43 protein-coding genes and 3 pseudogenes (1 of these 46 running past the window's edge) are annotated in these 57,671 nt (G+C 49.7%); 25 read left to right on the plus strand and 21 right to left on the minus strand.

Going from position 1 to position 57,671, the window contains the following annotated elements; genetic code table 11:
- The 6 genes and pseudogenes from G9C99_RS17240 to G9C99_RS17265 all read left to right on the plus strand — a co-directional run.
- Positions 1 to 411 (plus strand): annotated as a pseudogene (locus tag G9C99_RS17240) (3-deoxy-8-phosphooctulonate synthase); the annotation flags it as partial.
- Positions 412 to 462: 51 nt separating this feature from the next.
- The gene (locus G9C99_RS17245; RefSeq protein WP_205859889.1) at positions 463 to 1,470 is read left to right on the plus strand and encodes a KpsF/GutQ family sugar-phosphate isomerase; all 1,008 of its coding nucleotides are present in this window, start codon (positions 463 to 465) and stop codon (positions 1,468 to 1,470) included.
- A gap of 74 nt (positions 1,471 to 1,544) precedes the next feature.
- Positions 1,545 to 2,573 carry an N-acetylneuraminate synthase family protein gene (locus tag G9C99_RS17250; RefSeq protein WP_166418788.1) on the plus strand — a complete coding sequence of 343 codons (1,029 nt, stop codon included), beginning with the start codon at positions 1,545 to 1,547 and terminating at the stop codon, positions 2,571 to 2,573.
- 106 nt (positions 2,574 to 2,679) lie between these two features.
- Positions 2,680 to 3,798 carry a UDP-N-acetylglucosamine 2-epimerase gene (neuC, locus tag G9C99_RS17255; RefSeq protein ID WP_166418789.1) on the plus strand — a complete coding sequence of 373 codons (1,119 nt, stop codon included), beginning with the start codon at positions 2,680 to 2,682 and terminating at the stop codon, positions 3,796 to 3,798.
- Positions 3,788 to 5,056: a 3-deoxy-D-manno-octulosonic acid transferase gene (locus tag G9C99_RS17260; RefSeq protein WP_166418790.1), complete on the plus strand. Its 1,269-nt coding sequence runs from the start codon at positions 3,788 to 3,790 to the stop codon at positions 5,054 to 5,056. The genes neuC and G9C99_RS17260 overlap by 11 nt, the downstream gene beginning before the upstream one ends.
- A 35-nt stretch (positions 5,057 to 5,091) precedes the next feature.
- On the plus strand, positions 5,092 to 6,384 hold the full coding sequence (locus tag G9C99_RS17265) for a 3-deoxy-D-manno-octulosonic acid transferase (protein WP_231704119.1): 1,293 nt from the start codon (positions 5,092 to 5,094) through the stop codon (positions 6,382 to 6,384).
- Here G9C99_RS17265 and G9C99_RS17270 read toward each other — a convergent pair.
- Positions 6,381 to 7,088 carry an acylneuraminate cytidylyltransferase family protein gene (locus G9C99_RS17270; RefSeq protein ID WP_166418792.1) on the minus strand — a complete coding sequence of 236 codons (708 nt, stop codon included), beginning with the start codon at positions 7,086 to 7,088 and terminating at the stop codon, positions 6,381 to 6,383. The two genes, G9C99_RS17265 and G9C99_RS17270, sit on opposite strands and share 4 nt — an antisense overlap.
- 406 nt (positions 7,089 to 7,494) lie before the next feature.
- Between G9C99_RS17270 and G9C99_RS17275 the strand changes: the two genes are divergently transcribed.
- Positions 7,495 to 10,737 (plus strand): M10 family metallopeptidase, encoded by a 3,243-nt coding sequence (locus G9C99_RS17275; RefSeq protein ID WP_231704120.1) that lies wholly within the window; start codon positions 7,495 to 7,497, stop codon positions 10,735 to 10,737.
- A 58-nt stretch (positions 10,738 to 10,795) separates the two neighbouring features.
- On the opposite strand, the gene G9C99_RS17280 is transcribed toward G9C99_RS17275, so the two are convergent.
- Both G9C99_RS17280 and G9C99_RS17285 read right to left on the minus strand, forming a co-directional pair.
- Positions 10,796 to 11,824 carry a DUF2793 domain-containing protein gene (locus tag G9C99_RS17280; protein ID WP_166418793.1) on the minus strand — a complete coding sequence of 343 codons (1,029 nt, stop codon included), beginning with the start codon at positions 11,822 to 11,824 and terminating at the stop codon, positions 10,796 to 10,798.
- 87 nt (positions 11,825 to 11,911) lie between these two features.
- A complete protein-coding gene (locus tag G9C99_RS17285) occupies positions 11,912 to 14,038 on the minus strand; it encodes a GumC family protein (RefSeq protein ID WP_231704121.1) in 2,127 nt (708 codons plus the stop codon).
- A 236-nt stretch (positions 14,039 to 14,274) separates the two neighbouring features.
- On the opposite strand from G9C99_RS17285, the gene G9C99_RS17290 reads away from it, so the two are divergent.
- The 6 genes and pseudogenes from G9C99_RS17290 (at position 14,275) to wecB (G9C99_RS17320) (ending at position 21,544) form a co-directional block, all read left to right on the plus strand.
- A complete protein-coding gene (locus tag G9C99_RS17290; RefSeq protein ID WP_166418794.1) occupies positions 14,275 to 15,486 on the plus strand; it encodes a glycosyltransferase family 4 protein in 1,212 nt (403 codons plus the stop codon).
- A gap of 269 nt (positions 15,487 to 15,755) precedes the next feature.
- Positions 15,756 to 16,994 carry an ATP-grasp domain-containing protein gene (locus tag G9C99_RS17295; RefSeq protein ID WP_166418795.1) on the plus strand — a complete coding sequence of 413 codons (1,239 nt, stop codon included), beginning with the start codon at positions 15,756 to 15,758 and terminating at the stop codon, positions 16,992 to 16,994.
- A gap of 19 nt (positions 16,995 to 17,013) precedes the next feature.
- The gene (locus G9C99_RS17300) at positions 17,014 to 18,252 is read left to right on the plus strand and encodes a hypothetical protein (RefSeq protein WP_166418796.1); all 1,239 of its coding nucleotides are present in this window, start codon (positions 17,014 to 17,016) and stop codon (positions 18,250 to 18,252) included.
- On the plus strand, positions 18,245 to 19,486 hold the full coding sequence (locus G9C99_RS17305) for a polysaccharide deacetylase family protein (RefSeq protein WP_166418797.1): 1,242 nt from the start codon (positions 18,245 to 18,247) through the stop codon (positions 19,484 to 19,486). Before G9C99_RS17300 ends, G9C99_RS17305 begins: the two co-directional genes overlap by 8 nt.
- Positions 19,464 to 20,516 carry an O-antigen ligase family protein gene (locus G9C99_RS17310; RefSeq protein ID WP_166418798.1) on the plus strand — a complete coding sequence of 351 codons (1,053 nt, stop codon included), beginning with the start codon at positions 19,464 to 19,466 and terminating at the stop codon, positions 20,514 to 20,516. Before G9C99_RS17305 ends, G9C99_RS17310 begins: the two co-directional genes overlap by 23 nt.
- Before the next feature lie 15 nt (positions 20,517 to 20,531).
- Positions 20,532 to 21,544, plus strand: a pseudogene (wecB, locus tag G9C99_RS17320) (non-hydrolyzing UDP-N-acetylglucosamine 2-epimerase).
- A gap of 44 nt (positions 21,545 to 21,588) precedes the next feature.
- On the opposite strand, the gene G9C99_RS17325 reads toward wecB (G9C99_RS17320), so the two are convergent.
- Both G9C99_RS17325 and G9C99_RS17330 read right to left on the minus strand, forming a co-directional pair.
- The gene (locus G9C99_RS17325) at positions 21,589 to 22,587 is read right to left on the minus strand and encodes a ParB/RepB/Spo0J family partition protein (RefSeq protein ID WP_166418801.1); all 999 of its coding nucleotides are present in this window, start codon (positions 22,585 to 22,587) and stop codon (positions 21,589 to 21,591) included.
- An 11-nt stretch (positions 22,588 to 22,598) separates the two neighbouring features.
- Entirely contained in the window at positions 22,599 to 23,984 is a 1,386-nt protein-coding gene (locus tag G9C99_RS17330; protein WP_166418802.1) for an AAA family ATPase, read from the minus strand.
- A 412-nt stretch (positions 23,985 to 24,396) separates the two neighbouring features.
- On the opposite strand from G9C99_RS17330, the gene G9C99_RS17335 reads away from it, so the two are divergent.
- Complete coding sequence (locus G9C99_RS17335) at positions 24,397 to 25,404, plus strand: replication initiator protein A (RefSeq protein ID WP_166418803.1); 1,008 nt, start codon at positions 24,397 to 24,399, stop codon at positions 25,402 to 25,404.
- Positions 25,405 to 25,428: 24 nt separating this feature from the next.
- Here G9C99_RS17335 and G9C99_RS17340 read toward each other — a convergent pair whose 3' ends face one another.
- From G9C99_RS17340 to galE, 10 genes are all read right to left on the minus strand, one after another.
- On the minus strand, positions 25,429 to 26,103 hold the full coding sequence (locus tag G9C99_RS17340) for a sugar transferase (protein WP_231704122.1): 675 nt from the start codon (positions 26,101 to 26,103) through the stop codon (positions 25,429 to 25,431).
- A 178-nt stretch (positions 26,104 to 26,281) separates the two neighbouring features.
- Positions 26,282 to 27,448, minus strand: coding sequence for a nucleotide sugar dehydrogenase (locus G9C99_RS17345; protein WP_166418804.1), 1,167 nt, complete (start codon positions 27,446 to 27,448; stop codon positions 26,282 to 26,284).
- A 43-nt stretch (positions 27,449 to 27,491) separates the two neighbouring features.
- Positions 27,492 to 29,612 (minus strand): GumC family protein, encoded by a 2,121-nt coding sequence (locus tag G9C99_RS17350; RefSeq protein WP_166418805.1) that lies wholly within the window; start codon positions 29,610 to 29,612, stop codon positions 27,492 to 27,494.
- A 94-nt stretch (positions 29,613 to 29,706) separates the two neighbouring features.
- Positions 29,707 to 31,062, minus strand: coding sequence for a polysaccharide biosynthesis/export family protein (locus G9C99_RS17355; protein ID WP_231704123.1), 1,356 nt, complete (start codon positions 31,060 to 31,062; stop codon positions 29,707 to 29,709).
- A 143-nt stretch (positions 31,063 to 31,205) separates the two neighbouring features.
- Complete coding sequence (locus G9C99_RS17360; protein ID WP_166418806.1) at positions 31,206 to 32,540, minus strand: polysaccharide biosynthesis/export family protein; 1,335 nt, start codon at positions 32,538 to 32,540, stop codon at positions 31,206 to 31,208.
- A 130-nt stretch (positions 32,541 to 32,670) separates the two neighbouring features.
- Positions 32,671 to 32,958: a hypothetical protein gene (locus G9C99_RS17365; protein ID WP_166418807.1), complete on the minus strand. Its 288-nt coding sequence runs from the start codon at positions 32,956 to 32,958 to the stop codon at positions 32,671 to 32,673.
- Between the two features lie 92 nt (positions 32,959 to 33,050).
- On the minus strand, positions 33,051 to 33,731 hold the full coding sequence (locus tag G9C99_RS17370; protein ID WP_166418808.1) for a YjbF family lipoprotein: 681 nt from the start codon (positions 33,729 to 33,731) through the stop codon (positions 33,051 to 33,053).
- Positions 33,732 to 33,733: 2 nt separating this feature from the next.
- Entirely contained in the window at positions 33,734 to 35,875 is a 2,142-nt protein-coding gene (locus tag G9C99_RS17375; RefSeq protein WP_331460030.1) for a YjbH domain-containing protein, read from the minus strand.
- Between the two features lie 97 nt (positions 35,876 to 35,972).
- On the minus strand, positions 35,973 to 36,668 hold the full coding sequence (locus G9C99_RS17380) for a metallophosphoesterase (RefSeq protein ID WP_166418810.1): 696 nt from the start codon (positions 36,666 to 36,668) through the stop codon (positions 35,973 to 35,975).
- A 235-nt stretch (positions 36,669 to 36,903) separates the two neighbouring features.
- Positions 36,904 to 37,902, minus strand: coding sequence for a UDP-glucose 4-epimerase GalE (gene galE / locus G9C99_RS17385; RefSeq protein WP_166418811.1), 999 nt, complete (start codon positions 37,900 to 37,902; stop codon positions 36,904 to 36,906).
- Positions 37,903 to 38,379: 477 nt separating this feature from the next.
- On the opposite strand from galE, the gene G9C99_RS17390 reads away from it, so the two are divergent.
- Genes G9C99_RS17390 through G9C99_RS17425 form a run of 8 tightly spaced genes read left to right on the plus strand, consistent with a single transcriptional unit; the run spans position 38,380 to position 46,509 of the window.
- A complete protein-coding gene (locus G9C99_RS17390; RefSeq protein ID WP_166418812.1) occupies positions 38,380 to 39,678 on the plus strand; it encodes a nucleotide sugar dehydrogenase in 1,299 nt (432 codons plus the stop codon).
- A gap of 3 nt (positions 39,679 to 39,681) precedes the next feature.
- Positions 39,682 to 40,659, plus strand: coding sequence for a Gfo/Idh/MocA family protein (locus G9C99_RS17395; RefSeq protein WP_166418813.1), 978 nt, complete (start codon positions 39,682 to 39,684; stop codon positions 40,657 to 40,659).
- On the plus strand, positions 40,656 to 41,234 hold the full coding sequence (locus G9C99_RS17400) for an acyltransferase (protein WP_166418814.1): 579 nt from the start codon (positions 40,656 to 40,658) through the stop codon (positions 41,232 to 41,234). The genes G9C99_RS17395 and G9C99_RS17400 overlap by 4 nt, the downstream gene beginning before the upstream one ends.
- 45 nt (positions 41,235 to 41,279) lie before the next feature.
- Entirely contained in the window at positions 41,280 to 42,362 is a 1,083-nt protein-coding gene (wecB, locus tag G9C99_RS17405; protein WP_168713344.1) for a non-hydrolyzing UDP-N-acetylglucosamine 2-epimerase, read from the plus strand.
- 17 nt (positions 42,363 to 42,379) lie between these two features.
- On the plus strand, positions 42,380 to 43,345 hold the full coding sequence (locus G9C99_RS17410) for a Gfo/Idh/MocA family protein (protein WP_166418815.1): 966 nt from the start codon (positions 42,380 to 42,382) through the stop codon (positions 43,343 to 43,345).
- A gap of 27 nt (positions 43,346 to 43,372) precedes the next feature.
- Positions 43,373 to 43,984 carry a sugar transferase gene (locus G9C99_RS17415; protein WP_166418816.1) on the plus strand — a complete coding sequence of 204 codons (612 nt, stop codon included), beginning with the start codon at positions 43,373 to 43,375 and terminating at the stop codon, positions 43,982 to 43,984.
- Between the two features lie 39 nt (positions 43,985 to 44,023).
- Positions 44,024 to 45,304 carry a lipid II flippase MurJ gene (locus G9C99_RS17420; protein ID WP_166418817.1) on the plus strand — a complete coding sequence of 427 codons (1,281 nt, stop codon included), beginning with the start codon at positions 44,024 to 44,026 and terminating at the stop codon, positions 45,302 to 45,304.
- On the plus strand, positions 45,301 to 46,509 hold the full coding sequence (locus G9C99_RS17425; protein WP_166418818.1) for a glycosyltransferase: 1,209 nt from the start codon (positions 45,301 to 45,303) through the stop codon (positions 46,507 to 46,509). Before G9C99_RS17420 ends, G9C99_RS17425 begins: the two co-directional genes overlap by 4 nt.
- Positions 46,510 to 46,782: 273 nt before the next feature.
- Here G9C99_RS17425 and G9C99_RS17430 read toward each other — a convergent pair whose 3' ends face one another.
- The 4 genes from G9C99_RS17430 to G9C99_RS17445 are packed head-to-tail and all read right to left on the minus strand — an operon-like array spanning position 46,783 to position 50,672.
- The gene (locus G9C99_RS17430; protein ID WP_166418819.1) at positions 46,783 to 47,940 is read right to left on the minus strand and encodes a hypothetical protein; all 1,158 of its coding nucleotides are present in this window, start codon (positions 47,938 to 47,940) and stop codon (positions 46,783 to 46,785) included.
- A complete protein-coding gene (locus G9C99_RS17435) occupies positions 47,937 to 48,494 on the minus strand; it encodes an acyltransferase (RefSeq protein ID WP_166418820.1) in 558 nt (185 codons plus the stop codon). The genes G9C99_RS17430 and G9C99_RS17435 overlap by 4 nt, the downstream gene beginning before the upstream one ends.
- A gap of 16 nt (positions 48,495 to 48,510) precedes the next feature.
- Positions 48,511 to 49,521: a glycosyltransferase family 4 protein gene (locus G9C99_RS17440; protein ID WP_166418821.1), complete on the minus strand. Its 1,011-nt coding sequence runs from the start codon at positions 49,519 to 49,521 to the stop codon at positions 48,511 to 48,513.
- 14 nt (positions 49,522 to 49,535) lie between these two features.
- Positions 49,536 to 50,672, minus strand: coding sequence for a DegT/DnrJ/EryC1/StrS family aminotransferase (locus tag G9C99_RS17445; protein ID WP_166418822.1), 1,137 nt, complete (start codon positions 50,670 to 50,672; stop codon positions 49,536 to 49,538).
- Positions 50,673 to 51,288: 616 nt separating this feature from the next.
- Here G9C99_RS17445 and G9C99_RS17450 point away from each other — a divergent pair.
- The gene (locus G9C99_RS17450; RefSeq protein ID WP_166418823.1) at positions 51,289 to 54,114 is read left to right on the plus strand and encodes a calcium-binding protein; all 2,826 of its coding nucleotides are present in this window, start codon (positions 51,289 to 51,291) and stop codon (positions 54,112 to 54,114) included.
- A 239-nt stretch (positions 54,115 to 54,353) separates the two neighbouring features.
- On the opposite strand, the pseudogene G9C99_RS18750 reads toward G9C99_RS17450, so the two are convergent.
- Positions 54,354 to 55,076, minus strand: a pseudogene (locus tag G9C99_RS18750) (IS30 family transposase).
- A 185-nt stretch (positions 55,077 to 55,261) separates the two neighbouring features.
- Positions 55,262 to 56,683, minus strand: coding sequence for a mannose-1-phosphate guanylyltransferase/mannose-6-phosphate isomerase (locus G9C99_RS17460; RefSeq protein WP_166418824.1), 1,422 nt, complete (start codon positions 56,681 to 56,683; stop codon positions 55,262 to 55,264).
- 175 nt (positions 56,684 to 56,858) lie between these two features.
- On the opposite strand from G9C99_RS17460, the gene rfbC reads away from it, so the two are divergent.
- Positions 56,859 to 57,422 carry a dTDP-4-dehydrorhamnose 3,5-epimerase gene (rfbC, locus tag G9C99_RS17465; protein ID WP_166418825.1) on the plus strand — a complete coding sequence of 188 codons (564 nt, stop codon included), beginning with the start codon at positions 56,859 to 56,861 and terminating at the stop codon, positions 57,420 to 57,422.
- Between the two features lie 3 nt (positions 57,423 to 57,425).
- A protein-coding gene (gene rfbB, locus G9C99_RS17470) for a dTDP-glucose 4,6-dehydratase (protein WP_166418826.1) crosses the window boundary here: on the plus strand, positions 57,426 to 57,671 show its beginning. Its footprint extends 792 nt past the window's final position; 246 of the gene's 1,038 nt are visible here — the first part of the coding sequence; it begins with the start codon at positions 57,426 to 57,428; its stop codon lies beyond the right edge, outside the window.

A 57,671-nucleotide genomic window follows, 5' to 3' on the forward strand; every position in this document is an offset into this window, starting at 1 on the left:
CAGTTCCTGGCCCCTTGGGATATGGGCAATGTCGCAGACAAAGTGGCCAGCACTGGCAATGACCGGATTTTGCTGACAGATCGCGGCACCTCCTTTGGCTATAATATGCTGGTCAGTGATTTCCGCAGCCTCCCAATCATGGCTGAAACCGGGTATCCCGTGGTGTTTGACGCCACGCACTCTGTGCAATTTCCCGGCGGCAATGGTGCCTCAACCGGTGGCAAACGCGAATATGTACCGCCATTGGCACGGGCCGCTTTGGCGGTGGGGTGTTCAGCGCTCTTTATTGAAACGCACCCGGACCCCGACAACGCGCCAAGTGACGGACCAAACATGGTTCCGCTGGATCAGATGAAGGCGTTGCTCACAAGTTTCAAAGCTTATGACACCCTGACCAAAGAATTGGGTTAAACGGGCCAATCTTTCGGCCCCCCCCGCGTGACTGGACAAAGAGGTTCTTACGTGCCGACCAAAAATGATTTTTCACCACTGCAGTCTGTTCAGGAATCCCTGAGCGTTTTTCAGGATGGCTTAAAACAGACCCTAAACAGCGTATCAGAGCCGGAATTGGCCGCGATCATCAGTGATGCGGCACAGGTTATGTTTGAAATGAAGGGGCGGCTGATCCTGTCTGGTGTCGGTAAAAGCGGCCATATCGCGCGTAAACTGGCCGCTACATTTTCCTCGACCGGCACGCCTGCTTATTTTGTGCATGCGGCTGAGGCCAGCCATGGCGACCTTGGTATGATCCAAAGCAGTGATGTTTTGGTTTTAATGTCATGGTCCGGCGAAACCCGCGAACTGTCTGATATCATCGCTTATGGTCTGCGGTTTGATGTGCCCATCATCGCGATCACCGGTAAGGCGGAGTCGACCCTTGCGCGCAAAGCGCAATTCCCGATTGTTCTGCCCCGCGCCGAGGAAGCCTGCCCGCATAACCTCGCGCCAACAACATCAACGCTGTTGCAATTGGCGATTGGCGATGCTTTGGCCGTGACCCTGCTGCGTATGCGCGGGTTTTCTGAGGAAAGCTTTCGCAACTTTCACCCCGGTGGCAAACTGGGGTCTGTTTTGCAGCCAATCAGCGAATTCATGCACAAGGGCGATCAGCTGCCTTTGCTGCCTGAAACGGCCCCCATCATCGAAGTTATCTCTGAAATCTCAAACAAGGGGTTTGGGATTGTTGGACTTCAGAACGCTGACGGGCATTTGGTCGGTGTGGTTACAGATGGTGACATTCGCCGTTATCTGGAAAAAAACACATCCGGCACCATGCAAGCCGTAATCTGGTCGGCCACGGCTGCGCAATTGATGACCCCCAACAGCGTCACGCTGGATCAGGAACGTCTGAGTGCGCGCGCGCTCAATATCATGCAGACCAACCGCATCACCGCCGCCTTTGTGGTTGAGGATGAAAAACCCGTTGGGCTGATCACCGTGCTTCAACTGTTACAGCGGGGCGTCGCCTAATGCGCCCTGCCCTTCCTTGACAATCGGCCTCGCGCTTGTCAGCCATATCTAACCCACAGTTATAAAGAGATCCTATGAAACTTGCGCATCGTGAAATTGGCCCGGCCCACCCTCCTCTTGTCATCGCGGAAATCGGGATCAACCACGACGGCGATTTAAGCGTCGCCAAAGACATGGTGCGTATGGCCCGCGATGCTGGCTGTGAATGCGTGAAACACCAAACCCACATCGTCGAAGATGAAATGACCGCCGAGGCGCAACAGATTTTTCCGCCAAACGCGGATGTGTCGATTTGGGAGGTCATGAAGCGCTGCGCCTTATCCCTTGAGGATGAAAAAGAGCTAAAAGAATACACCGAAAGCCTCGGGATGATTTACATCTCAACCCCGTTTTCGCGGGCGGCGGCGGATTTCCTGAATGACATTGATGTGCCGGGATTTAAAATCGGCTCTGGTGAGGCTGACAATCTGCCTTTGATCCGTCACATCGCCCGGTTTGGCAAACCAATCATCCTGTCCACTGGGATGCAGACGATTGAAACCATGCGCGCCTCTGTGCAAATCCTAGAAGAGGCCGGCGTTGACTACGCGCTTCTCGAATGCACCAACCTTTATCCAAGCCCGCCTGAAATCGTCTCTCTCAAAGGGGTGACTGAGCTAAAAGCCGCGTTCCCTAATGCGACTGTAGGATTTTCTGACCACTCGATCGGGCCTTCAATGGCGTTGGCGTCTGTAGCGCTTGGCGCGACGATTTTGGAACGCCACTATACCGACAGCCGCTATCGCAAAGGCCCGGATATTTCCTGCTCCATGGACCCGGCTGAATTGAAATTCCTGATTGATCGTTCAAAGGAAATTCACACCGCCCTGCACAACGACAAAAAACGCACAGGCCCCGAAGAAGACGTTTACCGTTTTGCCCGCGCCAGCGTTGTTGCGGACAAAGATCTACCCGCAGGACATGTGATTACCGAGGCTGACATTTGGGCCCGCCGCCCCGGATCAGGCGATATTGCGGGGTATGACTTTGACAAAGTGGTCGGCAAAACCCTGACCACAGCCGTCACCCATAACCAGCAGTTAAAATGGTCTGACCTAAACTAAACAGAGCCTAAATAGGCCAATCGGGTCTAAAACTGGTGGCACGACCAATACCTTGAACTGTCTTTGTAGACAGAAAATCCACCGCTAACCTGACGGATAGACATCAATGCAAAGCCTTTTGTTTGTAACCGGGACCCGCGCTGATTTTGGCAAACTAGAACCCCTCGCCACTGCCGCGCGCAAAGCTGGGTTCAAGGTGTCCTTCTTTGTCACAGGTATGCATTTGATGGCACGCTATGGGCTGACAAAGCTTGAGGTGCAAAAAACACCCGGTATCGTCAGCTATGAATTCATGAACCAACGCGCGGGCGATCCCCAAGATACGATCTTGGCCAAAACCGTGCTGGGATTTTCGGATTTTGTGGCTGAACAAAAGCCCGATTTGGTGATTGTGCATGGTGACCGTGTCGAAGCGCTTGCTTGTGCTTTGGTCTGTGCCACCAACTATGTGCGCTGCGCCCACATTGAGGGCGGCGAGGTCTCTGGCACAATTGATGAGATTTTCCGTCACTGCAATTCAAAGCTCGCCAATTATCATTTTGTCAGCTCTCCTGCGGCGGCAAAACGGGTTCAAGCCCTAGGGGAGCCGAGCGAAAGCATTCATGTGATCGGCTCGCCCGAGCTTGATTTTCATTCCCAAGACTCTGGTGTTTCGTTGGCCGAGGTGAAAACGCGTTATGACATTGCCTTTGAGGATTACGGCATTTGTGTTTTCCACCCGGTCACCTCAGAGGCAGACCAGATGGAGACGCAAGCCCGCGCGCTTTATGGGGAACTTGAGGCGTCAAAGCGGAATTTCGTTTTGATCCTGCCCAACAATGATCCGGGATCAGAGGCAATTTTTGAGGTGATCAATGCACTGCCCCAACAGCAGTTCCGCGCCATTCCTTCGATGCGGTTTGCCCATTTTTCCGAACTGATGAAAAACGCCAGCGCGATGGTGGGCAACAGTTCGGCGGGCGTGCGCGAAGCCCCGTTTTTAGGTGTGCCATCGCTGGATGTTGGCACACGTCAAACCAATCGCGCACAGGCCCCATCCATCCATAGCAGCCCGGCCCAGGATACCGCAAAAATCCGTGCCTTTCTGGAAACCGAATGGGGCAAGCGCTATCCGCCTCACACAGCTTTTGGTGAAGGTACGGCAACTGAACTGTTCATAAAAACACTGCATGAACCATCATTTTGGGAAGGTGGGCTGCAAAAAGGGTTTGTAGATGCAATCTGACGCGCATCCTTTTTCGGTGCGTGCTTACCGCGGCCTGTCTCGTTTTTTATCTTTGTACGCGCGCCGGCATTTACAAAAACGAATGGGCCTTGGCAAAGAACACCCAACCCGATGGGTTGAAAAGCTCGGCCATGCCGGGCTTGCGCGTCCCAAGGGCAGGTTGATCTGGTTACATGCTGTTGGTCTGGGCGAAGTTTTAGCCCTGCGCGGCCTTATCGACATTCTACATAACCGCGATCCAAAGCTACATTTTTTGGTCACCAGTGGCACATTGGCCTCTGCCGATGTGTTTTCCCAAAATGCCCCACCAAACACTCAGCATCAGTTTCTGCCTTTGGATTGCCCGCGCTATATTGAACGCTTTTTAGACCATTGGACCCCTGATCTGAGCCTTTGGTCAGAACAGGAAATTTGGCCCAACCATGTGGTTGCAGCACGTAATCGGGCCATTCCGCTGGCTCTGATCAATGGGCGCCTCACCGAAAAGGCTTTTTTATCACGTATGCGTATGCGCAGCCTTTATGCCTATGTTTATGGGTGTTTTGATCTCGTAGCCGCCCAAAATGCAGACACGGCTGACCACCTGCGCAACCTTGGGGCGGCCAATGTCATCACCCACCCAACGCTCAAGGCAAGCTGCGCTGCCCTTAGTGCGGATCCTGATGTTTTGATTCAGATGCAAAGCGCCACACAGGGGCGTATGGTTTGGGTGTTAGCCTCTTCACATACTGCGGATGAAGATGTTGCTCTGGCCGCGCATCGCAAAGTTTTAGATCAAAACCCCAATGCCCTATTGATCATTGCACCGCGTTATCCATCAGTTGCTGATGCGCTGCACCGTCATTGCCAACAAAAAGGTTTTACCACGACACGCCGCAGTCAAACGGATCTGCCCGATATAAATACGCAGGTTTATATTGCAGATAGTTTTGGTGAACTTGGGCTTTGGTATCGTTTGGCGGACCATGCGCTGATCGGCGGTAGCTTTGGCGATACTGGTGGACATAATCCATGGGAAGCCGCACAATTGAACTGTGCAATTTTACACGGCCCAAATATGGCGAATTTCATCCCTGATATGCAAGATTTACACGCCCATCAGGCCGCATTGGCCGTAACAACAGCAGATGAAGTTGCACAGGCTTTGCAAGACGACGCCACCCGCGATATGGCTGTGCGTGCACGCGGCGTTGCCGATCAGGCGCAACAGGGGCTGACCCAATTATCAGATGATGTACTGAAATTGCTCAAGCCATGACCTCCCCCCATCTCGCCCCTTTCCCAAGCCGCCGCATGCGTGGCTTTCTCTGGCTCTACAAAGCGCTTTGGGTTGTGCTGTTTCCTGTGGTGATGCTGTATCTTCTGCTGCGCAGCCGCAAAGATCCCACCTACCGCGCCCACCTACAGGAACGTTTCGGGCTCTACCCGATCCCCCTGAAAAACGCAGTCTGGGTCCATGCGGTATCATTGGGGGAATTTCGTTCAGCGGTGCCATTGATCCAAGCGCTTTTGGCGCAGGGCGAACATGTGGTCATAACCAATTTCACCCCTGCCGGGCGCCGCGAGGCCCACAAACAATTCAGCACTGAGATTAAACAGGGGCAAATGTCCGTCGTCTGGGTGCCTTTTGAGTTCGACATATGCTTTCGACAGTTTTTCAAAGCGTTTACCCCGAAATACGGCCTGGTGATGGAAATCGAATATTGGCCGCAGATGATTGCATCCTGCCATAAACACGCCGTGCCTTTGTTCATCTGCAATGGCCAATACCCCACCAAAAGTTTTGAGCGTGATCAGGGCAAGATACGCGCCGAGCTGGTCACAGGCTTTGCCGGAGTTATGGTAAAATCAGAACGGCAGGCTGACCGGTTTCGCAGCTTGGGCGCAAAGAACATCGCGATCACGGGCGAGCTGCGCTTTGACCAGCCCATTCCGCCGCATTTGCTAGAGGCCGCCGATAACCTGCGCCCACAGCTTTTGGCACGCCCCGTTGTGACCTTAGCCAGTGTCATCGCTGGCGAAGACGTACTTTATATCAACGCGATCAAAGCCGCACGGCAGCAATGGCAAAACGCCGGGAAAACCCCGCCCCTGTTTATCTATGTACCCCGTGCGCCCGAACGGTTTTCTGAAACCGCCGACCTGTTACAGGATGCAGGCCTGAACATCGCCCGCCGCAGTGATGTGTTAGATAAAAACCTCACCCTCACTGAGGCTTGGCCGAATATTGACGTTCTGCTTGGGGATAGTATGGGGGAAATGTATTTTTACCTGTCTTTGGCCCAACAGGTGATTGTCGGAGGCGGGTTCCACCCCAAAGGGGCCCATAATGTGATTGAACCGCTTGCGGTGCAAAAACCGGTTTTGGTTGGCCCACATATCTGGACCATCGAATACCCGGCCTTTGAAGCAATCAAAGCCGGGGTTGTGCGTCAACTTGATGATGAAAAGGCCCTTATCGCAGCTCTCAGCCCAGCAGAGCTCGGGGTGATATCCGGTGATATTGGTGAATTTTACACTGCCCATTCCGGGGCAGCGCAACGCAGCCTGAAAGCACTGCCCGCGTTGCGCCGCCCTGAAAATTAACTGGCGCTTTGCTGTTTTAGACGTTCTTCCATCAGGAACTTCACCACCTGAAAATCAATTTCTTCATCGATGTCCTGACTGCGAGACGCCGGAACCACAGAGGGTAGAACCCGGCCCTCAAACAACGCATTGGCCCGTTTGATGTAATCCGCCGCCATAATATAAGTCGACGCCGCATGCTGATAAACCATCGGGGCCTGCTGACGCGCAACAACCCCATTGGGCAAAGGTTTTGACACATGCAAAGCCCCGGTTTCATCCGTTTCTAGCAGGTTGAAATAGGGGTTTGTCCGGGCCTCAGCGCAGGTCATAACCATATCCGGCTGCTCGGCAAAAAAGAGATCAAGCGCGTTTTCGATATCTTGGGCTTCGCGCAGGGGTGATGTGCAATCCAGATCCATAAAGACACTGGCCGGGCCCGTCTGCTTTTCGACCTCTTCCAAGGCATGTTCCCACACGTTCCACTTGGCAGCAGTATCATTTGCCAAATGGGCCGGACGCAAACCAATATCTAAGGTGCCCCGCGCGATCGCGTGTTCATACATCTCTTCGCTGTCCGTTGACACGACAACCACATCCACACGTTCACATTGAAACAACTGATCAAGGGACCAGTCGATCAACGGCTTTCCACAGACATCGCGAAAGTTCTTACCTGGCACACCTTTGCTGCCTTTGCGTGCCCCAATATGGCCAATGATCATCTGGTCTCTCCTGATTATGGGTTTGAAATGCAGCACGAGCCCCGCCCAAGGCCACATTTTTATTTATAATTTGTTCCATCTTCCCAAGCCGGAAAACCTATAAACGATGGGATAAAAAACCGCCAGAGAGCGCATAAGGTGATAATTGCGTTTCACCCTACGCGGCCTCTTGCCCATCTGTGCAGCGCAAAACCCTATGTATTTTATAGGTAAATACAATCCAACTCGCAGTTGTTAATCTTCAAAATCCCCAGCGGGCAAAACACCGCCACGCTCAGCCGAAAGGTATTTGCTTCACCTGATATTACGCTTTAAGGTGCAAAAAAACGCGTAAATGGCCCAATTTCGGCCTTAAATCACGCGTAGGTGCAATCAGGCATTTGCATTCAATATTGGGGATACGGGTATGTGTATTACATGTTTCATGCGGGACGGTGACGGGACGACTTTTCCAGCGACAGTAGATGTCGGAATCAGTGATAAGGCGGTTATCAGCGAAGGCACGGATGCGCCTTTTACAATTACGCCTCCAACCACGCCCTACACAATGTCAGTTGGCGACACATTCAGCGGCTCCCTCAGTACATATGATACAGACCTTGTCGCGATTAACCTCACAGCAGGCGAGGCAGTCCGGCTCAACATGAATGGATCAGGTGGCAGTTCTGGTTTAGATACTATTCTCGCGATTTATGATGCAGATGGTAACCGTGTGGGTCAAAATGACGATATGTCACGCACCAGCCGGTCTTCTCAGTTGGAAATCACGGTAGAGACCTCTGGCACCTATTATGTTGCTGCATATTCTTATAACGGTGCATCCGGCAGCTATAATATCACTGCAACAGACATGGGCACCACACTGCTGCCTACATATTCACATGATCAAATCGCCAGCTACCTCAATGGCGGATATTGGGAAGATTCAGGGCGGTCTGCACGGTCTTTCAATATTGGGTCTGATGGTTCAATCAGCGTTGATATTACATCCCTGACCTCCGCAGGGCGCGCCTTAGCGACAGCCGCATTAGAGTCTTGGACCAATGTCACCGGCATCGTATTTAACTTTGTCGATGAAAGTGTCGGTGCCGTCGCCGAAATCTTTTTCGACGACAATAACAGCGGTGCCTATAGTGTTTCAAATACACTGGGCTCATCCATTACGCGTTCTGAGGTGAATGTTTCGACCTCGTGGCTGACAAGCAGCGGTTCGACACTCGATAGTTATTCTTTCTCAACCTACATCCATGAAATTGGTCACGCTTTGGGGTTAGGTCACGCAGGAAGCTACAACGGGAATGCCCGTTATTCTGTGGATACGCTCAACACAGATGGCAATCACTACCTGAACGACAGCTGGCAAGCGACGGTCATGTCCTACATGAGCCCGGATGATAACACCTTTATCACCTCATCATACGCCCAAGTGGTCACACCGATGATTGCCGATATTCTCGCGGTGCAATCGCTTTATGACCTCACAAACACTGGTCAACGCACTGGCAACACGACCTACGGTGAAAATTCAAATGCAGGTGGGTATCTGGATGGATTATCTGGCCTAACAAATCCAATTATGTTCACCATTTATGACGATGGCGGGACAGACACGCTTGATTTACGATCTTCCACATCAGCACAACGCATCGACATGCGCTCTGAAACCGTTTCAGATATTTATGGTCAGATTGGTACGCTTTCAATTGCCCGTGGTACTGTCATTGAAAACGTAATTTCTGGCCGCTATGCAGACACAATCACCGGCAATGATACTGATAATGTTATCACAGGTGGCGGCGGTGCTGACACAATCGACGGTGGGGATGGCTCAGATACGGCTGTTTTTGGCGCCAATCGTTCAGCTGCGACAATCACCACAACAGGTGACACAACCCGTGTCACCATCAGTGGCGTGACATCAACGCTTACCAATGTGGAACAGCTGCGCTTTAACGACCAGACCGTTGCATTGACCTCTTCCAACACTGCACCCGTTGCAACACTGGAAAATCTTGAGCTTGCGCCAGGCGCCTGGAGCCAGATCGGTCTTGCTGTAGCATATAGCGACGCAGACAATGACGCCGCAACACAATATCAGGTTTCTGGCACTGGCACCTTCTGGCTGACAGGCAGTGGTGTGATTGACGCAAGTTCAGGCTATACCTTAACCGCAGAGCAGCTTTCGGGGCTTTGGGTTCAAGGGGCCGCAAATACAGGTGCGCAAACACTGCGCATTCGCGCAAACGATGGCACCGAATGGGGTGCATGGGATAATTTCACCCTGACCACATCCGCGCCAAACACACGTCCAGTTACCACAGTTGATGATATATCTGTTGTGGCTAACACCCGCACCTCATTGGCCAGTTTGGTCAATTACAGTGATGCAGACAGTGACGCGGTCACGCAATATGAGGTTTGGGATGCATCTGGCGAAAACAGTTTCTGGCTTCAAGGCACCGGGTTGGTTGATGCCACAAGCGGCTACACTCTGACCTCAGCACAACTCGCTTCACTTTCCGTACAAGGCGACAGCAGCGCAGGATCACAAACTCTCTGGATCCGCGCAAGCGATGGTGAAGACTGGAGCGCATGGGACAGCTTCACATTGACCACAACAGCTGACCCATCCGCAGGAAATGTTGCGCCAGTCGCCACAATCGAAGACCTATCGCTTGACCCAAATGCTTGGAATTTGATCGGCAATGCCGTCACGTACAGCGACGCAAACAATGATGCAGCCACGCAGTACGAAATTTGGGACAACCAAGGCACCAATAGCTTCTGGGTTCAGGGTGTTGGAACGGTCAACGCCGCCTCAGGGTATGAAATAACCGCAGATCAGCTGGCGGGCCTTTGGGTTCAAGGTGCTGCATCAGGCGGCACACAAACCCTGTGGATCCGTGCCAATGATGGTACTGAATGGGGCGCATGGGATTCATTTGATCTGACCACGACAGGGGCCAGCAATGCGACCCCAACTGTCGCCGTTGCCGATCTTGCCTTGGATACAGGCCAAACCACCAATATCAGTGCGAACGTTAATTACAGTGACGGTGATAGTGACGCCGCAACTCAGTATGAAATCTGGGATGACGTTGGCGGCAATAGTTTCTTGCTGAATGGATCTGCAATTGATGCAAGTGCAGGCTATACACTAAGTGCCTCTGAGCTGAGTGGCCTTGGGCTTCAAAGTGATGCCACAAATGGCACCCAAACCCTATGGATCCGCGTTAATGATGGCACCGAATGGAGCGCGTGGGATTCATTCGACTTCACAACAGGCCCTAGCAACGCCGCCCCAACAGCAACACTTGAGAACCTAACATTGGGCGCAAATGAAACCGTCAATATCGGCCGTGATGTCGTTTACACCGATGGCGACAATGATGCCGCAACGCAGTATCAGGTCTGGGATGATGCCGGCAGCGACAGTTTCTTGTTGAATGGATCTGCTATTGATGCCGACACAGGCTATACCCTAAGCGCATCCGAGCTAGATAATCTGCAACTGAACAGCGGTAGCAGTGATGGCACACAAACTCTGTGGGTCCGTGCACATGACGGCACAACATGGGGCGCATGGGATTCATTTGTCCTTACGACGGCATCAGGACATGAAGCACAGGATGATGCCTTTATCTTTTAACAGGCTAATTTACAAAGGGCCTGCTACAGTCAGGCCCTTTGTTGTATATACTCTTATTTCACCCAATAAGAACTCCACCAAAGGATGACGAGTAAACCGAGCTCGTTACGTTATTTTGATATTCCAATTCACAATATACTGTATCCCCAAGCACAAGCTCCAAAAAAACTGTTTTAGAAACATCGCTAAATGTTTTAAAATAATTTAACGAGAATTTGCCAACCAGTGCACTATTTTTATAAACCCCAATCGTTAAATTATGCGTTGTACCAGTACCTGTCGACGCAGAACCTGTAATTTGGTAAACACCATCAACTGGTGCCGTAAATACACCTGATGCGACTGCACCATGCGGATCAAGCACCACCTGTGCACTTGCACCATCATACCCTGCTTTGAAAGCGCCAGCCGTACCCGCGGGTATTGCCCCTGCTGTCGCCTGAAACGCAACGCAATGCGGTTTAGAAACTATCCCTGTGGACGCATCTATTTGAAGTGCAGTTTTATACGATGCTCCATCAGGAGAAACCTTAATACTGTAATTATCTGATCCTAACAGACCCGATAGTGCTCTTGAAGAAAAGCCTGTTTGAAAATTGTGAGAAGCGTCATCTGTTGGCGACGCTTTATTAATTGTTGTTCGTTGATGACTGCCCACGTGATTAAATAGAACACCTTCAGACTGGCACAGAAATTTATTATATGCATCCGGAGTACCATTCACTCCAAGCATCGCTGCTGTTTGAGAAAGCGGTAAAACCGCCCAATCTCCGAGGTAGCGATATAGAAGATCTTCGTCTTGGACATATGCTAACCAACCATCCTCTGGCTGAATGATGGTCCAAACATTACCCTCAAAGATAGCCAACGCACCATCGGAACCGGCCCACACTCCCGTTCCTCCTGTTGGAATAATATAGGCGTCTCCCTCTGAAGCCACTACAGGAGGGTTGGCGAGAGTACTTGATAACACTGACAACTGCACCAGTGCATCCAGTTTTTGCAGCGCCTCATTGTGCGTCACATGTTTTTGCGCCTGAGAGGGCTGAATGAATGGAAGAGACAGATTTGCGGACACGTCTGGCATGAATAACCCCGGAAAAAGATGAGAACCGAGGCAAGCATCCCGCAAGAGCGTTAAAACCCCCCTGCACCTGCGTACGCTGCTTCTCTCTTAACCGTAGTTTTGGTTGTAAGCTCCGTAGCTATCCCCATAGCCATAGCGCTTCATGCCTTTGGGACTCACCTGACTTAAAACCAACCCTGTGACGTTAATATTCACGTTTTCAAAGGCTTTTAATCCCTCAAGTACCTGACGGCGCGACGTGCTGTCCCACTTAACAGTATAAAGGATCGAATCCACAGCGCGCCCAATCACCCTTGCGTCTGGAACTGAAAGAACCGGCGGCGTGTCGATGATGATGTAGTCATATTCGGCGCGCAGCTGTTTTAAGAAGGTCATAAAACGGTCAGACGAATATAGGTCTGCTGCGTTGGTCAGCGATTTTTCCCCAAGCAAAATATCTGCTTTTAGGACATCATTATAGGCCACGGCCTCAGCCAGCGTCGCTTCGCCAGACATCACAGACAGAAATCCTTTTTGGCCTTTAATGTCAAAATACTCCGAAAAGACACGGCGTCGAATATCACCTTCCAGCAGCAGCACTTTTTTCCCAAGCCCCGCGAGGTTCTGCGCCAAAGCAATAGACTGCGTGGTTTTACCCTCGCCCGGGACAGAAGAGGTCGACAAGATCACTTGCGGTGGGTTGTCAACATTTGACAGTAAAACAGACGTACGCAGATTGCGGATCGCTTCGGCAGCGGCTGAGGTCGGGTTCTTCGTGAGGTACTGCAAAACATTGCGCCGCTTGCGGACCGAAATTGACGGGATTTGCCCCAAAACGATATGGCCCGTGCGCCCCTCGAGGTCTTCAGCCACGCGGAATGTGTTTTGGGAAAACTCGCGCAGAACAAGCACGATCATGCCAAATAAAGCCCCAAACAGGAACGACAATGCCACCACCATACCTTTGCGCGGGGCGGCTGCCTCTTGTGGAACAGCAGCCAAAGACAGCACACGACTGTCGGCTTGTTGAAGCCCCTGCTGCACGCTGGTTTCTTTAAGGCGACTTAGGAAATGTTCATAAATCAATCCGCTAGCCTCAGCTTCGCGCTGCAACTGCCGCAACTCAAGCAAATCGGCCGACTGGCGTGTAATCTCCTCAGACAGGTCTGCAACTGATGTGGTCAGAGCGACCAGACGGGTTGAGGCGCGATCATGTTCCAGCTGTACTTGTGCGATGAGCTGTTCAAATCGCGCATCAAAACTGCTGCGATCTGTTAGGCGGCCATTTTCAATCTGTACCAACAAGCGATCCAAAAGCCTGTCATCTACCGCTGCTGCAATTTCGGCTGGCTCAGCGCCCATTAGCGCCTCTAAGAGTGCAAGCCTTTGCTGCAATGCGTTGGTGTCTTCTTCGCCCGCCAGTAATCGGTCCCGCTGTTCTTTAAGCTGCCGGTTCAACGCTGCCAATGTATCTGCATTAATCAAATCCGTGCGGGCATTAAAATCCTCGACCGCAACTTCAGAGATTTCAAGCTGCGCCTGCAAATCAGTCACCCGCTCCGCCAGCCAAACCGAAGCGCGCTCTGTTGCGGAAAACTTAGCCTCCAACTGATCTATGATATAAAGCTCTGCCAGACGGTTTGCCATTTGGGCGGATTTCTCCGCATCTTCCGTCGTTACAGTAATCCAAAACACGTAGCTTTGGCGCAGGTTAGAGACCCATAAAGCTTCGCTTACTTTATTGACAACCTGATCCAAGATCACTTGATCAGTTAAAGGACGCTGATCAACAGGCAATCCCAATATCGATTGCACCAGCTCCACCAAACGGTCTTTGGAAAACAGCGTTTCTGGGCGCAGTTCTTCGTTAAACTCGGGATCTGAAATCAGATCCATATCGATCACAAGCTTTTCAAGCAAAGCGCGTGAACGCATGACTTCAACTTCGGTATTGATCGTCGCCTGATCCCCAGAAAGCCCGGTCACAACACTCTCTAGATTCACAACAGAGTCTTGTTGTTTTTCCAACGTCACAACAGCCCCAGCAGAATACAGCGGCGTCGCGATCGCAAATACGTAATAGATGCTTAAAACTGCTGCGAATAGGCTGGTAAATAAAATCCAGAACTTTCCGCGCCACAACAAGCGTGCAATTTCTAGCAGATCAATCTGCCCTTCAGGTGCCGCCACGCGGCGATGCTGTAGATTTGCACGGGCTGGTGTCATATCAGTCATCAAAAACCTATCTGTAATTATCCCTCTCATATTGTGAGAAAGTCTGCTAAGCAATGCTCCTCTTAATCTAGAACCCCATTAAAAGCCTAACATTCCCTCGGAAAAAGCCCACAAAACACGCATCCATTCCCGCCCAATACAAAACCTGACCACAAAATAAATCAGTTGCGCAGTGTTTCATTCCCTTTTACTCAGAAAACGGATTTTATTGGTGTAATTTAAGTTATATGGCCCCTATGAAGATTTTAATTGTACACCAAGACGCCCTGCCCCCAAGTGCGGCAGGCGGCACGCGTCATTTCACCTTGGCCCGTTGGTTAGGGCGACGTGGGCATGACGTCAGCATTCTTGCCTCTCGTCACAATTATAACGGTGTGGGCCTTCTGTCTGAAAACGACGAAGACATCATAAACGGGGTCCATTTTATTTGGCTGGATGAAGGCGCGCGCGGTAACTCAATGGCCGAGCGTGGCACCGAAATGATCAAGTTCGCCTTTGCGGCTTCAAAGAAGGTTAAACAACTTTCACGTGAGGGCGCGACTTGGGATGTGGTGATAGGATCATCCCCACAACCTTTTGCGGCTTGGTCCGCTGGACGTATCGCGCGTCGTTTAAAACTGCCATTTGTCGTTGAAATCCGAGATCTGTGGCCGCTATCTTTGCGCGATCTGGCTGGATGGGGGCCCCTGCATCCAGGTTGGATTTTATTGCGTGTTTTAGAAAAGCATCTGTATCGCAAGGCCGATCATATTATCACCCTTTTACCTGGGTCTCAAAAGTGGATGATCGCATCAGGCGCAAAAGCCGAAAATATCAGTGTGGTCCCAAATGGCATAGATAAAGCCGCAGCCCCAGACACGATTTCAATGCCAAACCGTGATACTTTCACCTGTGTTTACGCGGGTGCCCACGGCATCGCGAATGGGCTTTCTACGGTTGTGCGTGCAGCCGCCCTTTTGCCCAAGCTCCCCGGTGGTGATAAGGTGAAGGTCCGCCTTATTGGTGATGGGGAAACCAAAACTGACCTTATTGAGTTGGCCAACACATTACATGCTCCGACGCTGGAGTTCCGCAATTCGGTCCCCAAAAGTCAGGTGCAGCATGAATTGTCTCAAGCGGATGCCTGTATTTTGCATCTCCAACGCATGCCGACCTTTGCCTATGGCGTCAGCCCTAACAAATTGTTTGACTACCTTTTGGCCGCCCGTCCTATTCTCTATGCCGTTGAATCTGCAAATGATCCGGTAAGTGCGGCCCAAGCTGGGATTACGCTTCCTTCTGAAAACCCCGAAGCCTTGGCCAAGGCGATGATCGCCCTCGCCCAGACCCCACACGCAGAGCGCCAAGAAATGGGCAAACGTGGTCACGCCTATGTTTTGGAAAATCATGAATGGGAAACTCTCGCCATTCGTGTTGAGGGTATTCTCACATCTTTGATACGCCCCTAAAGTGTTTTATAACTTCCTGAAGCCCTCGATTTTGTACGAACAGAAAGTTATCCATTTTCATGACGTCGCTTTTTCAGAAGATTGCAGATCAAACTCTGGAAGCCAGTACCTTGAGATTTATAGGTACTGGAGGATCTACCCGACTAATCCAGTGGATTTACCTATCTCAACTGAAATGGTGCAAACGATCGTTTCATTGTCAACGTACTCGTCCCCATGTTGGCCAAGATCACATTATTCAAGCGCTCATATTTCATTTATAAAGCCTCATGATGAAACCCCGCCTCATTGCCCTGAATATCGCCCGCTGGCTCACCCGTCAAAACGCCCCGGCAGCGCTTTATACGCAGCTTTTGCGCTTACAAACTCGGCTGTTTCTACGCAAAAATACATCACCGATCACCGTCATTCTATCGATTGGCAAAGAGGGGCATTCCTACTCTGCGGCGCGTGCCGCAAAATCGCTAGGGTTAAAGGTTTGTCTGGTTTCCCCCAGCCCCATGCTGCCTGAACTCGCCTATGCGGACTATGTTCTGACCTTTGATCCACGCACCCAAAGTGATGAGATCGTCAATCGGCTTAAGCCCCTATCTGTCGAAGGCGTCGCAATATCCGCCCGGCATGTGATCCTGCCAGCGCAAATCAAAATCTCTGAGGCTTTGGGATGTATTTCCGCCGGTGAAACCTCTTCCCGGCTCTGTAATGATAAATTCGCCTGGCGCCGCGCCCTAGAACAGGCTGACATTCCTCAGCCAATGTTTTCGCAGCAGCGCAATGAGCTCATCGATGTGCCGTGCATTCAAAAGCCAATGGCTGGCACAGGATCCAAAGGTGTCGTGTTCCTGTCACCCGGCACACCTGTGCAGCAGGATCAGATATCTCAGACGACGCCTGGCGCCGACGATGATCTTTATTTCGAAGAATATGTTGATGGGCGCCAGTTTGATATTGATGGCGTGTCCCATAATGGGGTCCATAAAACCGTCAACGTGACCCACGAAGTCTACGAAAACACAAACGGCACATTTCCCCCGAAATCCTTTCGCTTTAACACCCGCCAGCCTGATGGGTTTCTAGAGGAAATGGAACGCGCCGCATTTGAGATTTTGGATGCATCAGGTGTTGTGCACGGCGCGTGGCATGTTGAAATGCGGTATCGGGATGGGCAGTTTTTACCAATCGATTTTGCCAACCGTCTTCCGTATGAACGGTTTTTGTCACGCGCCAGCGGGGTCGATGTCGCCATGCAACATGTTGCGGCTTATGTGCCCCGTGCCAATCCTCCGTTTGAACTCAAGCCGCGGGAGTTTTTACAATTCTTTGCGACAACACAGGATGAAAAATCCACGCTACGCCATATCATAGAAACCCACCCAGACTCTGTGTTTGACGCCCAATTAGAGCCTTTTTTGCTGTCTGGCATCCCCTATGAGGCCATGGTTGTTCTCGAAGGGGCCGACTACGATACCTTTGAAGCCATGATAGCGCCGCTAAAGTTAAAATCATGACGGCACAGGGGGGCTAAATATGGGGCGTCTCTTCCCTTTGCTTGTGCTTAGCCAAATCAGCACAATGGCCCCTTTGTTTGGTTTTGTTCTCTATTCAGATACCGGCGCATTTGCGAATTTTATCTTTATGCTGCTCTTGGGTCAGTTGCTTTGGCCCCTACTCACGCTGCGGCTGGATATTCAGATTCAGGTCGAACTCCAACACTCCCGCCAAGCTTATGTGCTGGCGCTTGGCCTTTGGGTCTTTGGAGCGCTGAGCCTTCTTAGCGCATTTGGCCTTTGGATCGGCCAAATCCCCATTTTCACAGAGGGGGAGATGCATAAAATATGGGGTGGGCTTTTCATTGGTGCAAGTTTAGCCGCGCAAGGCCTGATCAGAGGCTATGTTGTGGCGCGCGGGAAAATGGGCCCAATCGTGTTTTTTGAACTCAGCAATATTCTTAAAAACTTTGGTGCCTTGGCTGTATCTGGCTGGGTCGTTGCGCAATTTTCCAATGCCGCGTTGGCAGATCTGTTTGTTTGGGCGAATATTATACATGGTATCACGATAGTCGCTATCACACTTGTTGCGCTGCGTGCGCAGCCAAGGATACGCGTTCTTCAACATTTTCTTCGCAAAGGTTCCATACTGCGCCGTCGTGCCCATAAGGTTTTATATTACAGCTTCCCCAATAGCTTTATTGGAATGGCCACTGGGCGCCTGCCCCTTTTGGCGATTGAGGCGGCCCTCCCTGCCCCTTTGTCGGCTGCTTTTCTCGCGGCAAATCGGATCAGCCTCTCACCGCTTAGCTTTTTGATTTATGCCTTGCGCATCCTTGGTGTGATTGAAATGAATAAGCGACGCAATAATACCCCGGACCAATTTCGCAGGTTCCTGTGGACCGTAACGATTGGCGCGCCTCTGGTCCTATCCCCGATGATACTCCCGGCATTTTATCCTAGTATTTTCGACCCTATAATGCGGTTTTTTAACGAATCCTGGACCGAAGCTGTTGCCTACCTCCCGATGATGTACCTCTGGGCTGCGTTGTTTTTGATGACCGGTTGGTTGGATCGGGTGTTTGATGTGACAGGTCGCCAGCACATCATTTTGATGATTGAACTGGTCATGCTTGTCCTCACCGCCATTCTATCTGCCGCCATCTGGCAGGGGGTCCTCACAGGGCAGGTCGCGCTTTGGTCTGTTGTTGGGATGGGAATGCTGCACAGCATCGCCTGGGGTTGGGCCTTTTTGACCAAGGAATACCGCCATGTCTGATCCAATCCAATTCCCCATACAATTGGCCCCTACCCTTTCAGACCTTCAAAGACGCAAAATCGCGGATACCCTGACCAATCTAGGGCTTCGGCTGAATAGGCGTTTTACCCCGTCTGAAACCGCTGCACATCGCATCACCGTAAATGGGGATGAGTTAGCGTGGGAGGTTGAGGGCAAAATGCACCCGACCCTAGGAACAGATCTAACCAAAGTTGTTGAAATCCTGTCTTTTGCTCACCTCAAAGAAGATCCGCAATTTCCGGACCGCCCTATTCTCACCCAATACGACCCACAGGATTTATTTCTGGAGCGCATATTTGAAGACATGCGCAAAGCGCTCTCTCTTGAACGCCCGCCACACAACGCTCATCCCACGGTCATTTTGCAAATCACCCACGACGTGGACAATCCACAGCTGAGGACGGCCTATCAAATGGCACGGGCTGCGGTGCTGCGCCTAAAAGGCGATAAAGCACAGTCAGCTCCGCTGTGGGCCGCAGCCCAGTCTGCAGTTCTGCGCCGCCCTGATCCGTTTTGGTGTTTTGAAACTATTTGTCAGTTGGCACGACAATACGGGTTTAAATCGACCTATTTCACCTTTGCCTCATATCCCGGACAACATCCACGCGATCCGCGCTACAATAGCGAAACCCCGCGCTACGAAACCGCGCTTAGAACGCTTGCCCAGGATGGGCATGAAATAGGCTTGCATTCGGGTATTCGCTACAATGACTTTGCCAAGCCTCGCAGTTTTCTGCCAACGGACCCAATCAAAAGCCACCGCGCCCATTATTGGTCAGCCCCCCGCAATGCCCTAGAGGCATGGTTTGACAGCATGGCCAGCGCAGGCATCACCGCCGACGCCAGCCTTAGCCCACAATGCTGTGGCTCAGCTATGGGGTCTGCTTATCCATTGTGGTTCACCACCCAATCGGGACGTACGTTATTGCTGTATCCATCACAGTTTATGGATACATATCAAATGCAGGAAAACGCACAGGGCGCGATTTTAGACGCCCTCACCCCACATGTAGGCGCTGCTATCCCCCCCGTTCTCAACCTCAATTGGCATGTCCGGGTTTTTTCAGGCATTGGCCCATGGAAAGGATACCCAGAAAGCTTTACCAATCTACTTGAGACGATTATCGCAAAATATGATACCCGCCCGATGACCGTTTTCCAGAGCACGACATTCTACAAAGGCCAGCTGAATGCTTATCACTTTACGCCATAACCTCATCGCCCTTGGGTTGGTGATATGGCTTGGCATTGGATCATCCGCGCGGCTTGACCCCCTTGCGGGTTTTTTCTTTTTGGCCTTTTTTCTTTTGCTTGCACAACAATACGGCGCACGTGCCCTTAGCCACACAGAAGTTATTGGCGGGTTGATGATTGGCGGGGTTGTTTTCTTTTTTGGGTTACAGAACCCACACGAGCCTTTGCAAATCGTCATGTTCCTTCTGGAGCTCTTTACTTGGATGCTCATTTTCAAACGACCGGGGAACTTATCACCTGTCGAGATCGGAATATGGGTAACCGTCTACGCCGTCAGCCTATTGATCTGGAAAGTCACGCTCGGCGGGCATGGGCTGTTTGACCGCGAAGATATGTTGATCAATGGCCCCATTAAATATGCGATGATCTGCGCGATTGGATATACATTTCTTCTGTTTCGCCCCCGAGAAACCAAATACCCAAGCATGGGTGAGTTTGCTATTCTTGCGCTATTGATGCTGGCTATATTTTCAGCGCTCAGTCGCACACCAACAGCCTTTGCCTGTGGTATGACGCTGTGGTTTGTCCTTCGGCGTGCCAGCCTACCACAAAAAATTCTGGCTGGCTTTGCCTTTGCCATCGCCTGGGGTTTTCTCACGCAGACCCGGCTTTTCTATGTAGATCAAAGCGGCGGCAACATCGCCGAACGCGTTTTGGCCATCAGATATCTTGTCTGGCGTGATGCGCTTTTGGTTATTCAAACCGATCCATTTTTTGGGGCAGGGGGTGAGATATATCGCCAAACCAATGTAGCGTTGGTTGAATACCCCCATAATCTCGTTCTTGATCTCATGCTCAATACCGGGCTGATTGGGACCTTTGTTTTTCTTGTTGTTCTGTTATCACAATTGCCGCGCTGGACACCCTTTAATCTGGGGTTACTGGCCGTCTCTATGACAAGCGGCGATATCTTTTTATGGATCAAAACCCTATTTGCCCCACCTCCAGATTCCCCCGACGAAAATGAAATTCAAAAAGAAGTCGAATGAAAACACTTACTATTCTTGGCGCGGTCGATTGCAGCGCACCCTAAACTCAACAACATCATCTTACATACCGGGCAACACTATGACGCCAAAATGTCAGATGTGTTTTTTCACAAATTGGTCATTCCAAAACCTGCGCATCATTTGGGCATCGGCGGTGGGCTACATGGTCAAATGATTGGACGTCAGTTCGAGGCTATCGCAGCTGCTTAAAAGACGAGGTGCCCAATGCCGTATTTGTCTACGGCGATACAAATTCAACTTTGGCCACCGCAAAAAAGGACATTCCTGTTTGTCATATTGAGGCTGGTTTGTGGTCCTTTAACCGTCGCATGCCTGAAGAGGTAAATCGCATTCTCACCGATCATGCTGCAACTTGGGCCTTTGCACCGACGACTGAGGCTATGCGCGGCCTCGCAAATGAGGATATTACAGACCGCGCCCATTTAGTTGGCGATGTCATGTTTGACGCCGCCCGCTTATTTGGTGCTGAGGCACGCGAAAAACCCGACATACTTGATCGGCTGAACTTGTGGGCAGGGGGGCGGTTTACGACTGATCACAGACAGGACAACACCGATACACCCGAGACATTAGAAACCATCATGGCAGCACTGCGTGATCTTGCACAGGATGCCCCGCTGGTTTTACCGCTCCATCCCCGAACCCGCAAAGCATTAGAAGCGACGGGCCGCTTTGATCAACTTACACAAGGCATCACGCTGACAGACCCATTAGGGTTCTTTGACATCATTGCTCTGATGCAAGCTGCACGGCTCATTCTCACCGACAGCGGAGGGCTTCAGAAAGAGGCATATTTCCATCGCACGCCAACCGTCGTATTGCGCACAGAGACTGAATGGAATGAGTTGGTGACCTTAGGCTGGGCCATGCTTGCGCCACCACATGATAGCGGCTTGATCAACACCGCTATCAGCAGAATGGATGGGGCAAAGGGAGATGAAACAGCCGCGCCCTACAGCAATAGGTATGCCGCAGAAAAGATCATTTCGATTGTAGCAGGTTCATAAAATAGACTCTAAATGTTTCGCGCGCGAAACATTTAGAGATACGATCAAAAAGTGTCTTGCAGCCAGCCAAGCAGGCTCTCACGTTGCGCATCAGTCAATCCGGAAACGATCACGCCACCATCTTTGCGCACCTTAACGGAAACCTTGGGGATCCCCTTCAAAGTAGGCTCTATATTAGGCTTTAGGGTCTGTTTTTGTTCCTCAACTTCAGAAATAATTTGAGAAATATCAGCTTGCTCAGTGGCTGCATCAGCATATGTGCGTTGCCCCAGTCTTTCTGCAATCAGGTTCAGGCTTTCTGGATATTCCTGAAGTGTTTTTGACAGTAAAAGGCCCAGACGTTCCCCCAATGCGGCAGGAAACTGAAGGTGCTGATCAAGCTGCGCAACGATAGGTAAAAAGGATCTGATCTTAGATCGTTTGGCCCGCGACGCCGCCCGAAACAGATCAAGCAATGCTGCCTTTTCTGTTGGATAAACGCCTTGCTCCACCGATTTGGCTGCGATGCGGGCCCGTTCATAAAACGAAAGTCCAACCCGGATTTCATTTTCTTCGACCATCGCCAAATAAGCATCTGCAGCGCCATCAGGCTGGCGCAACACGGCCAAGACCTGCGCAAACCGTTCATCACCCGTTTCTGCAAACAGATTGCGTAACGCCGTGAGACGCCGCCACCCTGAAATCAAACCGTAACGCCCATTATCTAAGCGCTCCACTTCGATCGGCGTTTGTTGACCACGCGACCGAATGCTTTCAACCAATGCTGCCATATCGTCTTCGTCAGTAATGATCCGGTCACGCACCAGATAGCCATCATCAACAACATCTAAAGACAAAGGTTCAATCAACCGTCCAGTTTCGCGCGCCACCCGTAATGTCTCAGTGACTTCTTCCAAAGCAGCGGTGGCTGACGCCATGCCTGCAACCTCCGAAATGGGGGGAGGCGTGCGCACATTAGAGTCTAATTCACCTAAGTTAGGCTCTGTTTCACTTGAGGCATCTAGATACACGGCCTGAGCGGGAGTTAGTCGTTTACGTGCCATATCAGCGTTCCTTATCCCTGTGCCTTCGCCAGTTCATCCCGGCGCCATGCCCCGATGAATAGGGTTTTAAACGCGGCATAGGTTGCATCAAACGTTTCGCGCCCACGGGCATATGTTTCACGATTAAAGTCACGATAGTCGGCCTCGTAAATCCCCTGGACCTGCTCGCCAGCCTGACCAATCAGCGCGGTGTAATCCTGTCGGTGCGGCGATAGGGTTTGCCCGAGATAGGCCTGCATCAAGGCGGCAAGTTCTGCCTGCTGGGTTGAATCGTAACGCGTGACCACAGCACGCACCGCATCCCATTCAAAAGAGATTTCATCCCGACCCAAAGCACGGGCCGCTAGATTTTCGCCTTCTTCAATGGACTGAAAAGTCGTGTGCAGCATGTCAAAGAACCGGCCTGTTGAATCAAACTCCAAAAAGGAGGCTCCAAGCGGCACCAGCAGAATGTCAGCGGCGGTCAATCCATTGATGGTCAAATATCCGAGGGCAGGGGGCGTGTCCAAAAAGATGAGATCATACTCATCAAGTATTCCGTCCTGCTCAAAGCTTTCGGTCAATGCTTCCCACAGTTTCCATCCACGGCCTTGCATACGCCAAACGGGAATTTGAAATTCAGCCCAATAGAGGTTCAGCTGGGCACCAATCAAATCAATGTTTGGCCAATGGGTCTCTTGAACCAAATCCTGCGCCTTCACCTGAAGCGCTTCTGAGAGCGTTTCTTCGAGTGGGATAGGGGCATCCCCCCGATCTAGGCGTCTTTGGTTCTCTGAGCGCTGATATCCAGCGTAGTGGCGTGCGAGTAGTGGGAATACGGTTTGCCACTCGTCCTGAACTTTGCCGCCAAAGATGGACGTCATGGAACCTTGACTGTCGAGATCCACAATTAAAACTTTGTAGCCGTCCAGCGCAGCAGACATTGCAAGATGTGCCGCGGTCGAAGTTTTACCAACGCCACCTTTGAAATTTGCAACGGCTACCATTTTGGCCGGAACGTTTTCAGGGCGGTAGGGTAGATATTCTTTAGCCTTTGAGCCCTCAACCCCAAAGTGAGCGCGCAATTTTAAAACCTCATCGAGTGTGAACCATTTTGCCCCGCCTTCGGTTTCGCTTTGGCCTTGGGGTAAATCTGGATTGGCTTTGAGGACACGACGAAAATGCGCTTGGGCAACTGGAATTAAATAACGGGTAATTTCCCAAGTGGAAAATAGGCGCAGTTTGCGCTGCCCATCTGGATTAATCCCCCGACTTTCTAAGTCACTTCTACCACGTCCACATGCATCAGATATGGTTGAAAAACTAGAGGTAGTGGTTGGGTCACCCAGTGCGGCAAGCGCTTCATCTGGGTCAATGTTAAAATAAGGAGGGAGGGTGGTTTTGCCTGCTGATTTCATCTGTTTTTCGCCGTATGCTTCGTTTTTGACAATATACCACTAAAGACAGCATGTGGAAGAAAAAGCTTTGGTTTAAGGTGATTTTTTAAGGTGTTTGGAGCGAAATACCCCGCAATTACGGGTATTTTTGATGGGAGAATTGTTTTTTTATAGTTATATTTTGTTAATAAGATAGTTATGGAAAAATAGCGACCGCATATCCTATTGAGTATAAAGGGTATTTTGGATCTATTTCTCTTATGGCTGACTCTGAAACCCCGTTTAGGTGACTCTGATCCCCCGAGAAGATGACTCTGAAACTCCGTTTGCCAAAATAGGATCACTGGACGCAGGTTGTGGATAACTTTATGCTAGGTGTCACTGAAACCCCGAACGTAAATCAAAAGATTCGGGTCAGGACGAGCAGGCAGATATGACAGAGATACGGGGGCTTTCGGCCCAAGAATATTTAGCAGACAGGTTCTTTGTTTGCGACATTTTTGATGCGATGCCCAAGAATGATTTGGGGTCGATGGAACACCCGATGTTCTCACTGACGACGCGCCCTGATCGTCGTATCGTGACTTACGAACACAATGGTATTTTGGTCGAAGTCACACCATCGGTCAAAGGTCGTGCGACCATTCATGACAAAGACATTCTGATCTACTGCATCAGTCAATTGATGGCCGCGCAAAACGCTGGTCGCAAAATTGGCCGCACGCTTCAGTTGAAAGCGCATGACTTATTATTGGCCACCAACCGCGATACCAGTGGCGACAGCTACACACGTCTACGCGAAGCCTTTGAGCGTTTAGCAGGTACACGCATCACTACGAACCTCGCCACAGCCGAAACAGAAACAACCACTGGCTTCGGGTTGATTGACAGTTGGGAAATAGTGCGCCGGACCAGAGGCGGACGTATGGTCAATGTTGTGGTGACATTATCAGAGTGGCTGTTTCGGGCGGTGCTTTCTAAGTCAGTGCTGACGCTGAGCCGTGATTATTTCACATTGCGCAAACCGCTTGAGCGCCGGGTTTATGAACTCGCGCGTAAACACTGTGGGCGTCAATCCAATTGGCGGGTGAGCATGGCGGTTCTGCATAAGAAATCAGGCTCGACCGCCCCGATCCGAGTGTTTCGCGCGGCTGTGCGCAAGATCATGGCCGCGGATCATTTGCCAGATTATAGCCTTGAAGAAGAACCGGGTGATATCCTACGCGTGTCACGTCGAGGTGTGATTGAGGATGATCTGGGCCCAAGTGTGTTTGGGGTCGAAACCCATGATGCCGCGCGCCGGTTGGCCCCTGGCTGGGATATCTATGCGCTGGAGGCTGAATGGCGTGCCTTTTGGCAGGAAACGGGCCGCCCACACCTTAAGGTGCCTGAAAAAGCCTATCTGGCATGGATTAAACAGCGCGTGCAGTCTGAGGTATAATCACACTAGTATCGATGTATGATCCTATGCGCCCGCGCGAGTGACCACCGTTTTAATTGTCTCCCAAACCAATTTTGCTTCCATGCGGAAGCTTACTTTAGCAATATATTCTAGATCGACCTGGACTTTGCGAGTGGTCTCATCTTCGCTTACGCTATATCCGAGCTTGGTTTGCGCTAAACCACTGATACCTGGGCGCACAGCGTGACGTGCACAGTATCCGGGAATACTTTCAATGTGGGTTTTTGCATGTTCGTAGTAATCTGGACGTGGACCAATGAGGCTCATGTCACCCCTGAGCACATTCAAAATCTGAGGTAGTTCATCGATGCGGGTTTTGCGTAAGAAGCGGCCCATTGCGGTGATACGATCCGTTTCTAACGGGTCATTTGGGCCACGTGTAATTTTATCAATTGGGTGCATACTGCGGAATTTAACTAATCGAAACATGCTACAATTTTGCCCCATGCGATCTTGAATAAAAAATAAAGAGCCACGATTAAACAAAGGATTGAAAATCAGAAGGCTCAGAAAAGCGATCGCAAAAATTGGAAAAAGAAGCAAACTCATCCCGATGTCAAAGGCTCGTTTACACGTCCAAAAAAACGGGCTGGCCTTGCGCGGAGCAGGCGCAATGACCGGATGAGTAATTGATGTATCTAAGCTCTGTTCTAAATCGAACATGATAAACTTTCTCATAAAGCTCTTTGGACAATAAATGGTTTCTCATAATAGAGTTTTGAGAGTTTTAGGGTCAAGAAAACCTTTTTTACGTTTCTCGTACGATTTCATTACAATTAAACGTATAGGGTGAAACACTTATTCACTCAACATACTTCGGATGCGTTATCTACGCTCAGGTTGTGTTTGATTCGCTTTAATCTGTCCCGAATAGATCTCTGGTAAAGATTTTGTCTGAAACATCGCTTAACTCATCACTTTGACGATTGGTCACAATGACATCTGCTTCGGCTTTAAAGGCTGCTAGATCCCGCACCACGCGCGAATGGAAAAAGTGAGGATCATCAAGGTTAGGTTCATAAACGATGACCTCGATCCCCTTGGCTTTGATCCGTTTCATGATGCCTTGAATAGAACTTTGGCGGAAATTGTCAGACCCCGCTTTCATCGTCAAACGATAGACGCCGACAATCTTGGGCGCGCGTGCAACGATGCTATCAGCGATAAAATCTTTGCGGGTGCGGTTGGCGTCTACAACGGCCCGGATCAAGTTTTGCGGAACCTCAGAATAATTCGCGAGCAATTGTTTACTGTCCTTGGGAAGGCAGTAGCCGCCATATCCAAAGGACGGATTATTATAGTGCCCCCCGATCCGTGGGTCGTGGCCAACGCCTTCGATGATTTCGCGGCTGCTTAAGCCGTTCAATTGGGCGTAGGTGTCGAGTTCATTAAAATAAGCAACGCGCATCGCGAGGTAGGTGTTTGAAAACAACTTAATTGCTTCTGCTTCGGTTGATCCTGTGAACAGGGTAGGGACATCATCAACACGGGCCCCCTGCGCAAGCAAAGCGGCAAAACCTTTGGCCTGTTCCGTATGGGCCCCGATGATAATACGCGATGGATAGAGGTTGTCATAAAGCGCTTTGCCTTCGCGCAGGAACTCTGGTGAAAACAGGATATTATCATTGTTAAGGTGGTCACGCAGACGTTGAGTAAACCCAACCGGGACGGTGGATTTAATAATGACAGTGGCCTCTGGTGCATACGTCAGGGCCGCTTGGGCTACGTCTTCAACGCTTGAGGTGTCAAAATAGTTGGTTTCGGGATCGTAATTGGTTGGGGTCGCAATGATAATATATTGAGCGCCTTGATAAGCCGCTTTTAAATCAGTGGTAGCTTGCAGTGAAAGTTGACCAGCAGCAAGGGCGTCGCTGATGTCAGTATCTAGGATGGGGGATTGCCCAGCGTTTACTTGGGCAACCCGATCCGCATTTACATCAATCGCAACAACGTCGTTTGAGGCAGCCAATAAAACAGCATTAGACAAACCAACATATCCAAGACCTGCAACGGCAATCTTCATAGTGTCATACCTTTTACGCGTAGACCCGATTTAGATTTGCGGGTCAGTTATGGTAGTATTTATCTCCATAACTGCCGTAAGCACCGTATTGTCCAGCATAACCGTAGCGTTTCATGCCTTTTGCATTCACTTGTGACATGACCAACCCGGTGACATCTAGATTAACAGTGTCGAGCATGCGCAGGGCTTCATCGACTTGTACTTTTGAAGTTTGGTCCCATTTTACAACAAACAGAAGCGCATCGCCGGCCTGTCCGATAACCCGAGCATCAGGCACGACCAAAACCGGTGGTGTATCAATAATGATATAATCATAAACCTTGCGGGCTTCTTCCAAGAAATCTTTGAACTTCTGTGAGGAAAAGATATCAGTTGCGTTGACCTTGGTTTCTTCACCAATCAAAATATCGGCTTGAATACGTGGATCTTCGAGAACGCATTCTTCCAAGGTTGCTTTGCCTTCCAGCACAGCCAGCAGTCCCAACGCGTCTTTATTGTCTAGGTATTGGCCAAAGATACGGCGACGGATATCACCTTCAATGAGCAAAACCTTTTTACCTAATCCAACGAGGTTCTGCGCAAAAGCAAGCGACACAGTTGTTTTACCTTCGCCAGGCAGAGATGACGTTACCACCACCACTTGAGGTGGGTTGTCGATGTTGGACAACATGACAGAAGTGCGCAAGTTACGCACCGCTTCGGCAGCTGCCGATGTTGGGCGTTTGGCCAGATAATCAATCGCGTCGCGCCGCTTACTTGCTGGTAATAGCGGAATTTGCCCCATGACGGTCCGGCCGGTCGCTTTTTGAAGCTCTGATATGGTGCGGAAAGTATTTTGCCCAAGTTCGCGAACTAGCACAATGACAGCCCCAAGCAAGACACCTAAGATACCTGAGAGTGCCAGTATAAGTGATTTGCGCGGAGCGATTGGGTTAGAAGGGCGAACTGAATCAGACAAAATACGGCTATCTGCTTGCTGAATACCACGCAGGGCTGCAGTTTCATTCAGACGAGATTGAAACAACTCATATAGCAAACCACTAGCGTCAGCTTCTCGTGTTAGCTGTCGTAAAGTAATTAAATCGCCGTTTTGACGTTCAATTTGAATTACTAACTCATGTTCGGAGGTTTGTAGGAGTTCGAGTTGCGTAGTCGCTCGAGTGAAATCCATTTCAACACGTGAGACAATGGCATCAAATTGACTCCGATATATGTCCTGATCAATCGTACCGTTCTGTAAAAGTTGGTAGGTGCGATTGAGCTGCGGGCTGTTTGCTACTTCTAACTGCGCTTCAGGAGTTAAAGCATTTCGCAATGCAAGTAATCTTGTTTCAATTGTGCTTTTAGTCTCAAGTGCACCACTGATGCGATCACGTGTTTCCTTCACTTGACGTTCTAAAGCCTGTAACGCTTCAGAACTGACGAGCTCTGTGTTTGCGTTAAAGTCAGTGACGGCCGCTTCTGCGTTCTCAAGCTCAACGCGGAGCTCTGTAACCCGTTCTGTGAGCCAGCGAACAGCTTGCTCTGTAGCATCTTGTTTTACTTCAAGCTGATTTAAGATGTAACGTTGAGCAATCGTGTTAGCGATCAAGGCGGATTTTGCTGCGTGTTCAGTTGTAGCTGAAATTCGAAAGACAAGGCTTTGGCGCACATTGTTTACGGAAGTTGCTTCTAAAAGAGCTGAAACCGTATTGTTTATGATCCGGTCTTCTTCTTCTTCTGGGGTTAATTCAATTGTTGTCGGGTTACCAAGTAAAGTGGTCCGGAGTTGGGATGTGAAACTTTGAAACCCTGATGGCGTACGTAACTCAGTATTGAATTCAGGGTCATTTGTTAAATCAAGCGCAAGGACAACTTGTTTCATTAGATTACGGCTACGCAGGACCTCTACTTCTGAATTGATGACAGAAGTATCCCCTGACAACCCCCCAATGACACTTTCCAAATCCAGGACTTGTTCTTGGCGGCTTTCTAGGATGACAATTGTGGATGCGGAATAAGTTGGAACTGCAATCTTGTATGCATAATATCCTCCTAAAATAACGCAGAAAGAAAAGCATAGGGTAATAATCCACTTTCCACGCCAAATTGTGGACAGAATAAGACGAAGGTCGATTTCATCTGCTTCAGGCTGAACACCTGTGTGTATCGTCGTGTTCGTCATCGTATCTAATATACCTAGTATTTTTGTGTATTCCCGGCCTCATACAATAAATGTCAGAGGTGGAAAATATAATCGTGGACTATTAAAACGCCTGTTAAGTAGCGTTATCTATGCTGAGCAGTACACGGCTGATAATGGTCGGGCTGATTTGATCAACAACGCGGCTCCAACGTGTTACGGGTTGCTCTGCTATGAAAACAATGTCGTTTGGACGCAGTTCCATACGTGTCGCGAGCAATAGACTGGCCGCATTTCGCGCATCCAAATGCCAAGCCACAACACCCTGATTGGCTGTATCACGTAGGATATAAATCTGAGAAACATTTGCAGTGCGCGTTGGGATACCATTGCCATCGCTGTAGAGAGCGTCGGCCAAAGTTGCTGTGTGGCCAAACGGGAGTGTGAAGCGCCCTTGTTGTGCCACTTCGCCTGTCAGGTAGGCATAGTCGCGTTCAACATCGCCTTGTTCCAGGCGTACTTGGTAATTTGCACGGGCTTCATTTAGGGCAGCGCGGCGCAGATCAACTTCGGATGTGAGTTCGTTCAAAGCATTCTGACGGGCACGTTGACGAAATTCAGCCAGTCGAATTTGTTCAGAGAAATAGGCCTGAGCCTGTTCTAATTCGAATTCTGTATCGACAAAAACACTGTCCCCATCTGTCAGCAAAATGCGCTGCAACCCAGATCCTGTGTAGAGTTCGCTAAGCGGGATTTGATATAAAGTGCCATCGCGGTAAAGGCGGATTGTGGCGTAATCTTGATCACTCACCGTTACCCCACCAGCATTTGCCAAGGCTTCATCTAAGTAAAGTGGTGTAAGTGTGATAGGAGCGACTGTTGGTCGGGCAACTGCCCCGCCAATAGAAACCCGACGGGAGTTGAATTCGGAAATCTCTAGGCTGAACGCTGGGCTGATTTGATTTTCAATGAGTCGTTGGAAAATCTCTGCTTCGGCTTCCTCGAGTGTAAGGCCCGCCAAAGAGATGCGACCAACATCAGGAATGGTGATCGCGCCGTCATCTTGTACGGTATAACCTTGGCGGCGATTTTGAGCAGCGAGCAATCCACTGAGTTCTTCTAAAGTGTTTGCGGCTTGTGGTGTGGCCAGCAGTACAACGTCACCAACCCCAATGGCATAAGGCGCATTGGAGATTTGTGGTGGTAAACGTGTTTCGAGGCTTGTTGGGCGACGCTGCGCTTCAAACGCGGGCTCAGGTAATGCCCCAGTGCCGCGAAGCCCTGATGCTCCACCTGCAGTTTGTGAAAAGATAGCTGGCAAACTTTGTGGTCTGTAGGTCGATTGGTTTGCACCAGCAACGCTTTGAGAGGTCATTGCGACCACGCGCACAGATGATGCATCCGACGGGCCGGGCTGGACAGCGGGGCTATGGTAAACCGCGCCGCAGGCAGACAGCCCTAGACACAGGCCAATAAAAATAAATGCGCGCAAGAATCTTCTCCGAGCGAGTGAAAAAGGATAACACCCGTATAGACGTTATTTAGCCTAAGACGAAAGCACAAATGTCAAGTTTTGTGCAGGTGTTACCGCAGAGTTCTATTCAAAAACATACACGTAAATGTTTGTTTTCACGCTTATTCTGTTGTTGCTACTGCCGCTGCTATTAATGTTGGGCCAAGCTGTCCAATAAAGCGACTCCAGCGTGTGATGGGTTGTTCGGCAATAAAAATGACATCATTTGGGCGCAGCTCCATGCGCGTCGCCAATAAAAAGTTGGTCGCATCACGTGCATCTAAGTGCCAAGCCGTTACAGCCCCGAAGTCTTGGGGCGCAGGTGAGGCACGCAAAATGTAAATTTCACTGGGGTTGCCAGAGTCTTCGGCCAAACCGCCTTCATCATAAAGAGCATCCGCAACTGTTGCGCGCTGTTCAAAGGGCAGGGCAAAGCGTCCTTGGGAACGGGCTTCGCCTGCGATATAAACATAATCCCGCTCAATGGCATCTAAGGAGAGGCGTGCCTGAAAGTTGTTGCGTTCTTCGTTCAACGCGGCACGTTGGAGCGCGACCGCGGTGTTGAGTTCATTCAAAGATTGAATGCGCGCATTTTGTCGAAACTCAGCGAGGGTGATTTGTTCTTCAAAATAGGCCTGAGCTTGATCTAGCTCGTAGTCTGTGTCGATGAACAAGCTATCCCCACCCAGAAGCCGGATACGATTTTCGGCCAATGCACTTAACGGGAGCTGATAAAGGGTACCATTACGATACAAGCGAATGGTCACATAATCGCGGTCGGGGGCATCAACGCCGCCGGCCAAAGCAATAGCCTCATTAAGGTAGAGGGGCGTTAATGTAATCGGGGCAATAACAGGGTCATTTACAGCGCCGCCAATAGCAACGCGTTGCGAATGGAACTCTGAAACCTCAAGACTGAAAGACGGATCAATTTGGTTTTCAATGAGCCGTTGGAAAACTTCAGCCTCGGCCTCTTCTATGGTGAGGCCCGACAACTGCACACGTCCGACATCCGGAATTGCGATCGCACCGTCATCTTGGACTGTGTAGCCTTGGCGGCGGTTTTGGGCACTTAGCAAGCCGGTTAATTCTTCAACAGTTGAGGCACCTTGTCGTGTGGCCAGAACAATAACGTCCCCAACCCCAACTTCATACGGTGTGTTTGGCGGAATAGGGGGCAGGTGTGTTTCGATCTGACCAGGACGTGTCTGGGAGACAAGCGCAGGTTCAGGTAGAGCGCCGGAGCCTCGCAAGGAACCCGTGTTTGCACTTTGGAAAAAGGCATCTGGTAAATCTTGTGGACTATACTGAGATTGATTGGCGATCAGTACGCTTTCGGATGTCAGCGGTACAACACGTACTTTTGCGCCATCAGTGCGCTCTGATACGGAGGGTGAAATGTAAGCCGTCCCACAAGCGCTAAGACCAAGAATGGCGACAATCCATAGATGTTTCATGCAGGAAAGAACCCCAGAACCCAAGAAGCCCGATATCTATGATATAATAGATGGTGCGAAAAATAAACGGCCGTGCCCAGTATTGAGACGGCCGTTTAATACAGGTCATTCTATAAAGAATGAAAACCGTTTATGGGTTTGTAGATGTTGTTGAGTTTGTTGAAGGTGTGCTGGAAGAACCTGCAACGCCTGCAATAATCGCAACACCAGCAACTGCAGCAACTGCTGCACCACCACCCAGAGCACCCAAGGAGCTTACTGGAAGAAGGGCCATGCCGCAGTCGTCATCATTTGTTTCACAGTCAGGTTGCTGAACTGAGTTATCAGCTTGGCCGTCGCCGTATTGACCCGCAAAAGCAGGGCTCATTGCGGTAAGAGATAGGGCGGCAGCAGAAGCGAGTGTAATATATAAACGCATTGGGGATTTCTCCATAATCGAAACTTTCTAGTGGCTTTTACCAGAAGCCGAGGAATGAAGAAAGTTCTTTCCTTGCTTCGATGTAAAAATCATCAACTGCGCGATAGGTGTTGCAACATGACATACCCAACGGTGGGGCTGATCCATTGCCTGCTTTGCCAAATGCGTTGCCCTTGCCCGATCCAATATTCATTTTCAAACGAAAATTCAGGGTTGTTACAGGCTTCGGTGACGTGCCGTGTGTTTACGTTTATTCCATATATATCAATGGATTCCGTGTTTTGAACGGCATACGTGCAGTAAAAACTACGCCGTTCAATTTGCCATTCGCCATCTAGATAATCATGTATGCGCACGGCGTCGCCGGAGCCATGCAAGAGAGCGGGGTACGCCGTCGAAATATCGCCTGACATGATATCTTGACCTAAGCCGCGGCTTGCAATTGCGATATCATGTTGCAAACTGAGCGTTATCCCATCGGTTGCACGCCAAGTCAGAATTCCGCGATTCTGTCCTGCAAGGGACAACACTGCATAAGCATCACGATCCTCGACATGGGCCAGCATAACAGGGCCGGTCTCCGCATCAATCGCCTCGCGTGTGAGAAGGTGTCGAAAATCAACAGGGGGTTGGTTGGCACTTAGTTGGCTGCGCACGGTTTGAACGGCGCGTGAGATAATATCAGTTGGCTGCTCTGCAGAATCCCGAGCTGTATCGCATCCAGCCAGTGTCATTGCCCCAAAGATGAGCGCTGCAATGGTTTTCTTACCCATAATCATCTCCAGAACAGACCCCACTCATTGCGCAGTTGCGTTTCATTGCTTTCGCGCACTTGGTTGTAAAGGCGATTTCTGATGTTAAGCCGAGCCCCACCGTCTCGTGTGATTGGATGGATATTCAGATTGATATTTTGCCGTGTTGGTTGTCCCAAAGCCCAGCTGATTGGGATTTCAAGTTCCAGCCCTTTGTCAAAGGAGCCCTCGCCAAAATCGTCAAACGAAACGTCTGTGAGTGTAAAGTATGCCCCCAGACGCCAACCATTTCGGAATTCTCGGTTCAATCGGAACGTAGCACCCCAGTCGCCAGCAAGGTAGCGCCCGGCATCTATTTGCCCGACAAAACCATTGCCAAAGTCATAATAGGCAGAAGCATGGCCTGTTATCACATCGTAGTCACGCAGCCCAAACTGTTGATTGAAATCACGTTGCTGAACATAGTTGATCTCTGCTCCCAAAGCGAGAGGGCTATTATTGCGTTGCCACAGGATTTCGCCTGAGACCCCCGCGTACATTTGTTCCAGATATCCTGCACTGAGCCGACCATATAGATTGGTGCCAGGACGAAAGAAGTAATCTAGCGTCAGATGATTAATATAGGGTTCATCCACTGCCGCATAAAGCGCTGCATCAGTTCGCACCCGGGGCAGTGCTGAGAAACTGACAGGGCTTCCATCCAAATTGCCTGCAATCCGTTGGCGTACTGATCCTGACAAAGATAACCCAGGAGCTATATCAAACCGTCCAGATAATTCGGCACCAATACCTAAGCGTACAGGTTGGTCGGGATCGAAAAAGCTGCTTTCAGTGAATGGTGCTAGGCCCGCGGTGAACCTAGGATACAAGCCTGCGCGTGGCGCTAAGCCGTCTGAAACCGGGGCAATATCAGCGCGCGCATAAGACAACCATGTACTGTCAGGCGCATTTTCCAAATCTTCGAGGTCTGAGCGTCTCAGGCGGGTCCGGGTTGTTGGAATGCCTTCAATCACAGGTTCAATATCAAAAACCTCGACTGAAGCCGGTAGAACATGTGTCAAAATGCGGGCCGTTCGCCCAATCGCTTCGGGCAAGGCGTCAAAACGTTCATTGCGTAGACGAACCCGAGCAGTTGTGCCTGTCAGAGACAGTGCTTCGAGCGTCATGCCTTCAGCTGCCAACACCTGTGCAAGGGCTGTTTCAATATTGGTTTCGCGCTCTTGATCCCCAAGCCAGCCCGTACCCCAATCCCCTGGTGAAATATGCCGGGCAGGACGCGGTGCAACCGGTAAAGGTGCGGGTTCAAACCGGCCGTTCACATTTGATGTACGTCCGGGGTTTAAGGAAAATGTCGCGCCAACAGCAAAAACAGAACCATAAAGATAACTGGCTGAGAGATTGACGCCTGGTCGATACTGATAATTTAGCCCGACATTGATCGGAGAGCGATGATTGAACTGGTCTTCGGGTAGGCTGAGATTACTTTCATAAGTGTAGGCGTCTGATGAATACTCTGCGAGTAAAGTTAAGCGATCTGTTGCTGCCCAAGATACTCCACCGAAAAGCGCTGCAGGACCACGGAAAAGGTCGCCGAGATTAGCTTCACCGCCACGGCCTGAAAATCCAGACCGCGTATTGAAGCGGCTGCCAAAGGGGTTCTGAAAACTATTGTAAGAGCCGAGCCGCCCCCAACCGATGCCCCCAGTGACAGCGAAGCGATTGTTAAAAGTTTTTGTAGCAACAATATATTCGCCGGAAAAAACACCGGTACCGATGAAATCTTGCAGCCCAATGGCGATGGCCGGGCGATACCTGCCTTCGTCAGCCAGACGATATCGTAAGTCAAAGGAGCGATCCCAAAGGCGACCATCCCCAAATGTTCCAGTGTTGTTAACTGTTCCGTAGCGAAAACTACCTGATAATCGCGGAGTGATTTGAAAGGTTAGCGTGGTACGTGCTTGTCCCTCAAATGTAGAAATGGTTGTCGCAAGTTCATTAGGATTGGCGCTTTGTGCTGTTGGCATATCAATTAGCCCCGGTACACCATATAGGTTATACGTATAAGGCGATTGTGCGTGAGCAGGCAGCGCAATACATTCTACCACTAAAATAGAAAGTATTAGGGATTGCAGGTTTTTTCTTAAAAGAACAGCGAAATGCAGCACGTCTGCAGTCTCCAAATATATAGTGGGGTAGACCTTAGTTGAGCAATTTGCCCAACACAATCGCGCAATCCCCTTTGCGTACAAAGAAACTCAGGATTTAGCTTAAAAAACGAGCTGTATCACAATCAATGTAAGCTGCGGTAAGCTGTCCTGTCGCATAAGCACCGGTGTCTATAGCTATACGACCATTGGTAGCCTCTGGCTTATCGATGATGGTATGCCCATGTAAAACCCACACATCGTCTGTTCGAGTCTCTTGCTGAAAGCGTGGATGCCCCCACTTCAAAACATAAGGGTCCTGCAGTCTCAACGGAAGTTGTGGGTCAGCTCCAGCATGAACGACGGCCACATTTCCACTTTGCCATTGGGTGGGCATGGATTGCATCCAAGCAATTAAAGGAGCACCCATAGCTTCCTTCAATGCGTCCCGCAGCGCTGTCATGGAGGCTTTGTTTGCTCCAACAGCTCCCCGCACTCCAAAGCTCGCCAGCGTTTGCAGCCCTCCATAGCGCAACCACCGCTCGCCGTGACTTTCGGGGTCTTCTATAAAACGAAGCATCATGTCTTCGTGATTGCCTATCAGGCAAGTTAAATTAACATGCTCTGATTGATGAAGGGCGAATAAGCGCCGTAGAACTTGTGCGCTCTCTTCGCCGCGGTCGACATAATCCCCAACGCAGATTATCTGATGCGAAAGCCCTCTCGAATCGTGAAGAATTTTGTCTAGTAATTGCGCTAGAAGCCTATCGCATCCATGAATATCTCCGATTGCATAGAAGCTCTCATCAGGCATGATTTGAGCATGAAACGGAAGAGCTACCGGTGATTGTTTCGGAGCAAAGAGGCGTCGGAGCAAGTTCATTAATATGAGCCCAATTTTGATAGAGTATCTTAGCCTTATCATAGGCTCGGTGGTGGGTCTTCGTGTCATAGTCTAGCAAATGGGTCAACCGAAGCAGCCAAATGTACTATTCAGGCGGTACCCGGCTTCCCTTTCAACTTGATTGATACTGTTTATGTAGAATTGTTTATTTTGATACCCAAAGCCAACTCGAACGACACATATCATCGAGAGTTTTTTTTGTTTTAAAACCTAAGAGGTCATAGGCTTGAGATGTGTCTGCAAAGTAACTGGCGACATCCCCTGCCCGACGGGGTGCGATGTCAAAAGGTATCGCTTTACCGCTTGCCTTAGAATAGGCCGCGATCATTTCCTTAACTGAATAACCAATCCCTGTTCCTAAATTCACAGTGTGACTGTTGTCCGTTTCGATAAGCCTGTTCACTGAGAGAACGTGCCTGTGAGCCAAATCGTCTACATGAATATAGTCGCGTACGCCGGTGCCATCGGGTGTGTCATAGTCGTCACCGTACACTTGTAGCTTTTTCAGACGCCCATCTGCTACCATTGCCAAAAGCGGCATTAAATTATTGGGCACCCCCATTGGGTCTTCACCGATCATAGCGCTGTCATGGGCCCCCACTGGATTAAAGTATCGTAGAATTCCAACAGATAACTTGGGGTTAGCGCGTTCTGCCTGAGACAGTACTTGTTCGCCAAATGTTTTCGTAAACGCATAAGGGCTTTCGGGATCACATTTGTGTGCCTCATCCAAGGGACAGTACTGAGGCTCCCCATAGACGGTAGCGGATGAAGAGAAGACGATTCGGTTAACGGCATGCTCGTGCATTACTTGCATAAGTGTTAAAAAGCCGCTGCAGTTTACATCGAAATACAATAGGGGTTTTTCAACGGATTCACCAACTGCTTTCAGGGCAGCAAAGTGAATAACTGCGTCGAAATTATATGTTTTAAAGGTCTCGTCTAAAGCCGCTTTATTTCGAACGTCTCCAATGTGATATAAAACATCTTTGCCGGTAATTTCGCACAATCTCTTTATGACTTCCGGCCGGGAGTTCGAAAAATTATCAAAAATAACAGGTATATATCCGGCTTCGCATAGAGCAACATATGTGTGTGACCCAATGTAGCCAGCGCCGCCAGTTAGGAGGATGGTTTTTTTCATATTTAAAATACCTTGGCATCTATGTTCGAAGTGTTCCCTTCTTTTAAGTAGGGAGAGCACATAAAGCGAGAGTATCTGGCATACCCTACATTTTTTTAAAAGAAGCATTTAACGAACGCAACTGAGCGGTCGGGTTTGTACAGGTTTTCTGCATTTGCGTTCTCGGTGCGTTATTGGTTGGCTGTTCACAAGCGCATGAAATGAGGCTTGGCGATCCGAGTGTTGGACATGGCCGTAGCTTTGCGACAACGGCCCGATGCGCGTTGTCTTCGTCCATAAATAATAGTGTTCGAAAAACTAATAGGATGTGGTTTGCCCATAGTTATTCCTGAGTGCCTTAGAGTTCTTGGAGGCGCAAGTATAGGGTGTATACGCTCTAATTTGATGTGGACAAGGAAGAGAGGTGCATGATAGCAGGCGCTCGAACGACTTTAAGAATTTGCTAAACATTATACATTTTGACGAAGGAGTGGCCAAATGAATTTGGCTGAGAGATTTTCCGAAAAATCCGCAACTATAGGTATCATCGGACTGGGATATGTTGGTATCCCCCTAGCGTTGGCTATCTCCAAGGTTGGAATAAAAGTGCTGGGCTTCGATGTTGTACAGGCACGTGTTGATCAGTTGAATTTAGGTCAGAGTCCGATCAAGCACATCTCGAATGATGAAATCGCGGAGATACGCAAGGACCGTTTTGAGGCAACTGCAGAGATGTCGCGCTCTGCGGAATGTGATGCGTTGATCATCTGTGTACCGACACCACTGGACAAAACCCGCGAGCCAGATCTGAGTTTTGTTGTAGCCACCATGGATGGGCTGTCCCCATACCTGCGAGCAGGGCAAGTGCTATCGTTGGAAAGTACAACTTGGCCAGGCACCACCCGCGAAGTTCTACAGCCATACGTCGATCAGGCTGGTCTGACAGTGGGCGAAGATTTCTTTCTGATTTACTCGCCTGAGCGTGAAGATCCGGGCAATCCCAATTTTTCGACCCAGACCATTCCTAAAGTGGTGGGCGGGCAAACACCTGCCTGTCTGGAGGTCGGAGTTGCTCTGTATCAGACTTTCATCGATAAGGTCGTGCCTGTAAGTTCGACGGCTGCAGCCGAAATGGTGAAGCTACTCGAGAATATTCACCGTTCGATCAATATCGGTCTGGTTAATGAAATGAAAGTTGTGGCTGATGCCATGGGGCTGGACATTTTTGAAGTGATTGATGCGGCTAAAACCAAACCGTTTGGGTTCACAGCCTATTATCCGGGACCCGGTATTGGCGGGCACTGTATTCCAATCGACCCCTTCTACCTAACTTGGAAGGCGCGAGAATATGGGCTGCACACTCGATTCATCGAGCTAGCGGGTGAAGTAAATGCCGCCATGCCACAATATGTAGTGGATAAGACCGTGCGCGCTTTGAACAAGGCGGGCAAGTCGTTGAACGGCGCCAAGGTTCTGGCACTTGGCATTGCTTACAAGAAAGACGTGGATGATATGCGCGAAAGCCCATCGGTCTTTGTTATGGAGCTGCTGCGTGATTGGGGGGCGAATGTGCAGTATTCCGACCCTAACGTGCCAGTCTTCCCGGAAATGAGGGAGCATGATTTTGATTTATCTTCGGTGCCTCTATCGGCTGAGACAGTGGCGGGTTATGATGCAGTGCTGTTGCTGACTGATCACACGGATTTCGACTATGGTATGATCCGTGATAATGCGCAAATCCTAGTCGATACTCGTGGCAAGTTTCGCGATGATGCCGATGGTGTGGTGAGGGCCTAAGACATGACACGTATTGCACAAGTTGGATGCGGTTACTGGGGTAAGAACCTGGTGCGTAATTTTTCCGAGATTGGCGCTCTAGGGGCTGTTGTGGACGGCGACCCCAACACCGCGGCTAAAATGGCAGAAACTTATGGTGTGCCGGCCTGCAACCTAGACGAGGTTCTGGCCGATCCGGACATTGTTGGTGTGTCCTTTGCAACACCCGCCGAAACCCATGCGGATCTTGCCGTGCGCGCTTTGGAAGCAGGCAAACATGTCTACGTGGAAAAACCGCTGGCCCTGACCGAAGCAGATTGCGATCGCATGATCACGGCAGCGGAAGCGACAGAACGTACCCTGATGGTGGGGCATCTACTGCAGTATCATCCGATTTTTGTGGCGATGAAGGCAGAAGTCGATGCCGGCCGCATTGGTGATCTGCGTTATGTTTATTCCAACCGTATGTCGCTGGGAAAATTCCGGGTGGCCGAGAATGTCCTGTGGTCCTTTGCGCCCCATGACGTATCGATGGTGCTGAGCTTGGTTGACGCACAGCCCAACGTTGTTACCGCACAGGGTGGGGCCTTTGTTACCGAAGGGGTAGCGGACTGGTGCACCATGCAATTCGGGTTTGAAAATGGCGTACGTGGGCACATCCAGACCAGTTGGTTGCACCCGTTCAAGGAACAGAGACTTGTGGCTGTTGGGTCCAAAGGCATGATGGTTTTCGAAGATAGTCAGCCGGACTGGGATAAGAAGCTGGCTTATTATGGGCATGACATCGATATGTCCGGGCGTGAACCAGCACCGATTAAGGCAGAGGTTGAATATATCGCTGTTCCCCGAGGAGAGCCACTTAAGGATGAGTGCCGCCATTTCGTGCATGCCATCGAGACTGGCACCGCGCCACGCACTGATGGTCATGAAGGCCGCGCTGTTTTGGCCGTCCTGAACGCGGCTGAGGCTGCACTGGCTAAATCCTTGGAAGGGGCAGCATGAGCATCCACGAAACAGCCTTTGTGCATGAAAGTGCCTATATAGACGATCCCAGTGAAATCGGCGCCCACACAAAGATTTGGCACTTCGCGCATGTACTTGGGAACACAACCATCGGCGAAGGGTGTGTGTTAGGCCAAAACGTGATGGCTGGCCCTCATGTCAGCATCGGAGATGGCTGTAAGATCCAGAACAATGTGGCCTTATATAAGGGTGTAACCCTAGAGCAGGACGTTTTTTGTGGTCCATCCTGTGTTTTTACAAATGTGTTGACTCCGCGTGCTAATGTCGAGCGCAAGGACGAATTTGGGCCGACATTGGTGCGGCAAGGCGCCACGATTGGGGCCAATGCCACGATCGTTTGTGGCAACACACTTGGGGCCTATTGCATGGTTGCTGCAGGGGCTGTGGTAACTCATGACGTGCCTGATCACGCTTTGGTTGCTGGGGTTCCAGCACGCCGAATTGGTTGGGTTAGCCGCAGCGGAGAGCGATTGAACGAAAGCTTGGTTTGTCCTCGTACTGGCGAACAGTATCGCGAAAAAAGTGGGACGTTGACTTTGGAAAAGGTGAATTAAGACTAACATCCGACTTCAAACCCTAAGATGAAAAGATTGATTTCAATGAAAATATTGACGGTTCTAGGGGCTCGCCCACAGTTTATTAAGGCCGCTCCGCTGAGCCATGCCATCCGGGCGCAGGGTGGAATCGAAGACATCATCCTGCATACTGGTCAGCATTACGATTCCAATATGTCGGATGTGTTCTTTGATGAGCTCGGGATTGAAGCTCCGCGCTATCATCTGAACATCGGTGGCGGCACCCACGGTGCCATGACGGGTCGGCAGTTGGTCGAAATCGAAGCCGTCTTGTTAGAAAATCGCCCCGATGTGTTGTTGGTGTATGGTGATACCAATTCGACAGTTGCGGGGGCGCTGGCAGCAGCTAAGCTGGATATTCCAGTGGCCCATGTCGAAGCCGGTTTGCGGTCGTTCAACCGGAAGATGCCCGAGGAAATTAATCGGGTACTGACGGATCATATTTCGACGTGGCTGTTCCCGCCGAGCGAAGCAGCAGTGGCACATTTGCGCACTGAGGGTATTGATCATGACCGTGTAATGAATGTCGGGGACATTATGTATGATGCTGCACGGCTGTTTGGTGAAAAGGCTGCGCGAACTTCTGATATCTGTAATCGTCTTGGGCTGGAAGAAAAAGCGTTTCGCCTGGCAACCGTGCACCGACAGGAAAACACAGACGATCCCGCTCGTCTGCGGGTGATCCTGGAAACGCTGGCGACGCTAGCTGAGGAAATGCCGCTGGTGTTGCCACTGCACCCTCGTACACGAGCACGTTGTGCCAATTCGCCTGAATTGATGTCTCTTCTAAGCAAGTTAACTTTGACAGAGCCACTTGGTTTTTTTGACATTATTCGACTACAACAGGCGGCGATGACCTTGGTGACTGATTCCGGAGGTATGCAGAAAGAAGCCTTTTTCCACAAGACGCCAGTGGTGGTGTTGCGCACTGAGACAGAATGGACCGAGTTAGTGGATCTAAATTGGGCTCGATTGATACCCCCATTTGAGACGCAGGACGTATTGAATTCAATTATGGAATTTGAGCGGGTTGAAACGCGATTGGTAGGGGAACCCTATGGAAATGCCCATGCCGCTGAAAAGATATTGAATGCCGTTTGCAGGTGAATGCAGGAGACACAAGAATGATTGCAGGAAAGCGTTTAAAGATGGGTGTTGTCGGTCTTGGTAGTATGGGGCAAAACCATGCTCGCATTGCCAGCCACCACCAATTGGTACAAGAACTCTTTGTTTTTGATCAGGATGCAGTGCGTGCAGAGGATATAGCGCAGAAATATGAATGCACAGCTGTCGGGTCTTACGAAGAATTACTGGACAAGGTAGATGCGGTCATCATCGCCTCTTCGACGTTGTCACATTACACTTTGGCCAAGCAAGCGTTGTTGGCTGGTCGTCATTGCCTGATCGAAAAACCGATCACCGCAACCATTGCTGAAGCACAGGAGATTCTGGCGCTGAGCAAAGAAAAGAGTTGTGTTGTTGCGGTAGGTCATGTCGAACGGTACAATCCGGTGTTTACCGAACTTTCCAAGATTTTGACATCGGAAAAAGTTCTGGCAGTGACAGCGCAACGCTTGAGCTACAATCTATCTCGAGCCAATGACGTCAGCGTCGTGTTAGATCTGATGATTCATGATATCGATACAATTTGTCAGATTGCGCGCAGCGAACTTCAGGTCGTTAGCGCGGTGGGACAGGCCTTCCGGTCTGTGACGTCAGATTTTGTGTCGACCCTGCTGACCGGAGGAGATGGCGCGATCTATAATCTGATCGCAAGCAAAATTTCGCAGACCCGTGTTAGGAGTCTCTGTATTTCTTGTGAAGAATGCTATATAGATGCCGATTATCTTAAGAAGGAGATACAAATTTTTCGCCACGCAAGCGGCAAATATCTTGATCGGTCACAACAGGTCGGATACCGCCAAGAAGCTCTGGTAGAACGGGTTATCGTTCCAAATACGGAGCCATTATTAGCAGAACATACAGATTTTTATCAAGCAGTCTTGAATAACAAAGATCCTTTGGTGACGGCGCAGCACGGTATCAAGGCTTTGGAGTTGGCTGAGGAAATTGAAACTAAGTGCGCTTGAAGACCAAGAATATTTTGGAGAAAGATTATGTTACAGAGATTTGTTATCCGTCTGTTTGACCTTACATTCGCCCTTGTGGCTCTGATCATTGGTAGCCCATTTCTTATTTTGATTGCGTTGAGCATCTGGATCACGGATGGGCGCCCCATATTTTTCATTCAGAAACGTTTAGGACGGGATGGAGTTCCATTCAATCTGATCAAATTTCGCACCATGCGGGTGCAGCCTGTTGCCAAAGTCGATGACACTGATAAAGTGAATAGCTATTCGATCAAGCTGCGCAATGATCCACGGATTACACCTTTGGGGGCATTTTTACGTCGGAGCAGCCTGGATGAACTGCCGCAACTGTTCAATATTATCGCTGGTGACATGAGCCTAGTCGGACCGCGTCCTTGGGTGCCAGATGAATACGATGCATTTCCTTCAGATTGGCAAGCTGAGAAGCGTTTGAAGGTTCAGCCAGGCCTAACTGGGATAGCTCAGATCAGTGGGCGTAGCGACTTGCCGATCGAAAAAATTATCACTTTAGATCTGGATTGGATCAATAGCGTTTCGATTCGGAATTATCTAACGTTGATCTTTCAGACAGCATTCAAAGTTTTCCGGCCCTCGCGGCGCCGGAGCGGTGTTTACTAGAAAACACAGCATTGCGGCAGTACGCTGGGAGTTTCGTTTATGTCAGCTACTGCAATCTTGCGAGGTACCTCGCTGGTATTCATCCTAGCAATGGTAGGGCGGGTGACCGGCTTCCTTCGGGAAGTGGTCATCGCCTACTATTTTGGAACCAGCGAACAGGCAGACGCTCTGATCATTGGTCTGACACCAATCATTTTGTTTACTGGGATTCTCGGGTCGGCCTATGCTTCGGCAGCGATGGTACAAATCAAGGATGGGACTGCAAAAGAGCAAGTCCTGCGTACACTTGTTCCGGTTCTGAGCTTGTCTGTTTTGGTCAGCTTGGCTCTTTTAGCGTTTGCTCCCTCTGTTATCGAAATATTTGCAGTAGGTATGTCCCAAGACGGTAAGGATTTTGCCGCCGATTTTACCCGGCTGGCGGCCCCAGCTATTATTTTTGCGGCGTTGGCCGCCTGGTCAACTGGACTGTCGCATTTACGCCATCGCTTTCTAGCTCCTGCTCTAGGTAGTCTGATGCCAAATATCGGTTTGCTGGTCGGGATTGTTGTGGGGTTTCAATTGGCAGGAGTTTCTGGTTTGGCGCTGGTTGCGCTTCTAGGGTATGCTCTATATTTCCTGATAGTGGTAAATTGGCAGGATTACCGATTGAAGGGAGCTTTGTCCGTTGGGCTTCTGGATTCGGAACAGTTGCGTCTATACCGTAATGTTGCCCTGACAATTGCCAGCAGTTTTGTCGTCTATATGGACCTGACTCTGGATCGCTGGTTTGCTATCCAGATTTCAGAAGGCGCAGTCGCGGCCTTGAATTATGCGTCTAAGCTGGTGCAGTTGCCAACTTACACGGTTATTTTTGCTATCGTCACAATCATGTTTCCGCGCCTGATACAGGCGCGTGATAACCCCACGTTGCATAAGCAGATGAAGCAGAAAATGTATTTGTACACGCTGGTATTATGCTTTTTCATCACAATTATTATCATGACTGCGTCCGAGCTTCTGGTCCGACTGGTTTTCGAATACGGTGCATTTGATGTCGCATCGACGGAAAAGACAGCTAGTTTTCTGCGCGCCTACGGGGTCGGGTTTACCGGATATGCTTTTGTTCTGGTTGGAACCAAGGTCCGGTTTTCAGAACAAGATTTCCTAACCCCGCTATATGCCGGCGCTGCAGCAATCGTGATCAAGGTAGCTCTTGATTTTCTTCTAATTGACCCCTTTGGGGCTCAGGGCCTTGCCTTGGCAACCTCTGGCGCGGCCTTGGTTAATGCCACAATCCTTCTTGCTTGGCCGCCGCGCCCGAAACCTTTGGAGATCCTATGACTACGTCTAAGAAAGCCCTGATGTTCCTGCACGCTTATTACAAGGAAGACACTCGCGTGCGCCGCGAAGCTGAAGCGTTAGTTGTAGCGGGTTGGGATGTTGACGTCATCTGTCTCAACCGTGGCGAAGAGCCTCGTGAAGAAGTCGTGTCAGGTGTACGGATCAAACGGGCCAATATTGCCAGATCAAAGAAAAAAACGACAATACGTCTCGCTTGGGAATATGTCCGATTTCTCTTCACTTGCCTGTGGATTTGCAGCAGTGCCATGCTACGCAAACAGTATGATGTGGTCTTTACACACAACATGCCGAATTTTCTGATCTTTGCGAGTATTCCAGCCAAATTACGGGGGACTCCCACCATCTTGGACATGCACGACTCAGTTATGGATGTTTATGGGGACATTTTTAGACATAAATCCGGATGGCAGCGTAATCTGCTTCAAGGGCTACTAACATTGGAAGAGAAGCTTTCTGCTTCTTTGGCGACAGAAATGATCACTGTAAATCGGCCGATTATGGAAGATTTTCAGAATCGACTGGGAGGGCGGAAGTATTTTCTACTGCACAACTCCCCGGATTTGGACGAGTTATCAGTGTCGCGAGGACCCGCACGGCCTGCCGAACCTGAAGACGTGACATATATCCTGCATCACGGAAATATCCTAGAACGGAGTGGAGTGGACCGGGTTCTGCCGGTTTTATCAACACTGAATGCGGATGGGGAAAAGTACCGTCTTGAAGTTCATGGACGTGGGCCCTTTTATCAAAATGTGCAAGATATGGCAGCTGATCTCGGCGTGGCAGAGTCCTGCGATTTTTGTGGACCATTTAGCCATGAATCCATTACTCCCTATCTGGAACGGGCATCCTGTGGAGTAGTGCTGGCACATCGCAATCGATTGTTCGATTACGCGTTGCCCAATAAATTTTTGGAATATGTTGGGGCTCGTGTGCCTATCATTGCTCAGAGGCTTAAAACTCTGGAAGAATATTTCCCGGAAAGCATGGTACAATACGTCGATACTGAGGATGAGCTGAAAGAAGCTCTAGAAGAGTTACGAGCGGATCCGGTGAAAGCTCAGCAACGGGCTGATCTTGCTTATGAACGCTTGCATGAAATTTCCTGGGAAACCGAGCGCCCCAAGTTTCTGGATTTTGTTGATGCAGTTCGTTTAAAGAAGTTTGATGGTGATGTCTCTTGATTTGCGTTGAGAACTGACCTGATATCCCCTCAAATTTTCACTGAGAATTGAGTGACCTGCCGCCCCCCAAAAAAACTTTTCTCAGTCAGGAAAGTAGTAGTCAGAAACTCTAACTCAAAATGCTCCAGTTTGCAGGAGGCCGATTATCACGACAAATTCTTCCGGCTTGGGTCTCTTAATCGCCATCTCTGCTCCTCCGCTTTCCTAACTATAGGGGCGGACTACTTCAGAAGGGAGACGCTTACCTGAGCCTACAATAACGTCCTCAATACGCTATCTTTTAATATAAAATCTCATGGTAAATGCGAGGAAAGGGATGAAGATGAACAAAGAATCTAATACCCCTGTGTGTATTGATAAAAAAATCACTGCCACAGTCGATATTAAAAAAGAAAGCTTACGCTCGGTTATCCTATCTGCCCGATCAAGGTGGCCAATGAAATAGGTTGTCATGGCAAGAAATATCGTTGTGCCTATAAATCCAAATTCAATGAAAATTTGCCCCAGAAGAGTAGGGGTTGTAGTTGATGTTCTCCATGTGGATCGTTCTAGCCAATAAGATAGCAGGGCTCGAGGATGTATTTGCTCCCCTGGGAGTATCGTTAGAAAAGACTGAAGTGTATAAGTTCCCAGCTTAATATTGTCAGATTCCATATGCCTGACAATGCCGTGCATTACTTCACTTCCCTCGTAAAATATAGCAATGATTGGGGCAAAGATGATATATCTATTTTGGATAGAAAGTTCCGCCAAAACATTTATATATTGCTCAACAATTCCATTTGTTGCTCTTAAGTTGGCAATCAATCCAACAAGGATCATTCCCCCTAGTATTGTCATATATCCAGATGTTTTAGATACAAATCGCCCTCCTGTAAGGTGATTTGTCATGAAAAAACACAGGATCATATATGCAAGTGGGGATCTATATGCCATTAGGAATGAAATCATAAAGGCCACAATAAAGAAGGTAAGGGCTGTTTTTTTGGGGAGGTAGATAAGATAGTATGGAGTGGCCATCCATCCGAGTGCGACTATATAGCTATAATATGAACTAATCGAACTCCTAATCCCGTGATTCAATATGGGAATTCCATATACGACGACTACCGAAGCTGTCGCTATCAGTGAAATTAATAGGTATCCTGTCAAGATTATTCTTTTTTGTTTAATTTTAGGGGCATAAATTATTTGCAGCTCAGCTGTCCTAATTGGGTTTTGAAATTTTTTGTAATAATTCCCGATAAAACAGCCCAGCATTGCAAGCGTAAAGAGGAGCTGCTCTGCTAAATTATTTTCAAACCTAAACCCTGCCCATATAATCAGCAGGTTAAATGAGAAAAATGTGGATACAAATATTCTTACCAGCGTCCCGGCTTGAATAAATGTCAATATAAACAAGGTAAAGCTGATTGCTAAAAGCACTATCATATTTTGATAGTCTCACCAGTGATAGGACAGGTTGCGGTTTTGCCGTCTTCGCTTTTGTGGCCGTCTTCGACTTTACGGCCATTCTTGTAGACATACCCAACGAGTCTAGCCGGGTTGCCCATGACCAAACCATGCGCGGGAACATCTCTGGTAACCACGGCCCCGGCCGCGACCATAGCATATTGTCCGACGATAGTACCACAAACGATCAGGCATCCCGCACCAAGAGAAGCCCCGTCTTCGATCTTGGTCGGTGTTATTGCCCAATCAGCATTAAAGGCACGTGGGCGGAAGTCATTGGTAAAAACAACCATAGGGCCGACAAAAACATCATTGCCGATAGTGACACCGTGATAGACAGACACGTTGTTCTGAATTTTAACCCGGTCACCGATTTCAACTTCGAAATCCACATAGACATTCTTGGATAAGATACAGCCCACGCCGATGTGGCAGTTTTCGCGTACTTGAGCAAGATTCCAGATCTTGGTGCCATTTCCGATATTCGCCTTGTCGGAAACTTCGGCGGTAGGGTGAATGAAAATATCGCTCATATATTTTCCTAAATATTTAAGGGTGAATAGGTAAAAATGAACGGGCTTCTTCGTCCAGCATATTTGCGACCGCAGCAGATGAGTGATGTTGTATCACCCATTTCCGGCCGTCACGACCCATTTGACGTCTTTTTGATGGAGCTTTTGCAAGCTCAATAATCGCTTCGTAGAGCTCGTCTTCGGATGTAACATTGGATATCGGAATATCCGCTGAAGGATATACTTCCGGAAAATCGAACCGCACGACCAGAGGCTTTTCACAAGCCATGGCTTCTTTTTCAGACATACTAAGAATCCCTAAACCCATTTGTCCAACAACGATATCGTGCTGCTGAATGAGGCGGGGCATGTTTTCATAAGCAACGGGCTCCAAAAGCTTGACTTTGGGATGCTCTGGGAGGCTGTATTGTGATCTTCGATTGCCGAAGTTGAAAATAGAAATTTGTCCGACCTCCGGCGCGGCGCACAATTTGTCTATAACGGGTATGAGTGTTTCAAATCCTTTGTAACGATCCACCTTCGGACTGATGAAAACACTAACCGGACCTTCTGCAAGGGTGATGTCGGGGTCAGGAATAAATCTATTGGTATCAATGATATTCGGGCAAAATCTTGCTTTGGACTTGATCTCTTCCGGCAAGTACTGAGCTAAGTCCGGGGTTGAATACAATATGCGCTCCGCCCCACGTAACGCCGCTAGTGTTGGTCTCCGTAGACGCCCATTCAAGTTGGCACGCAGATCCGTTCCATGGCAATGTAGAACATATGGCTTGGGGCTGAGACGTCCCAGAAGACCAAAGTAGCCATAGTGGATGTGTAATAGGTCGTATGCTCGGCTTTGCCACGCTGTGCGCATAGCAAAGCCGAGTTGAGCAAGCAGCAGACGAGGGGTGCTGGGGTGATCCACCCGAAGCGGAAAATCAGCCTGTGTCACCTGCCAGCCGCGGGATCCGAGAGCGGCACGAATACCGGCCGCCGTATTCGCAATATCGTTAATCTGTAAAACACGATTATTCGGCCGGTTCATAGCAATACGTATCCTTAAGCCGGAACGGGAGCTAAGACTCTCTTCAGCGCTGCAATAACCTGATTTTGGTCATCTTCGCTTAGGTAGGGGTGCATCGGCAAGCTCAGTACGCGTGGTGCCAACGCCTCGGTATTCGCAAGAGAAGCCGTTGCAGAAGGCCAGTGCTTATAGGCGGTCTGCTGATGCAGTGGGATCGGATAGTAAACTGCACTAGGAACGTTTGCTTCTTTCAAAGCTGCTTGCACGGCGGTCCGATCAGTGCCCTCGGGTAACTTAACAGTGTATTGAGCCCAGACTGAGCCATAGCCTTCAGGCACGACCGGTGTTTCAACCACACCGTTAAGACCAGCTGCATATCGGTCAGCAACTTTCTGACGCAGATCAATCTCTTCAGGGTAAAGCGCGAGTTTCTCGATCAGAACTGCAGCTTGTAGCGTATCCAAACGGCCATTCATGCCGATGCGGACATTGTCGTATTTGTCGGTGCCTTGACCGTGAACGCGTAGAGATTTCAGAATGTTCGCTAGTTCATCATCATTGGTAAAGACTGCGCCACCGTCGCCGTAGCCTCCCAGAGGCTTGGCCGGGAAGAAGGAAGTGGTGGCGATGTCACCGATCGAACCTGTACGCTTACCCTTGTATATAGCCCCGAAGCCTTGGGCACTGTCGGAGATAACCCACATCCCGTGCTCTCGAGCAGTGGCGATGATCGGATCATAATCCGCAGCCAAACCGAACAGATCCACAGCGATCACGCCCTTCAGGTTCAGCCCCTTTTCCTGTGCTAGGACAATACCGCTCTTGAGACTGTCTACATCCATGTTGAAGGTGACTGGGTCAATGTCGACAAAAATCGGAGTTGCACCGACGCAAGGTATGATTTCCGCGGTAGCAGCAAAAGTGAAGGAAGGGCAGAGAATGGCATCACCTTCGCTCGCCCCCAGTGCCATAACTGCCAGAAGCAGTGCATCAGTACCGTTTGAACAGCTGATGGCATGTTTGGCTCCGCAAAAATCTTGCAATCCTTGTTCCAACTCAACAATTTCAGGGCCCATAATATATTGCCCATGATCGAGAATAGCCTCGAAACGCTTGAGAATTTTAGAACGAATGCGGTGTTGTTGTGTAGCCAGATCAATAAAAGGAATCATAATAGATGTTCTCCTGAAATAATTTCGCAGAGCGATAATTTGTGGTCGTCTTTAAGTTAATTGAAGTATCGAAGCTAGAGGAAAAAGCATCCCGTTACATTATCGGCAAAATTTGGGAAACGTGATAATATACCTCCTTGCTTAACTTGACCGGCGTGTGATTACGGTTCGCACAAATGGCCTAAAAGCCTTGTTTATCTTGATTTAGCGGCGTTCATCCTGATTTGTGTTCCCCAGAATTCTGAGGCTGCAGGAAGACAACTTATGAGAAAGCCACATCCACTAGTTCTTCGAGCATACGTTGTCGCATTTATAGAAGAGAGCAAGCGTGCTTCATCCCTAATGTGCTAGGACACCCACCTGCATAATGCTTAAATCCTTCGCTGTGTCCGCCTGTCTACCCATTATCCTTTGTGCCTAAATACCAAACCAAAAAGCTAAAATAATTCTGTAGCAAGCCGAATTGATACCGATTTCGGATTCATTGATTGGCATCTGCTTCGTTAGAGAGAGAGTCGAATTTTCATGAAGGGTCTAAGTTTGGCCCCAATTCGTTAAGGCTCATTTAGACTTATGAACGGATTCTAACTTTGCGTGAGGACGCAAGGTGTGGGAAATGACTTATTTTACGTTCGCAGGGACGCTCTATGGCGACAGCTTTGAGTTTTCTGCAGAAACAGTTTCAATTGATGTAACCAGTGCAGGGTCTCTCCGGGTCGTGGATCATGGGCGCCGTACAACGACATTGTTGTCGTTGGCCGAAGATCAGTTAGCCGCCGTCGATACGCTGAACTTCCATAATGGCGGGCGCACTGCGCTGAATCTGCCGGGTTATAATGGGGGTCTTTTAGAGGATACGCTTGATAACCTATTGAATGATTTTGGGGATGGCAGCCCCGGCACAAACAGTGATGTGTCAACGTATATTGCAGCAGGAAATTCTTATAGCGGTGCCGTTTCAGCGGTAAGCGTTCAGCTGGGCAGCCAATCTTATGTCTTTGCGGCGCGTACCAGTTCCCAAGGTGTTTCCACCTTTCGGGTTGGGTCGGATGACAGTTTAACACGGGTTCATACATTTACAGATACCTCAGCCACATACGCGGGCCAAATTGGTGCACTTGCGACTGGGGTCGTGGGGGGGAACACCTTTTTGTTTACGGGTTCTGCCCAAGAACATGGTGTGAGTGCCTTCCAGATCAGCAGCAGTGGGGAACTCACCGCTGTGACATCTCTAGGGGTGAGTGAACTTTTGCCCGTGCAAAACATCACTCAGATTGAACCGGTATCGATAAATGGCAGCCTTTACCTCATTGTTGCAGCCTCAGGCAGTTCAAGCCTTAGCGTATTGCGTGTCTCTGCGACGGGGGCTCTTGAGGTTGTTGATCATGTGATTGACAGCCTCGATACTCGTTTTGCCCAAGCGCGCGTTTTGACCAGTATTGAAGTCAGCGATCATGTTTTCATTTTCACCGCAGGGTCTGATGATGGGATCAGCCTGTTTACAATGATGCCGGATGGGCGGCTTTTACATTTAGAAAGCATAGCAGACACGGGCCCGGCAGCCTTGGCTAATGTATCTGCCATCGAAGTGGTTGAAGTGGGCGGGGAACTTCAAGTTTTTGTCACGTCAGGCAGCGAAGGTGGTCTTTCTCAATTTACCATCGACTTGTCGGTGCTGGGGCAAGTGATGCAAGGCAGCACCAACCTTGTGGGCACCGCCCAAGACGATATCTTGCAAAGGGCCAGCGGCAGCGGCTCCATTGATGGCGGAGCAGGCAATGACATCCTGATGGATGGCACAGGCGAAGATGCCTTGACAGGGGGGGCCGGTGCCGATGTGTTTGTCTTCATTGATGACGGTCGTAACGACACCATCGAGGATTTTGGAATTGGCGTAGATCGGATTGATCTGTCGTTCACGTCTGAAGTACGTGCGATGAGCCAGATCACCTTCACTGAGACCTCGACAGGGGTCATTATATCTTATGGCTCAGAACAAATTACGTTGATTACAGCCAATGGCACTGGCTTGGATGCCGATGATTTTATCTTTGAAAATTTCTTTGATTTAACGCGGGTAACAGTGAATGCTTCGGGGTCCAATCCTGCCGATGGCGGGAATGAAGCACCGGTGGTAAATGCAGCCAATCTGACGCTGTTTTCTGGGGCGTGGGATAATATCGGCGCGACACTCAGCGCGAGTGATGCCGATGGTGATACGATCGTGACCTATGAAATTCGCGATGCAAGCGGCACAGATAGTTTTTGGGTCGGATCCGGCATGGTCGACGCCAGCAGTGGTTATCAGTTTAGCGCCAGTCAACTCAGTACGCTTTGGGTTCAAGGGGCAGCGACAGGCGGCAATCAAACTTTGTCTATTCGGGCGTACGATGGAACGGATTGGGGGGATTGGGAAAACTTTACCCTCACCACTGTGCAAAACACACTGCCAGAACTTTCAATAGAAAATCTATCGGCCGGAGCCTCAGAATGGGTCAATATAGGTGAGATGATTTCCTATAGTGATGCCGATGGCCAAGCGGCGGTCGAATATCAAGTATGGGACAGTATTGGCGGCGATAGCTTCTGGCTGGCGGGAACAGGGGTTCTAGAGGCAAGCGCTGGGACGTATTTTACGGGTGATCGTTTGCCGGGGCTTTGGGTGCAAGGTGACAGTGTTGGCGGTACACAAACACTTTGGGCACGCGCATTTGACGGAGCGGGTTGGAGCGAATGGGTTGATTTCACTTTCACCACCGAAGTCGACAATGTCGCGCCCACTGTAACCATTGGCGATATTGCTGCGCAGCCCTCAGCTTGGGTCGCCTTGGGCGAGCTCATGACCTACAATGATGCAAACGGTCAGGCTGCTGTGTCTTATGAAATTTGGGACGACAGCGGGGCGGATAGTTTTTGGGTTGGCGATGGTATTCCGGATGCCAGCAGCGGCTATCAATTCAGCGCAAGCCAGATTGGTGCATTTTGGGTGCAGGCAGAGGCCGAAGAAGGCGTTCAAACCCTATGGATCCGCGCTTTTGATGGGACGGATTGGGGGGCTTGGGACAGTTTTGATTTCACAACTGGCGAAGTAAATGAACGCCCGGTTGTGACGATAGATGCCTTAACTGTAGGGGCTTCAACCCGCGTACATATTAATGATCTCGTTGGATACAGTGATGCCGAAGGTGAGAGTGCCACGCAATATGAGGTCTGGGATTCCGAAGGTGCTGATAGCTTTGGCCTAGATGGCGTTGGCAATATCTCGGCAACGCAAGGGTATGTTTTGACCGCTGCACAGTTGTCGGACCTTTGGATAGAAGGGGAAGCATCAGGAGGCACCCAAACCCTTTGGATCCGGGCGCATGACGGTAACAGTTGGGGGGCCTGGGTTGATTTTGAAACCACCACCGCTGACGGCGCTCAGAGTGATTGGTTTGTTTGAGGTAGCCCTCAGTCGTCATCTTGATATTAGGCTGATACTCCAAAGAATTTTATTAGAATACAGTCCGTATAACGGATGTAGCAGGATATGTGGTTTGTAAACATTTTCGGATTTATGACTTTTCTATTCACAAAAATACCTAAAATGTGAGCGCTATATGAACTACTACTCTTGTTAGCCTCAGGGTAGTGGGTTCATCGCATTTCCATTTTTTCACGGAAGACCTCGGCTGGTGTTTTTCACCCCAAACATTTACGGGGTGTGTTGTTGAGGCGGCCGCTAATTTCTTTGATGTCCTGATCTGACATTGAGCGAATGTCGCGCTTTCGAGGTAGCCAGCGTCTGGCCCTTCGATTTGTGTTTTCAACCGATCCTTTTTGCCAGGGCGCTTGCGGATTACAGAACTATGCGCGTGTTCCAACCCCATTCTTCAGTTGTCGCCAACCTGATAAATCAACCTCGTGATCAAAAGTGATCGACTGTCGGGCTGATTGGGGTAGGGGTTCCATGACATCCATAAGTCTCGCAATAAAGTGCTTGGAACTGCGGTCATTATTTCGGAACAAGACAGCAAAGCGCGTCTTACGCTCGACCAAAGACGCAACGTTAGCCTTTTCGTGTTCACGGCGAATGATCATCAAATCGCCTTCCCAGTCTCCAAATATCTCGCGGGACTTGATATGTTAGGGCCTACTGTGGATTGACCGTTCCAGTGGGAACACCATCCGCACAGCACGCTCGCGCACTTCTGGTGAATATCTGTTTCCACATTCATAATTCAGTATCCTTACTTCTGGGTCTCCGGCAAACAAGGGGCGGTTCAATTCGTCATCCTTGAGGAAGTTACGCTTGATTGCACGATGTCGGATTATTCGCCGTGCGATCTCAGTCACTTTCACGTTTCTATACAAAAGATCTTCGATGGCGCGTCGTTCAGCTAGATTCAACTCTGTGTGTTTCATAAACTGTTCTCCTGACTTTCCAGTAGGATAGAAGAAAAGTCGCTTCCCAGTTTAGAATGTACCACTGGCATCTAAAAGCAGACAGTAATGGAAGTTATGTTAAGTGGCCTCTTTACCAGATGAAATTGAAGAGCACTGACATCGCGAGGTAATAGTTGCCGAGATCGAACAACGGATCGCTTACATTATTCCCGCGCATAGACGTCTTCATACCGAACAATATCGTCTTCGCCTAAATAGCTACCCGTTTGCACCTCAATCAAAACCATCGGAAGTTTTCCAGGGTTCTCCATACGGTGCACAGCACCAAGCGGAATATAAACCGATTGATTTTCAGAAACGAGCTTTTCCGTTTCATCGATTGTGACTTTGGCTGTGCCCTCGACCACGATCCAATGCTCTGCCCGGTGATGATGGCTTTGTAAACTTAGCGCAGCACCTGGATGCACAACGATCCGTTTCACCTGAAAACGATCCCCGACAACAAGGCTTTCGAACCACCCCCATGGGCGGTGATCCTTGGGAAAAGCTTCGGCTTGTTTTGCGGATTTTGTTTTTAAAACCTGCACCGCCTGTTTGACATCTTGGGCACGGTTTGCGTCAGCGATTAAAACCGCATCAGGCATAGCCACGGCAATAATGTCCTTCAGGCCAATTCCGACGACCTCAAGCCCCTCGTCCTCTGACCGCAAAAGAGTGTTATCGCAGTCGATCGCAGCGGCAGGGCCGGACAGTGCATTGCCGCGTGCATCTTGCGCAGATTCCCGGCGCACCGCATCCCAACCACCAAGGTCAGACCAGCCTCCAGCAAAAGGAACGACACTTAGGTTATCTGCCCGCTCCATCACGGCATAATCAATTGAGATGTTTTCCGCTTCAGCCCAAGGCTCTGGTGCAAGACGCAGAAAGCCGAGATCAGGTTTACCCTGCTGAACAGCAGCCTTAACAGGCGAAAACAAATCAGATGCATGATTACGAAACGCCTCAAGAATAGCCCGGACAGAAAACAAAAATATCCCGGCATTCCAAAGGTAATTTCCAGCAGACAGCATGTCTTCTGCTCTGATCGCGTCAGGTTTTTCAATAAACCTGCGCAAGGGAATGGGGCGCGCTTCGCAATCGCCGGGGTCTTCGGCGAGTTCCAGATAACCATACCCTGTTTCTGCATGGGTGGGCTGAATGCCAAATGTTACAATTTGCCCGTCTTCAGCGGCAGGTAGTCCAGCACGCACAGCGGCCCGAAATGCAGCACAATCCGGAACCACATGATCTGAGGGTGCGATTAACATCATCCCGTCTGGATCACTTTGTTCTAACCAAAGTGCAGCTGCCAAAATAGCTGGCGCGGTATTGCGACCCTCTGGTTCGATTAATATCGCCCCAGGATCAATTCCAATCTCTGAAAGTTGCTCAGCGACAATAAAGCGAAAGTCAGAGTTGGTCAGCACCAAAGGGGCCCCAAAACCGTTCCCAGCCAAACGCTTTGCAGAAGCTTGAAAAAGGGTCTGATCCCCAATCAAAGGAACAAACTGTTTAGGGTAACTTTTACGAGACAAAGGCCAAAGCCGTGTGCCAGAACCACCACAAAGAAGAATGGGTGTAATCATTTCAATCCCCTAAACCTATTTTCCATTTTCATCTCAATGGGGTTAGCTTGGAATAAACATATTAAGATAAAAAGAAACTATTCGTATAGGAACAGGGCAATTCTGAGGCAAAACACACAAATTCGTATGGGGTATGGATTAAATTTCGCAGAAACCTTTGATTGAAGGACGATTAATGAATATCGAACGCACACCTCTGGCAGGGCTGCTGATCTTAACACCAGATCGTTTTACCGACGCACGCGGTTTTTTTAGCGAAAGCTGGAATAAAAAACGCCTGATTGAATTTGGGCTGAACATGGACTTTGTGCAGGACAACCATTCTTTATCCCAAGACACGGGAACAATTCGCGGTTTGCATTATCAATCTCCGCCTCATGCGCAGGGAAAATTGGTGCGGTGTGGGCGCGGTTGCCTTTTTGATGTCGCTGTTGATATTCGTCTTGGCTCCCCGACTTATAAACAGTGGTTCGGGATTGAGCTTAGCTTTGACAACGGTAAACAACTTTATATCCCCGAAGGATTCTTACACGGGTTTGTCACACGTGCACCAATGACCGAAGTGATTTATAAATGCACTGATTACTATGCGCCCCGAAACGACGGTGCCGTTCGATTTGATGATCCTGAACTGGATATTGATTGGGGGATTCAGCCAGATCAGGCAAAATTATCTGATAAGGACATGAAGGCGCCCTATTTGCATGAGATAGGATCACCCTTTGAGTTTACGGGGTAATAAATGAAGCTTTTGATCACAGGGGGTGCCGGGTTTATTGGATCTGCGGTCGTGCGTCTGGCGATTGCACGAGGGCATCAAGTGGTAAATCTTGATGCGCTGACTTATGCGGCCTGCCTTGAAAACATCGCCTCTGTGGCGGATCATCCACATTATTGTTTTGAGCAAGCAGATATTCGTAATCGACCTGCATTAGAGACTGTTTTTGACCGGCATCAACCTGATGCCGTGATGCATTTGGCCGCCGAA

It is taken from the genome of Cochlodiniinecator piscidefendens (genome assembly GCF_011326755.1).
In the GTDB taxonomy this organism is placed as follows: domain Bacteria; phylum Pseudomonadota; class Alphaproteobacteria; order Rhodobacterales; family Rhodobacteraceae; genus Cochlodiniinecator; species Cochlodiniinecator piscidefendens.

What these genes read in the sequence shown, in the direction of transcription:
- G9C99_RS17250 (WP_166418788.1), top strand. Translation starts at nt 1,545, where the DNA reads ATGAAACTTGCGCATCGTGAAATTGGCCCGGCCCACCCTCCTCTTGTC.
- neuC (WP_166418789.1), top strand. Translation starts at nt 2,680, where the DNA reads ATGCAAAGCCTTTTGTTTGTAACCGGGACCCGCGCTGATTTTGGCAAA.
- G9C99_RS17260 (WP_166418790.1), top strand. Translation starts at nt 3,788, where the DNA reads ATGCAATCTGACGCGCATCCTTTTTCGGTGCGTGCTTACCGCGGCCTG.
- G9C99_RS17265 (WP_231704119.1), top strand. Translation starts at nt 5,092, where the DNA reads ATGCGTGGCTTTCTCTGGCTCTACAAAGCGCTTTGGGTTGTGCTGTTT.
- G9C99_RS17270 (WP_166418792.1), bottom strand. Translation starts at nt 7,088, where the DNA reads ATGATCATTGGCCATATTGGGGCACGCAAAGGCAGCAAAGGTGTGCCA.
- G9C99_RS17275 (WP_231704120.1), top strand. Translation starts at nt 7,495, where the DNA reads ATGTGTATTACATGTTTCATGCGGGACGGTGACGGGACGACTTTTCCA.
- G9C99_RS17280 (WP_166418793.1), bottom strand. Translation starts at nt 11,824, where the DNA reads ATGCCAGACGTGTCCGCAAATCTGTCTCTTCCATTCATTCAGCCCTCT.
- G9C99_RS17285 (WP_231704121.1), bottom strand. Translation starts at nt 14,038, where the DNA reads ATGACTGATATGACACCAGCCCGTGCAAATCTACAGCATCGCCGCGTG.
- G9C99_RS17290 (WP_166418794.1), top strand. Translation starts at nt 14,275, where the DNA reads ATGAAGATTTTAATTGTACACCAAGACGCCCTGCCCCCAAGTGCGGCA.
- G9C99_RS17295 (WP_166418795.1), top strand. Translation starts at nt 15,756, where the DNA reads ATGATGAAACCCCGCCTCATTGCCCTGAATATCGCCCGCTGGCTCACC.
- G9C99_RS17300 (WP_166418796.1), top strand. Translation starts at nt 17,014, where the DNA reads ATGGGGCGTCTCTTCCCTTTGCTTGTGCTTAGCCAAATCAGCACAATG.
- G9C99_RS17305 (WP_166418797.1), top strand. Translation starts at nt 18,245, where the DNA reads ATGTCTGATCCAATCCAATTCCCCATACAATTGGCCCCTACCCTTTCA.
- G9C99_RS17310 (WP_166418798.1), top strand. Translation starts at nt 19,464, where the DNA reads ATGCTTATCACTTTACGCCATAACCTCATCGCCCTTGGGTTGGTGATA.
- G9C99_RS17325 (WP_166418801.1), bottom strand. Translation starts at nt 22,587, where the DNA reads ATGGCACGTAAACGACTAACTCCCGCTCAGGCCGTGTATCTAGATGCC.
- G9C99_RS17330 (WP_166418802.1), bottom strand. Translation starts at nt 23,984, where the DNA reads ATGAAATCAGCAGGCAAAACCACCCTCCCTCCTTATTTTAACATTGAC.
- G9C99_RS17335 (WP_166418803.1), top strand. Translation starts at nt 24,397, where the DNA reads ATGACAGAGATACGGGGGCTTTCGGCCCAAGAATATTTAGCAGACAGG.
- G9C99_RS17340 (WP_231704122.1), bottom strand. Translation starts at nt 26,103, where the DNA reads ATGAGAAAGTTTATCATGTTCGATTTAGAACAGAGCTTAGATACATCA.
- G9C99_RS17345 (WP_166418804.1), bottom strand. Translation starts at nt 27,448, where the DNA reads ATGAAGATTGCCGTTGCAGGTCTTGGATATGTTGGTTTGTCTAATGCT.
- G9C99_RS17350 (WP_166418805.1), bottom strand. Translation starts at nt 29,612, where the DNA reads ATGACGAACACGACGATACACACAGGTGTTCAGCCTGAAGCAGATGAA.
- G9C99_RS17360 (WP_166418806.1), bottom strand. Translation starts at nt 32,540, where the DNA reads ATGAAACATCTATGGATTGTCGCCATTCTTGGTCTTAGCGCTTGTGGG.
- G9C99_RS17365 (WP_166418807.1), bottom strand. Translation starts at nt 32,958, where the DNA reads ATGCGTTTATATATTACACTCGCTTCTGCTGCCGCCCTATCTCTTACC.
- G9C99_RS17370 (WP_166418808.1), bottom strand. Translation starts at nt 33,731, where the DNA reads ATGGGTAAGAAAACCATTGCAGCGCTCATCTTTGGGGCAATGACACTG.
- G9C99_RS17380 (WP_166418810.1), bottom strand. Translation starts at nt 36,668, where the DNA reads ATGCCTGATGAGAGCTTCTATGCAATCGGAGATATTCATGGATGCGAT.
- galE (WP_166418811.1), bottom strand. Translation starts at nt 37,902, where the DNA reads ATGAAAAAAACCATCCTCCTAACTGGCGGCGCTGGCTACATTGGGTCA.
- G9C99_RS17390 (WP_166418812.1), top strand. Translation starts at nt 38,380, where the DNA reads ATGAATTTGGCTGAGAGATTTTCCGAAAAATCCGCAACTATAGGTATC.
- G9C99_RS17395 (WP_166418813.1), top strand. Translation starts at nt 39,682, where the DNA reads ATGACACGTATTGCACAAGTTGGATGCGGTTACTGGGGTAAGAACCTG.
- G9C99_RS17400 (WP_166418814.1), top strand. Translation starts at nt 40,656, where the DNA reads ATGAGCATCCACGAAACAGCCTTTGTGCATGAAAGTGCCTATATAGAC.
- wecB (WP_168713344.1), top strand. Translation starts at nt 41,280, where the DNA reads ATGAAAATATTGACGGTTCTAGGGGCTCGCCCACAGTTTATTAAGGCC.
- G9C99_RS17410 (WP_166418815.1), top strand. Translation starts at nt 42,380, where the DNA reads ATGATTGCAGGAAAGCGTTTAAAGATGGGTGTTGTCGGTCTTGGTAGT.
- G9C99_RS17415 (WP_166418816.1), top strand. Translation starts at nt 43,373, where the DNA reads ATGTTACAGAGATTTGTTATCCGTCTGTTTGACCTTACATTCGCCCTT.
- G9C99_RS17420 (WP_166418817.1), top strand. Translation starts at nt 44,024, where the DNA reads ATGTCAGCTACTGCAATCTTGCGAGGTACCTCGCTGGTATTCATCCTA.
- G9C99_RS17425 (WP_166418818.1), top strand. Translation starts at nt 45,301, where the DNA reads ATGACTACGTCTAAGAAAGCCCTGATGTTCCTGCACGCTTATTACAAG.
- G9C99_RS17430 (WP_166418819.1), bottom strand. Translation starts at nt 47,940, where the DNA reads ATGATAGTGCTTTTAGCAATCAGCTTTACCTTGTTTATATTGACATTT.
- G9C99_RS17435 (WP_166418820.1), bottom strand. Translation starts at nt 48,494, where the DNA reads ATGAGCGATATTTTCATTCACCCTACCGCCGAAGTTTCCGACAAGGCG.
- G9C99_RS17440 (WP_166418821.1), bottom strand. Translation starts at nt 49,521, where the DNA reads ATGAACCGGCCGAATAATCGTGTTTTACAGATTAACGATATTGCGAAT.
- G9C99_RS17445 (WP_166418822.1), bottom strand. Translation starts at nt 50,672, where the DNA reads ATGATTCCTTTTATTGATCTGGCTACACAACAACACCGCATTCGTTCT.
- G9C99_RS17450 (WP_166418823.1), top strand. Translation starts at nt 51,289, where the DNA reads ATGACTTATTTTACGTTCGCAGGGACGCTCTATGGCGACAGCTTTGAG.
- G9C99_RS17460 (WP_166418824.1), bottom strand. Translation starts at nt 56,683, where the DNA reads ATGATTACACCCATTCTTCTTTGTGGTGGTTCTGGCACACGGCTTTGG.
- rfbC (WP_166418825.1), top strand. Translation starts at nt 56,859, where the DNA reads ATGAATATCGAACGCACACCTCTGGCAGGGCTGCTGATCTTAACACCA.